The following is a 57,671-nucleotide window of genomic DNA, read 5'->3' on the forward strand; positions in this document are numbered from 1 at the left end:
TTGGCAATGCCGTTATAAACACGTGATTTATCCAGATCACCCAAAAGGCTTGATGCATGTGCATCCTGTTTATACTTTTGAGCTAGGTTTTCAATGCCCCCTCTCAGATCCACTAAAGAATGTTTTTTGATTCGGCCCAGCCTCTCAAGTTTTCTTAATTCTTGTTCATTAGCTTCTTTGACCATTTCTTGAAAATAATTTTGAGGAGCTAAATCCCTCGTCTTGATTAATTCTGGTGAAATTAGCTTTTCCATTTTGCGGCGCTGTGCTTCAATCCATTTACTGTCCATTATTTGAGCCCTCCGCACTAAACTTCTTCGCTTCCTCAACTACTTTCTCTAATCGAAGCAACTCCTTGTAATCAGTATTGGATAAACCACTTCGGTTATATCGGCCTCGTAATTTTTCACAACGAGTCTTAACTTCTGCAAAACCTCCGTAAGAATTTATTAACTCTTCAACTGCACAGCGTGGGCACTTACTCATGGCTGGCCCCTTTTAAATCAGGCAGCATTTCCAAGCACTCCTCGATGTAATCTGAATTGCCACCCAAATAACCATCAGAGAAATCTTGTCGGCAGAAAAAATCAGAACCTAATTCGACAATCTTTTGACGCTGATCAGCAGGAACTAGAAATAACCACTCTGTTTCACACACGCCATTCCCACGTAATAATTTAAGGTCTAGAAGCTCATAACCTTTTTTGCTTAATACTTTTTGAATAAGTTTAGTGCCCATTATTCTGCTCCGTAGATCGATTCGTAATCATTTATCGCGTGTAACAGAGGTTTATTTTTCTCAAATGCAAAACAATCTCTGTGCGCTTCTTTTCGAGCGCCTTGCAAACCGTCAAGAGAATTAATCAAATCCACTGACTCCACGAGGCGTTTTAGGTCGGGATAAGTAAAACCATTAGCTGTGCGATGCCACATACCATTAATTACAGTGATTTGCATATCATCAGAACAACCAAGCTCATGTAGACGCTTTAATAATTCTCTCGCTCTCTGAATCCCTGCGTCTTTGATAAATTGGATGGCGTTCATTGGCTATTTCCTTTCTCAAAGAAAAACGTCACAGGCTCAGGTTTAATTTCAATTAATCCAAAGCGAAGTAAATGACGTGCATGTGTGCTATCACGCAATAACTGCACATCACGATAATGAGCGAGCATCTTTCTCCAACCTTCCAATGGCATTGAAGACTTGTTTGTATTGCATGGAATGCAAGCAGGGTTTAAGTTTTCTAAGGTGTCGTTTTCCGGTCTGGTCATTTCTCCAGTAACTAACTTACCGTCACCCACATGAATTAAATCTCGTTTCACAGCTTCAATATGATCCGCATGCCATTGATCGCCAAGCAACTCACCACAGTAGGCACAATGTCCACCAAACTTCTGCTTTAGCTCAGCACGTTGTTGTTTAGTTAATTTCACAGGCCACACCCCTTAACTACTGCACCGCCCAAAACCAAACAAAGAAAGAAAAAGACTTTATTAATTGCCTTCGATTCTTCGTAGCCAACTTCATCTTCTAATTTTTCTGAATCCAAAATTTCTATATCTGAGACTAAACAGCAAAAAGGTCGACCATCATCTAAACGACCAAATACCCGGTTATCATCAAACAGATCGACGGTACCATTACCTGCGAAATGAATGTTGTTTTGACCTTTGTCTGGTACATGTGTGAAATCCACTTTGACACGTGTACCCTTCTTTAATTCAGCTGCTTTGACTGCAACACGAATTTGCTCAATGTCAGATTCGCTTTTAACCAGGTCATAATGCTTGTCAAAAAAATTGTCACGTTCGATGTACATACAAGAATCAAATTCCTGAAGAATCTCCTTTAATTTTTGAATGCCGGTAGTTTTATTTAGAGTCATCATGCAGCCGTCTCCTTGGATGAGTTTTTAAAACCCATCTCGATCAAATACGGAATAAATGGTTTTTGCTCCTGAGGATCTACCAACTTTTGAGCCATACGCTTACCAGCATCCATCCATGATTCACCGGTATGGCAAAATGTATCTTTGAAATCAGGATGGTTGACTAAACGGCGTGCGAACGCGAATAGTTGTTTTTCAGATGCGAAAGTAATTGCTTCAGGGACAGAATTTTCAGATTGAACTTGTTGGCCACTTGAGCTTTTGTTTTCAAAAGAACGTGGTGCTGGTGTTTTCATCTTCGCGTATTTAGCACGCGCTTTAAGCATCCACTCTGCAAAAAATCGAACCATATCGTAATCAGAGTGATTGCGACCTTCGTTGAAACCATTGAATGCTTTTAGCTCTCTCTCAAACCAAGAGGCCTTGAAAATCTCATCCGTATCAATTGACGGATTGATAGAACAAATTTCAAACTTCAAATTTTCTAAAACAAACCATGTATTTTTTTTATTTTGATTAGTGTGTTTTGATAGTGTGTTTTGTGTGTTAAACGCTTTAACTAGTAAAGGTAAAACGCTTTTACTAGCAGGGGTTAAACCGTTTAACTGGTAAGGTTTATCTAGGTAGTTAAACGCTTTTACTAGCAAGTTTGAATGTTGAGGAAAATTTAAGCGTGGTTTTTTGCTTTTTCTACCTCTGTTTGATTTTTTTGGAACAAGATTCTGGTAGTTAAACGTTTTAACTAGCTGTCCATTAAATAATCTGAATGCTTGAACCAATACACCGCTTTTACCAGGAAAATTAATTAAGGTCCCAATGTTATAATTATCGGTTAATGAAAATACATTTCCATGCTCAGATTTTTTATGCAGCTTGACTAGACCAACTTTTACAAGCTCATTGGTACATTTAACAACTGTAGGGCGACTTTTCCCTGATAGCTTCTCTAATTGAGATATAGATAGCGCATCCTCCTCTTTATTCCACCCTCGCGTTTTCCGAGTGATGATTAAATAAATCTTCACTGCTGGATCTGAAATTTTATTCATCGCTTCGTCAACGAAAGCATTCGTTACTTGGAATGAATTAGGGACATACTTACTCATGCTGCAACCTCCAGCATTTGTATACGTTTTCTGTTAGAGCGCGTATTTGAAAACTTTAAAACTAGATCTTGGTATTCATTCCATTGAATGTATACGGAATGAATACCCACAAGACTGAAAAAAATTGGTGGAGTCACGCGCCACCATCCCCTTCAATAATTTGGATGAAGCTACCCAAATATCGAATTTTTTTAGCCCTATACAGACTCGAGATAATTACACCCGCGTGATAAAGATTTATGCCGTGTACCCCATGATCATCAACCAGGCCTTGCATAAACTCATCACGTGTTACAGCCGCTTGATTTTCATCATGGTTACGTTTCTTTAAGTTCGCTTTGCGTTCTTTTAATAAACCGGTAAGCGTTTTTAAAGCCGGCTCATGCCAGGATTGGTAGCTTTGCTGGCGCTTCAACTCTAACAATTTGTCTTTATTCGACTGATTTGATACATTAGACATGTGATTTGATCCCTATGATTAATGAACACCTAAAGCTCGATCTCGCACATCGGGCTTTTTATTTGTCTGAAAGAAAGAAAAAATACTTTTGAATACATTCAGGTATTCACTTGAATTCGTTGTATTCTTTGATTTTTTTAGCTCATCAATTGATGATTGGCCTAAATCAACTTCAAGCTTTAATTCAATGGCTTCTCTTATCCACTTAGCTCTAGCGCCACCTGCTAATTCATCTACAAGTTCTTGCACTTCAATTGGCACTCTTGTCGACATTGGAGCTAATAATTTTTTGCTAGTTTTTAAATGCATATTTATGTTTTGCATAAAACCTCCTCTATCTCATCTTGGTAATGTTTTCGCTCATTGTTTTTTGCTGCGACGTCTGTATTCCCAGTTGATATCTGGTCGAAGTTCTTCTGCTTTAACTTCACCGTTAGTAAATTCTTCGATTTGTTCGCAACGTTTAGGAGGGATATTTTCTTTATCCCATTTATGTACGGCCCAAGGGGTTAACCCAATACCTCTAGCCAAGGCGGTTGGAGTGCCCCCTGCGATTTTTACTGCTTTGTCAAAAGCTACTTTTGGAGACGACATAGTATGCTGCCATTAAAACTACTTAAAGTAGAAAGTAATATACTACCTAAAATAGAATTGGTGCAACTAAAAATTGATAGTAAAATTCTACCACCAGTAGAAAAGAAGCCTACTTTGATGGAAAATGCCAAATATAAAGACTTTGCCGAGAGACTAACCAGCTTAATGAAGGCAAAAGATTCGCCTATAAGAACCATTAATGATCTAAAAGAAGCTATCGGTGTTTCTTATGAAATGGCTCGTCGATACACAATGGGGACAGCGAAACCAAGAATAGAAAAACTGCAGACACTCGCTGATCTTCTTAATGTTGAGATTAGTTACTTAGATCATGGCACAAAGCTCGATAACAATATTGATCTTTCCAATCGAGAAGGATTTGAAGGCCGAAGAGTACCTGTTATCTCTTGGGTAGCTGCAGGGTCTTTTAGTCCAATTGAAACTGTTCTAAAAGATACTGAAATAGAAGAATATTTACCCCCAAACCGTAGATGTGGAAAGAACGGATATGCCTTAAAAGTTGTTGGTTATTCAATGGCCCCAACTTTTCTACCTGGCGATAGAATTTATGTAAATCCAGATATTCAAACATTTGATTTAAAAACAGATGATCTCGTGATTGTGGCTTGTGCTGGAGACTCTGAGGCTACATTTAAAAAATTAATAATTGAGGGAGAAGGTACAAGTAAATTTCTCGAACCCCTTAATCCTGATTGGCCAGAGAAAATTATTAAATTATCGGAGGACTGTCGACTTGTTGGTAAAGTTGTAGGTCTGTATAGGGATATTTACTAATTTTTTCATAGACTTCTTTGAAACTAATTTTATAACTTTTAAATTTGACCCACTTTTTGTGGGTTTTTTATTATTTAAAAACAAATATTTTCAACTATAAGTAGAATTATTTTACTACTAGATATTGACATAAATTCTACTTAAAGTAGTATTTACCTCATGGATAGCAAAAAGCCCCGAGATCTTGGCGGATAGACGGGGCTCTTCACTTACATGAGGCTCATTATGAAACAAAACACTATTTCTAGTCAAACGACTGCTCGTTTGTTCCAGCATCCTACTGCTGAAGAGCAGCGCCCTTCTCGTTTAGCAACTATTAAAGCCAATGCAATTGACTTTATTAAGTTTATTACCCTTTCGATCGTTCTTTGGGGTGTTATCTCAAACATAGTAGTTTGGATGTTTGGTGGTTAATCATGAAAAAACGCTATACCACCCCTTTCCGCGAATTTATTACTCGCGATGACAATGGTCGTTATCACGTTCGTTTAGGTCCACAAGTTTTCTCTACCAACTTAAAACTTGATGACATTCGTATTGAAGGTGAAAACGGCAGCTCACCTGTAACCGAAGGTCTACTTAAGCAAAAGCCATGGATCCTTCGAAATCTTGAACAAGAAGTTAAAGAACAGCGCAAAAAAGAGCGTGAAGCATTGTTTTCAAAGGACTGCTTTAAGCGTACGCCATACAGCGCAAACCAAAAAATCGCATATAAAAATGCGCGTTATAACGGATAACTGAGGTACTCAAAATGAATGCTGCAATTAATCCAGATGTTTTAGATCAAATTGTTTCTGAAAATGTTCTAGATCTTCCTGGTCATGAACGTGTATTCCATCACCCAACTTTTCTAAAAGTTATTAATGAGCTCGAAGCTCCTAAAAGCCATGATAGCGACTACGGCGGTTATAAGTATCGTTCAGCTGAAGATATTCAAGCTGCTTTAAAACCACTTTTGCTTAAATATAAGTGTACGGTTTTCACACGTGAATTTGAGATTAAAGACGGTTTTAAGGTTTATGCATACATAGTTTTTAAAGATCAAAAGTACATCCGTTGTGATTTACCAGGTGTAGCTGCTTTTGATTTTGTAAAAGACTTAGAAAAAAATAAGAAAATATCAAAGACCCAACAGTTTGCGGCTTATCAAAGTTATGCAAAGAAATATGCTCTTTGTAATTTGCTTTTGATTGACGATTCACAGAACGATCTTGATGCCCTTACTAATCAAAATATTCAGAATGAGCAACAATCAAAGAGCAAGCAGAATTATCAAAATCGCTCAAATACCCGTGTAGTAACTCAGGCAGACTTTGATCGAGCATTGAAACAAATTGAAGAATTGCCTCTAAATACTTCGCTTGAGCAGGCTGAATATATTTTTGATGGTTTACGTAATCAATATCCTGAATTTGATAAGCAGATCTATGAAGCAGGTTGTGCAAAATACAATGCCATCATGCAGCATTTGCAAAGCATTAGTCAGCAGCAACAAGCTACCAATCAACCTAACGGTACTACTCAGCAACAAAAACAACAGGCTCAACAGCAACGTGGCAACCCAGCCCAAGCTCAAAATACACCTAACACACCTAAGCCAGGTTGCATTTCAAATAAGCAACGTGACGAGCTGCAGGCATTCATCAATGAGCGCGGTCTAGACGTTAAGTATGTCTGTGAATTTCTAGGTATCGACACCTTGGCAGAAATTCAAGCCGAAAAAATAGAACTGGCCAAAGCAGAAATTGACAAACTGGCAAAACAGGAAATTAAAGCATGAGCGCATTAATTTTAGATACTGAAACCTCAGATTTCGAGAAGTTTCCCATTGAGATCGCTCATGTACCGGTTAGCTTTCTTGATAGCGGTGAATTGTTTGTTGATAAAGATGCTTGCTTTGATGAGTACTTCTCCTGCCCTCAGCCGATCAGTTTCGGGGCCATGGCTGTACACCACATTCTAGAAACAGATATAGCAGACAAGCCTAGCTATGAAACATTCCGCTTGCCTAAGGATGTTCAATACATCATTGGACACAATGTTGATTATGACCTGAGAGCTATCAAGCTTGCTGACAAGTCCGTAAATGCAAAATCAATTTGCACGTTAGCCTTATCTCGCCTTGTCTGGCCAGATGCAGCACATAATCTTTCAGCACTCATTTACATGCTGTCAAATGGCTCAGTCAAAGCACGTGAATCTATTCGTAATGCTCATAACGCGAAGCAGGATGTTTTGTTAACTGCAGTATTGCTCAAGCAAATTTGCAAAGCTTTAGGCATCAAAGATATGCAATCGCTGTTCTTGTTTTCAGAGCAAGCACGCATCCCAAAAAAAATTACTTTCGGCAAGCATAAAGGTATGGACATTAAAGACTTACCTGCTGATTACGTCACCTGGTTATTAAAGCAAGATGACTTAGATCCATACCTACGTAAGGCATTAATAAAAGGATAAAACCATGAATATTTTAAATAATGTTGAAGCTTTTGCAGCTTTGCAAAGCGGTAAAAATTTACTTTGTCGCCATATTGAGGGCGAATTTGCAGAGCTAAATGAGTTCCCTGCAACAGTGTTTGGAAACCCTGAATATCAGTTCTGCATCGATATTGAAAAAATTGAGCTTGCTGGCTTTAGATTTACAAAGCCTTGCAGTTTGGATGAGTTAAAAGATGATCAAGAAATTTATGTGATCGACTTTTCTTGTTCAAATATCTATTACGGCCAATTTAACCCTAAAAGTGAATATGTTTGCGATTTAATTAAAAATGGAGTTGTACAACGAGATTCAGATAATGCAGTAAAACAGCTCAGAGCATTTCATGAAATATTAGGAGTTAATTTAGGCGTAATTCTTAAACCTGTAGAATTTATTGATACAGGAATTAAAAAGCTAAAAACAGCAGAAACTAAAACAGGTAAAAAGCGAACAAGTAAAAAAGATTCTGCGGTAGATCCACAATTATTGGAAACGGAAAAGGACATTATTCTTGACGGTATTAGCTCCAGCAAAACTGAGTGTGAAATTGATTCACTTTGTTTTGGTCTTGAAAAACATTGCTTCACACCTGACCAGCTAAAAGAAATTGAAGATGCTAAAAATGCGAAGCTAGTTGAATTAGCCGAAATCAAAATTAAGGCTGAAGATGAAAAACATGACTTACTTAATTTAGCTGAATCGGATACTCAATATTCAGAATTATCAGTATTGTGTGAAGCATTTATTAATGAGATTTCTAACTCCAAATGTAAAGCAGATTTAGATTTTATTCGTAGTCGGATTAATTCAAATGGTGCTTTAACTGAAGTTGAAAATGCAGAATTAAAGACGCGCTTAAACATTAAAGCTAAATCATTTGAAAAAATTGATGATGCTGCAGATGCAACAGATGCTTCTCAAAACAAGGGTGTAAATTATGTTGAAGAGGAAGAAAACAAGTACCAGGAAAAGCTTGCTGAATTAAAAGAGCGCGTAGATGAATCAAAGACTGTAACAGAAGTTAATGCTGTAACTAAATACACAAATTCATGGTCAGCTGAGCAGCGTGCACCGTTGTTGCAATATATCCATAAACGCCTCGAGGAGCTTAAAAAAGAGAAGCAAGCTAATGAACCATCATTGCTTGTGAAAATCCAGAATGCCCCTGACTTAGCCACTTTAGATGCATACGAAATTGATATTCACAGTTTAGATCCGCTTGCTCAACCGAAGATGATGCAAGCCGTAACAGCTCGAAAACTTGAACTTGAAAAGCCTAATACCGGCTCTCCTATCTATTTGATCGATGAGGATCTGCCATGAAATTTAGATACTCATCTATGACTAGAACATTAATAGTTATTGGCGATTTCATGAATCATCACTTCGACAATGTAAATGCTTCTGAAATTAATCAGTGCCTCTACAACGTTTTGCTGAAAGAAGGTAGCTGGAGAAAGTGATGCGAACGGTCGTGAAACGCAAAAACCTCTTAGCCTTCAAAATCTGGTTAGCCCATTTGGGCTACCAGGTTCGAGATATGGAAGATGGCCGCGGCTTTAATTTTAGGTTCAAAAAACAATATGGAATGGTCACTAGAGAGTTAGTTGGCAATTCGTTAGCTCAGACTCTTGGTAAAGAGTTTGAAGAACACTTGAAGTCTTAATTTAGTGATGATTTACGGAGAGAAAAAATGTCAAATTTATCCGAATTAAATAAACACCTTTTTGCTCAACTAGATCGATTAAGCAATAAAGAACTTAAGGGTGATGCTCTTAAAGAAGAATGCGCTCGTGCAGGTGCAGTAAATGATATCTGTAAATCTGTAATTGAAAATGCCAATTTACAACTACAAGCAACAAAACTTGTTGCTGAATACAGAGGTATGAAGGACGGAGCTGACAATCTTCCTGAAGCTTTTAAAACAACTCAAAGGACGATTAGTCATGCCTAAAGGTCAAGCTATTAAATATACGCTTGAGCAGTTGGACTTTGTAAAGTCTAACTGCACCCTTGAGCGTAAAGAATTAACCCGGCTTTTTAACGAAAAGTTTGAAACACAACTAACCGTTCAATGTCTTAGTAGCTTATGTAAGCGCAATAAATGGAGAACTGGCCGAACCGGTTGTTTTAAAAAAGGAAGTGTGCCTCCGAATAAGGGTACAAAAGGGTTAACAGGGGCAAACAGGACAAGTTTTAAGAAAGGCCAAAGCGTCTGGAATACAAAACCAATTGGATATGAACGGATAGACAAAAAAGATGGCTATGTTCATATCAAAATTGCTGAACCTAATGTTTTTGCCCTTAAGCACAGACATGAATGGGAAAAACATTATGGTCCTGTTCCTCACAATCACGTAGTTGCATTTAAGAACCAGGATAAAACCGATTGTCGAATCGAAAACCTAATCTTAATGAGTAAATCTGAAATGGTTCGTTATTCACAAAGCTTTCACAAGTTAGCTAATCCTGAAACCAATGAAACTTGTTTAATTATGGCCAAGGTTAAAGCCAAGGCTGCTAAATTGAAAAAAGGAGAGCAATAAAGTGAATGTGATCCTCACTGAAACCGACCTAGATATTGCACTACAGGCTGGTGATAGCTATCACGAGATTCTTGACCATGTCACCTATTTGCTTTTCGAAAAGGCTTTAGTTAAGGCAAGAGGAAGTAAATCAAAGGCTGCAAAAATTTTGAAAATAAATCGCGGAACATTAAATGTGATTTTAAAGAGAGTTGAAGCCAAAAAGGAGGCACGTAATGCGACAAGCAATTAAGATTGAACCAGGTTTAATGGAAAAGCTTGTGGCTGTTGTTGAACGCCTGGCTCAATCTAAAGAAGAGCGACGCGTTGGTCGTGAAGAATTTGCACACATGCTCAATATTGAACCTGAAACGTTAGACGCAAGAGTTCGTGAAGGCAGATACCAAAGGCCATACAAGGATGGACGAAAAAGTTTTTGGTTATTGTCGTATGTGCAATCTGTCGTTACAGATACAAAAGAATCTGGTAAAGTAGCCACCAACTGAGGTGGCTTTATTTTATACAATGACATAGGTACTTTCTCAATCTTGAGTACCAAATTGAGTATCAAAACCGCCCCAAAATAAAATCCTATTATTTATTAGTGAGTTGAATCTAAAATGCTTCTAATGATCGACAATTACGACTCTTTTACCTACAACATCGTTCAATACTTTGGCGAGTTGAATCAGGAAGTAAAAGTAGTTCGCAATGATCAAGTCACATTAGAGGATATTGAACGATGGCAACCAAAATATCTTGTGATTGGTCCTGGCCCTTGCTCTCCAAGCGAGGCAGGTATTTCAATTCCTGCAATTAATCATTTTGCCGGAAAAATTCCTTTGCTTGGGGTGTGTTTAGGCCATCAAAGTATTGGGCAAGCTTTTGGCGGGAAAATTGTAAGAGCCAAAACGGTGATGCATGGACGTTTATCTGATATGTACCATAGCAATAAAGGTATTTTCAGTAATCTTCCTAGCCCTTTCTCAGCAACTCGTTATCATTCATTAGTCATTGATCAAGAAACACTACCTGACTGCCTTGAAGTAACATGCTGGACCAATGAAGCAGATGGCTCAATGGAAGAAATTATGGGCGTTAAACATAAGACACTTCCTGTTGAAGGCGTGCAATTCCATCCGGAATCTATTTTGAGCCAACATGGCCATCAAATCTTTAAAAACTTTTTAGAGATCTACGCATAAGCCAGCCGTAAATAGATTGTTTTAAAAGTAATTTGATAAGAATCCTTAATAAAAAAGCCAACTACGATCAGTTGGCTTTTTTTATGGCTGAATCAATTACAACTTTAACTGCTGCACAATCGATCCATCTTGTTTTGCCACCAAAGATTCGCAGAGTTGAATACGTTCTTTGGTTTGTTTCAATCCTCTTTCTACCCCAACCAACTCTTTAGTTCGTGGTGCAAAAAAGTCATTTAACTGTGCCGCTTGTTGTTGGGTACAAGCTGCCCCACTAAACATTGCAGGGAAACGTCCAGCTGAAGATTTACCTAAACGATCAAACACAGCGTCATGATTTACCTTAAACCAAGACCATAAGCCACCTTGTTCATCTCCATAATTATTGATTGAGTTGACCACGGTACGAACTTCACCAACTTTAACACGCGGGTTTAAAATCAACTGACGGGCTTGTTGGCGCGTTGCTTCTTGATTTGCTGAACCCAAGGCTGTAAGTATTGCAAGACGTTGTGTCGGTTGAGTCACGCGTTGTAACTCTCCAGACAATCGATCAAAAGCTGGTTGACCTTTTTCTTGTACACGTACAGCTAAAATGGTTGGCAATAATTCAGGTGTTACTTGCGCAAAATTAAGCTGCTTTTGAGCAAATAGAGCATCTGACTGTTTTAACAGTTGGGTACGAACTTCAGGAACTTGAATATCTAAAGCAAGAAATCTAACCAACTCACTACGCCATAAACTGTCTTCAGCTGATTCACCTGTTTTGCTGACATAACCCAACTGATTTAATTTAGGTAAATATAAATTGGCCAAAACTTTTCTAAAATGTTCACGTTCAGCTTCTGTTTTCAATACATGGCGATGAATGGTACTTAACTGGGAAAACAGCGCTGTACTAATTTGTCGGCTATTTGAATTGGCAAATTTCTTCGCAGCATCTACGACAGCCAACAAATTAATATCACCGTGGTTAAATGCAGCTGAAATTGCATAGGCATAAGCCAACTGTTCAGTGTTAGAAAGCTTTTCTGTAGCAGCAGTCAGACGAGTAAATTCTTTCTGTGGCAAACTAAATTGGTAGTATCCCGCCGCATCTGCATTTGGTATATACCAACTGCCAAGGCTGGCACCTTTGAGTTCAATTTTGGCTTCTGCTTGGTCTACCAATTCACATTGCACTTTACTACCTGCATTTGGAACTTCATAACGTACACATAATGGTACACCCCACAGGCTTCTTGCATCGCCTTTTGAGCCCACAGGTAAATAACGGCTTTGCTTCACATTTAAAAAGACTTTATTGCCTTCTTGCTGTAGTGAAGTATTGAGTAAAGGTACACCCGGTTGATCAAGGAAACTTTTCATCGCTCTAGTAAAGCGCTCACCTTGTCCAGACTGCTCTGCTAAAGCGCTAATTAAATCATTAGCTGTCGCATTACCATATTGGTGCTTATTAATATAATTACGCACTCCTTGTTTGAATTTTTCTTCGCCTAAATAGCTTTCAAACATATTTAAAACAGCCGCACCTTTTTGATACGTGATGCCATCAAAAGCCGTTTGAATATCGGCATTGCTTAAAATAGGTTGACGAATACGGCGCACACTCACTAAGCTGTCACTTTTCATCGCATCTGCGGTGTCTGTAATACGTTCTAGGTCAGCATTAAATTCGGGATGTAATTTTTGAGTAATTTTACTTTGCATCCATGTGGCAAAAGATTCATTTAGCCACAAATCATCCCACCACGGCATCGTGACGACATCACCGAACCATTGATGCGCCAACTCATGTGCATTGACATTAAATGAATTCTGTACAAAAAAAACTGGCGAGTCCTTATCTAACAACATTAGATAGTCTCTAAAAGTAATTAGCCCCGGGTTTTCCATAGCCCCAGCGGCAAAGTCTGGTGCTGCAAGTAAGTCGAGCTTGTCAAATGGATAACCAAAGGCAAAATAATCTTCTAAAGTTTTTAAAATGGCTGGCGTTTCAGATAAGGCATGCTGCATTTTTTCAGCTTTAGCATCGGGTGCAATACCACGTAACTGGATCGGCTGCTTACGCCATGAAGTTGCTCCAATATCAGGTCCTTTTTGTAATTGCCACGGCCCGACAGCCAATGCAAGTAAATATGTTGGTAGTGGTTTGGTTTGTGCAAAACTGAGTGTTTTCCACCCTGACTTCTCTATTTGCTCAGATGTTTGTTGAGTATTGGCAAAACCTGAATATTTGCTTGGAATCGTCAAACGAATATTAAACGGCGTTTTAAAACGTGGTTCATCAAATGATGGGAATGACTGGCGTGCACTAATTGCTTCCATTTGAGTCATCACATAAGGTTTACCCTCAAACTCGATTTTATAAATACCATCGAGCTGCTGGTCATACGCTGCATTAAAATCTAGAACGAGTTGATACTGTCCTGCGGGCAAGGTTTTGGCAAATTTAATTTTACTCACCCCATCTATTTCAGAGGCTTGCTCATATTTTGCCTTGGTTTTAGCACCCTGTGCCGATGTAATATTCACATCTTTAACCGTCAAAGATTTACCATGAATCCAGATGTGATCTGTGGCTTGAGCCAGCTTTAAATGAATCGTAGTTTTACCGGTATAGCCTTTTTGTGCGGGATCAATCTTGAAATCTAAATCATAAGATTCGGGTATAACCCACTCGGGTAATTTACCAATCGGGATTTGTTCACTGTTATTCGATGCAAAAATTTGAGTTGCCGATAAAGATAATAATGTTGTAAGTAACAATCTTTTTTTAAATGAAGGCTTGACCAGCATAAGGGGTTTTATCCTCTGTAGTTTTAAATAAAAAGATGCAGCAAATGCTGTACCACTTCGCTGCATCCATACATCATTCTTAGAATTTATAGTTAAACTCCAACCAACCTTGACGGCCGAATGGTGAATATGATCCTACCGGATAATACGGCCAACCACCCGTATCATCTCGTTTCACTTTGTCAAACAAGTTATTGATAATGATTGAAGCAGAAGCTCTTGGAGAGATTTGATAAGTACCACTCCAGTTCACCAAATACGTTGGACTTAGGTAAGCAGTCTGGTCGCCGTTTGGAATTTTGCCATAACGATTAACTAATACTGTTGATGCCCAATCACCAAAGCTCCAGCTGAGACTGGTATTAAAACGGTCACGCCAATCCGGAATACTTAAATCTTTTAAATAGTCATCTTTCTCGCCATCTTTTGATTGTTGATATTCATGTTCTAGTACACGGCTATAATTTACCGTCCAGAGAAAGTTACCAAAGCTGTCCGTTTTCCAGCGCCATCTGCTAGTGAAATCAATCCCGCGGGTATGGTCGGATGCAGCATTAATCGGAACGATATTTATATTCTTAATCACATTTGGGTCGACAACTGCATTTGCAGGGTTACGCTCCACACGTGCTAATGCATCAATACAGGCTGCAGAATTAATATCTTGGTTGCCTAAACGACAATCTGCTTCCAAACGTAGAATTTTGTCCGCACTTAAGTTGGTCACAAGATTATCAATTTTGATATCCCAGTAATCGACGCTGATATCAAATTTATTGGTTGGCGACCAAACAAACCCTGCACCATAAGATTTACCCTCTTCAGGTTTCAGCTCTTTGTTTCCGGTTAAAGTGTAGTTCGCCCCAGGTGCGTAATCTTTAAAGCTACATTTATCTAAAGGTTGTCCCGTTTGGCTACAACGTAAATAGTCAGTCGTACTTGCGAAATAACCTTTTTGCTTATTTAAGAACAGATAGTTCATATCTGGTGCACGAAAACTAGTCGCGTAGTTACCGCGCACCAATAAAGTCGGATGTGGTCTAAACTCAAGGCCTGAACCGAAAGTTAGCTTATCAATACTGTTATCTGACAAAGCATAACGGTCATAACGTCCGGACAAGGTTAAATTTAAGGGATTTGCTAAAGGTAAGAATAATTCGGCACCAAGTGCTTGGCGTGTACGAGTACCACTATATTCTCCACTAGAACTCGTATTATAAAACTCACCATTTTCAACTGCCTGATCTGGCTTAATCGAAAAGCCTTGACGCCCAATTTCAGCCACTGCTGCAAGTTTGGCAGTTCCCGCAGGTAACTTAAACACATCACCATTCGCACTTAAGGTTAAACTTTGTGCCCACGATTTATCTTTTTCTTTTGTTGTGCCCGAAATGCTTTCAAATTCACTTGCTGTTAGTGGTCGACTTAAACGATCTAAATGAGGTGAATAAATAGGAATACCATCTGCATCTGTACCAAGTTGCTGACCTAAGAAATATTCATCAACATTCGAACGTAATAAGCCTTGGCGGTTTAGCTGACTAGTATAAATGGAACCATTATAGGCTGCTTCATAACTCCAGCTCGTCTCTCCAATATCGCCTCGAATTCCAAAATTTAAGTTAGAAGAAAGTTCTTTCCATTTTTTATTTATTCGTTCTACCCCACCTAATTCTTCAGGTGCAAAACGGCGATTCCAAATTTCATAATTTCCCGAATCTTGATTTAGGAAATAACCACTCGTTGCAGCTAAAGAAGTCCATATCGGACTACGGGTATTATTTTCAATTTGGTTTGCCCCAATCAAAAAATCTGCAAATAATTGGGTTTTATCATTTAACTCATAATCTAAACCGAGATAACCATTTTGGCTGCGGTTTTGGGTCTGAACCGTCCAATAAGTTGGCCGTGCCAAACCACTGGCACAATTGTCCGCCCCTGCTTGTCCAATATTATTGACTGATCCGTTAAATAAACCATTAAAGGCCTGACACCCACCAATAGAAAGGTATTTACCAGTATCGGCATTTTTACGGCCCACAATCGTGTCTGGTTTTTCTCCCAAACGAGTTCGGCTCTTCATAAAATCCCGATCGGCTGCCCATATCGGTTCACGGCCACTAAGCTCGACCCCATAAACGAGACTAAGCTTGTCTAAAGTTTTACTGCCACTCAGTTGTAAACGTAAGTTTTCACCACCTTCTTTGGTTCCACCTGCCTTAATATTAAATTGTGTGCCGTCTGTTTTCTTTTTCAGAATAATGTTCACCACACCTGCAATTGCATCTGAACCATAAATTGCAGAAGCGCCACCGTTTAATATTTCAATACGGTCAATAATGGCAGTGGGAATATTGGCTAAGTTCACGAAATTGACAGAACCATCGTACGGTACAGGATAGTCTGCAACCCGATGTCCATTAATTAAAGTCAAAGTATGATTGGGTCCTAGACCTCGCAAACCAATGGCATTAGCCGCAGGTGTAAAAGTATTACCATAATCGGCGCCTTGCACAAAACCCGTGTTTTGCGTCAGGTTATTGAGTGCGTCAAATGCATTACTAAAACCTTGTTTTTCAATATCAGCTGCGGTAATGACGGTCACACTGGTCGGGCCATCTTTTTGTGCTTTTGAAATCCGAGAACCTGTCACCGCAACACGAACTACTTTATCTGGTTTAGTTTGGTTTTGTGGTTGCTCAACGGTTTCTTGTGCATAACTTTCTAACGGATGAAACAGTGCAACAAATACAAAAATAAATGAGCGCTTATTTTTTAAAGCCCCTACATATTTCAAGTTATTTAAATACATATTTATTAATAGACAAAATAAAGATCGCCCTACTATATCCACTTTTATTTGGTTGATTTATACACATTTTTTCTAGATATATTGATGTTTAAGATATACCAAATGGTTAATTATTTATCATAAAAACTCACAATAAACTAAAACCTTTTTCAATAAATAAATTCTGTTTATGGCTCAAACCCATACCCTAACTGAGCAAAATTTTTAAAACTCTTATCGAACAGCAAAAATCTTTGGTTATTTTCTGCTAACATAGCTCCCCTAGCTAGTGAATCATGGAACGCAATAGGCCGAACCTCCCACACTCGATCAACTTCACCTAAAAATTTTAATCATTAATGCTGTAAATCATGACTATGAATATCCAACAGGCGCTCAACCACATTACCAAGAACATTCATTTGACTCAGCCTCAAATGGAAGAAATTATGCGCAGCATCATGCAAGGTGAGGCAACCGAAGCACAAATTGGTGCTTTAATGATGGGCCTACGCATGAAAGGTGAAAGCATTGACGAAATGACAGCTGCTGCACGTGTCATGCGTGAATTTGCGATCAAGATCGATGTGAGTGATATCAAACATTTAGTAGATATTGTGGGAACTGGCGGTGATGGACAAAATTTATTTAACGTCTCCACAGCATCTAGCTTTGTGATTGCTGCAGCAGGTGCGACCATTGCAAAACATGGTAACCGTGGCGTTTCAAGTAAATCAGGTTCATCAGACCTACTTGAGCAAGCAGGTATTCATCTTGATTTAGATATGCAACAAACCGAACGCTGCATCCGCGAAATGGGTGTAGGTTTCTTGTTTGCACCAAACCACCACAAAGCCATGAAATATGCGGCTGGCCCACGTCGTGAACTTGGTATTCGAAGTATTTTTAATTTACTCGGCCCACTGACCAATCCAGCTGGTGTAAAACGCTTTGTGATTGGTGTGTTTTCAGATGAACTGTGCCGCCCAATTGCCGAAGTGATGAAACAACTTGGTGCCGAACATGTCATGGTTGTCCATTCAAAAGATGGTCTTGATGAAATCAGTCTTGCAGCTCCGACAACTATTGCTGAGCTTAAAGACGGTGAAATTACGGAATGGACCCTTAATCCTGAAGATGTCGGGATTGAGTCACAAACATTAAATGGTTTGGTTGTCGCAGATGCAACGGCGAGTCTAAAGCTCATTAAAGATGCTTTAAGCAAAAATAAATCTGATATTGGTGAAAAAGCTGCAAACATGATTGCGCTTAATGCAGGCGCAGGCATTTATGTAGCGGGCATTACCAAGACTTATGCTCAGGCTGTTGCATTCGCTCAAGATATTATTTACGGCGGGCAAGCATTAGAGAAAATGAGTGTTTTAGCTGAATTTACTAAAACATTAAAACATTCTCAGGCAAATTAAGGACTTCTCATGATTAATATTCAAAATACCATTTTAGGTAAAATTGTTGACCGTAAACATGAGGAACTTGCTGCACGTTTAACACAACGTAATTTGCAAGACGTTGAAGAATTAGCAAAAGCAGCGACTCCGGTGCGTGGCTTTGCAAAAGCTTTACAACATAAACGTCCGGGCGTGATTGCTGAAATTAAAAAAGCATCTCCATCAAAAGGAATCATTCGCGCAGACTTTAATCCTGCCGAAATTGCTCAGCAATATGAACAAGCTGGAGCAGCATGTTTATCGGTATTGACCGATGTTGATTTCTTTCAGGGTGCAGATGAAAATATTGCGATTGCCCGTAATCATTGTACCCTACCTGCTTTACGTAAAGACTTTTTGGTCGACCCATACAATGTAGTTGAAGCGCGTGCTTTGCATGCTGACTGTATTTTATTAATTGTTGCTTGTTTGTCTGACCAGCAACTCGAAGAAATGTCTAAAACTGCGTTTGAGCATCAACTTGATGTATTGGTTGAAGTTCATGACGAAGAAGAGTTAGAGCGTGCCTTAAAGCTTTCTGAGCAATGTTTATTAGGCGTAAATAACCGTAATTTAAAAACCTTTGATGTAGATTTAAATACTACTATTCGGTTGAAAAAATTACTTCCGGCCTCACGTTTATTGATCACTGAAAGTGGTATTGCGACACCAGATGATGTACGTATGATGCAAGAGCATGATATTCACAGTTTCTTGGTTGGCGAAAGTTTTATGAAACAACCACGTCCAGATCAAGCTTTTACTGCCCTTTTTGGACAACCTCAAACGGTTTAATGAAGATATATGAGTAATAAAGATTCATCGCTTTCTAAAGAGCAACAAAAGTTATTGAAGCAATTTAAAAAGCAAATCTCCAATCCTCATTCAAGCAAAATCGCAAATCAGCCTGAGTCTAAAAAATCTCAGGCTGAGTCTGAAGAATTGGAAGACACACATCTATTTAAGCAGGCTGTTGCAGGCGTTAAACCCATCAACAATAGTAATATTGCCGATGTAAAAACCCCACGTGCCAAAAAAGTTGATGCACAAACTCTGGCGAAACGTGCAGCTGCCGAAGGTGGTCGTGATACCGAACATGCCGAGCTATCAGATACACAAGCTGCTTTAAATCCGGTCGCAAGCCAAGCAACGTTAAGCTATCGCATTGCGACTCTTCAACATAAGGTTTTTGAAGACTTAAAAGCAGGCAAGATGCGTTGGTTTGAAGCTGTAGATTTACACGGCTGTACCATTGAACAAGCGCGTGACGCAGTTTTACAAATCATCCAGATGGCAAAAGATGAAAATCAAAATGTCATTAAAATTGTGCATGGTAAAGGCCCAGAAGCGGTCTTAAAAACCTATGTCAATGGATGGCTACGCCAACATCGTGATGTTTTGGCATTTGTAAGTGCACCTGAAAACCAAGGTGGCACAGGTGCTGTTCTCGTACTGCTTAAACGTGCAGAAAAAAATCCAAAATTTGAACAAAAAAAATGATCCTTTGGGATCATTTTTTTACATCAAATACCTGTAATAATTGAGCAACTACTGCAATGGCAATCATTGCAGGTTGTTTTGATGAAATCCCGTCTATCCCAATCGGGCAAACCAAACGTTGCAAAGTTTCCGAAGTATAACCTCGCACCTGCATACGTTTTTCAAAAATAGCCCTTTTACTTTTTGAACCAATCATCCCAACATAAGCAAATGGTTTTGCCATAGGTTTTAAGGCTGTAAAACACAGTTGCAAATCTAATTGATGATCATGAGTTAAAATTAAAATTGCACCTGAACGGTCAAAATGCTCAATCTCAGCTTCTAAGGTATCAGTAGTTAAACATTGCACCTGTTCCAGTAAATCGGATGGGAAAATATCATCACGCGGATCAATCCATTTCACCCTCACACCAATAGGTAATAAACAACGGACAATTGCTTCACCCACATGCCCCGCGCCACAAATCAGCACTTGCATGGTATTTGGTTGAATCTGCTGGCCAAATTGCCATTCTTCACTGCTGCCAGAATGAAACTCGAAACTTGGTTGTTGTTCCATCTCTATAGTCTGCCAAGTGGATGCATATTGATGTGAGACGTTACGCCATATATGCTTGCCAGCTCGCCATGCTTGCAAACTCCCAGATAAATCCGACGCAATTTCAGCGGGTAATATTTTTTCAAACAATAACCACATTACTCCGCCACAACACTGCCCAAGCCGAGCACTGAGGTTAAAGCGTTCAATACGCCTCACACAAGTTTCCGATTCTTTTAACATTGCTTTAGCAATATCAATCGCCTGAAACTCTAAATGCCCACCACCGATCGTATCTGACTGCTGCCATTGCTGTTGCAAATTAAATCGCAACAACATCGTTGCACCAACCTCTCGTGGCGTAGAACCATCAGCACGGACCACTGTGACCAATACCATAGGCAGAGCATCGACTTGCCACGCTACAAAATCAGTCCACCATTGTAAATGTTGCATAATCTTCTACATTTTAGCCCGTGGGCGAGCAGCCAAAGCTTGTCCCCGTCCAATAGCAATTGCACGTAAAATTTCCTCGGCAGTTGCCGGAGCATTGAGTAGGAGCGGTGCATTTTCTGGAATAGCTGCCTGTACTGCCTGACGAATTGCAGAGAAAACCGATAATGCCAACATAAATGGCGGTTCACCTACCGCTTTAGAGCGATAGATAGTGTCTGCCTGGTTTTGATTATTAAACAGTTTGACATTAAAAATATGAGGAATGTCCACACTGGTCGGGATTTTGTAAGTTGAAGGTGCATGGGTAAACAAACGGCCTGCGTGTGGCCCCTGCGGCTGCCAATATAACTCTTCTGTCGTGAGCCACCCCATCCCTTGCACAAACCCGCCTTCAATTTGTCCAATATCAATTGCAGGGTTAATTGACCGCCCGGCGTCATGCAAAATGTCGGCACGTAATACTTTCATTTCCCCAGTTAAGGTATCTATTGCGACCTCACTAACCGCTGCACCATAGGCATAATAGAAAAATGGACGCCCCAAATGGTTGACCTGATCATAGTGAATTTCTGGCGTTTTATAAAAACCACTGTCCCATAGTTGTACACGTGCCATATATGCCCGCTGAACCAAGTCAGGAAATGTCCATGAATAGCCATTGGCTGTTGAAACCATACTATCTTCAAACTGGACTTGGTCAGCTTCACTTTGACTTATTTCGGCTGCAAGTTTAGCCAGACGCTCACGAATTTTAATACAGGCATTTTGAACAGCTTTACCGTTTAGATCTGCGCCACTCGATGCTGCAGTTGCCGAAGTATTTGGTACACGAGAAGTATCGGTTGCAATTAAACGAATACTATCAATTGGTAAACCCAACTCATGTGCAGCAATCTGACGTACTTTGGTATATAGCCCCTGTCCCATTTCTGTACCACCGTGCGTAATCGCAACAGTGCCATCCATATACACGTAGACCAGTGCACCCGCCTGATTGTAATGCACAGCGTTAAATGAAATACCAAACATTAATGGGGTTAACGCAATACCACGCTTAATGATGTCATTGTTCTGATTAAAGGCATGAATAGTCTGTCTACGCTTCGCGTAATCACTACTTTGCAATAGTTCGGCTACCAATTTTGGCGCAACATTATCACGGACTTCTGCCCCATAGTGCATACGGTCACGTCCGGTACCAGGCTGCTCAGCAAAGAAATTGCGCTGACGAATTTCAACCGGATCGCAACCTAAATAACGAGCAATGTCATCAATAATATTTTCAATGACAAACATACCTTGCGGTCCACCAAAACCACGATATGCCGTATTGGAAACAGTATTGGTTTTACAACGTAAGTTACATAGCTCAACTGCATTTAGATAATAGGCATTGCCAATATGGCAAATCGCACGTTCATTCACTGGCCCAGAAAGATCAGCCGAAAAACCGCAGTTTGAGGCCAGTTGTACCTTTAAGCCTTGCAAAATACCAGTGTCATCAAATGCCACAGACCACTCATAAGCAAAACCATGACGTTTGCCTGTAGCACTCATGTCATCATCACGATCTAAGCGTAATTTACACGGACGGCCTGTTTTTTGTGCTGCCAAAGATGCAATGCATGCCCACTGTGCCGACTGCGACTCTTTACCACCAAAACCACCGCCCATACGGCGGCTTTCCACACTGACCTGATGCATATTCATGCCTAGTGCATGACAAATCAGTAACTGCATTTCGGTTGGATGTTGTGTCGAGCAATAGACTTTTAAACTCTGATTTTCTTGTGGAATCGCATAGGAAATTTGCCCTTCAAGATAAAAATGCTCTTGCCCACCCAGCTCAATAGCACCTGAAAGTTGATGAGCTGCATTTTGAAATGCTTGCTCAACTTCACCATGGCTAAATTCAACAGGTGGTAACACCCACGATTCTTTTTTAATTGCATCTTGAATCGTTAAAATCGGAGTTTCGGGCACATACTCAATTTTTGCTAAGCGAACTGCCTGACGGGCTTGCTGATAACTCTCGGCAACAACGACAAACAAGGCTTGTCCATAAAACTCAACCTGCTCTTCAGCAAAAATTGGGTCATCTTTAACAATCGGACCCCAATTATTTTCAACCTCAATATCCTTTGCCGAAAAAACTGCATGGACACCTTCAGCCTGACGTACTGCATCCAAATCAAACTTACTGATTTTGCCTTTGGCACAACTTGAAAATCCAACTGCCAAATGCATGGTATTTTCAAGCTCGGGTAAATCATCAATATAAGTTGCCTGCCCGGTCACATGTAAATGTGCACTTTCGTGTGGAATCGAGTCGCCTGCTTTAGCTGATTTTTTAGAAATATTTAAGTCAATGGTTTGATTCATTTTAGATCTCCACCATAGCAATCAAGTCATTCACACGAGTGATCGTTTGAGACAGGATTTTTTCTACATAAAAACGCTGTAAACAGTTTTTCGCGACGTGTAAACGATATGCCGAGCTAGCACGTCCATCATCTAAAGGCTGATAGTCTTGCGACAATGCCTGCTGCGCCTGAACGATCAATTCTGCTGTAATTTGCTGGCCTTCTAATATGGCTTCTGCATATTTTGCACGTTTGGGAATAGCTGCCATGCCACCAAAAGCAATTCTTACATTGTGAGCAATATAATGAGGATCTAACTCGCAAGAAATGGCTGCACATACCGCAGAAATATCTTGCTCAAAACGTTTGGCAATTTTATAGCTGGCAAATTTAAAACGTGTCTGCCCTTCGCGAAGCGGAATAATAATCGCCTCAACAAACTCACCAAGTTGTAATGCTGTTTTTTGATAGTCTAAATAAAAGTCTTCCAAAGCAATTTCACGAGTCTGCTCACCTACACGCAAAATCAATCGTGTACCTAGCGTAATTAATGCCGGCATTGAATCACCAATAGGCGAACCATTAGCAATATTTCCACCTAGTGTTCCTGCATTTTTAATCGGCATGGAAGCAAAACGGCGCTGTAATTCTTGAAAGTCGGGATAAAAATCTGAAATTTTAATGAGTGCATCACTCAAACTTACATTTGCTCCAATCGTTAAAGCATGGTCTGTGACTACAATCTTTTTCAGCTCTTCAACTTGACCTATATAAAGCATATCGCCCAAATCACGGCCCTGCTTTGTGACCCACAAACCTACATCTGTGCTACCTGCAACAATACGTGCTTGCGGCAACTGTAAACGTAAAGTAGCAAAATCCTGCAAAGTCTTGGGTGCAAAAAATTGCTGCTTTTGATCATTCAAATGCAATGCAGGTAATGCTTTGATCTCTTTTAATACATCAATTACTTTTTGACGTTCTAATACCACACGTGGATAGTCATAAGCTTTTTGTGCTGCATCTAAAATAGGGCGATAGCCTGTACAGCGACATAAGTTTCCAGAAAGATAATCACTGATTTTATCTTTGCTTGGAGACTGTTGTTCATTTTCATACATTGACCACAACGACATGATAAAACCGGGTGTACAAAAACCGCATTGTGAACCATGCATATCGACCATCGCCTGTTGTACCGGATGAAGTGTGCCATCTGGTACTGGCAATAAGCTATGAAGGTCTTCTACTGTAAATAGGGCCTTACCATCTAAAGTTGGTAAAAACTGAATACACGTATTCACACTACGTAATTGCAGGTTGTCATTGACCAACTCACCAATCACTACTGTACATGCACCACAATCGCCCTCAGCACATCCCTCTTTTGTACCAGTCTGCCTAGTCTTACCAGTTTGAGTATATTCTCGCAGAAATTGTAAAACCGTCATTGTAGGTACTGCATTTTCTACTTGCTGCTGACCACCACGGAAAAAGAAGGTGATTGGACGTTCTAACATGTTTTATCCTTATGCTTTATAATAATGCTTCTGTGCAAATATGATGCCATTAGGCGATCATTTAGAACTTATCAATATTAAGCGCACATTTCATGTCCAAACACTTGACTATTAACGTTAAAAAACATGAAATTTATTCATCTTTTATTAAGCGTACGGAAAAACCAAAATAAATATAGTGCGAGGATTTATGAACATCAGGTCATGTTTCTGATACAATGCCGAGCTTGTCTAATAGAGTAAATTTATACGTCTTATGTCAATGCAGCAATCGTACGCAAATATTCTGACTGCCGTCGGTGAAGACCTTAATCGTCCCGGCCTTAAAGATACGCCTGTGCGTGCGGCTAAAGCTTTTTCATATTTAACTTCTGGCTATAGTAAAACTTTAGAAGAAGTCACCAATAATGCTGTTTTCCCATCAGATAACCATGAAATGGTATTGGTGAAGAATATTGAATTTTATTCGCTCTGCGAACATCATCTTCTCCCATTCTATGGCCGTGTTCATGTTGCCTATTTACCAGAAGGCAAAGTTCTTGGCTTATCTAAATTTGCACGTATTACCGAGATGTTTGCTCGTCGTTTGCAAATTCAGGAAAACCTTACTCAGCAAATCGCTGAAGCTGTTGCAGAAGTGACTGGTGCTCGTGGCGTTGCTGTAGTCATCGATTCAGCACATATGTGTATGATGATGCGTGGTGTAGGTAAACAAGAATCTACCACCCGTACAGTTTCATTTGTCGGAGATTTTAAAACCGATAAAGAAGCACGCCGTGAATTCTTAAGTGCAGTACCAGAAAGCTACTAATATAGTTTTTACTGTCTAAATAAGAGCCCGACAATGTTGGGCTTTTTTTATAGCTGAACGCGATAAACTTCGATCCAATTCTATAAAACATAACAATTAAATTAGGTGATTTTTGTTATAAAAGTAGGCATCTTTCTTTTTAAATAATTTATGAGCTAATCATGCGATTTAAAAAAATTTCTTGTCTACTTTTATCCCCGCTTTTTATTTTTAGTACCTCAATTTATGCGGGCAATACACCAAAAGACCAAGAAATTAAAAAACTGGTAGATCAAAACTTTAAACCGTTATTAGAAAAATATGATGTGCCAGGTATGGCTGTGGGTGTTATTCAAAATAATAAAAAGTATGAAATGTATTATGGTCTTCAATCTGTTCAAGATAAAAAAGCCGTAAATAGCAGTACTATTTTTGAGCTAGGTTCTGTCAGTAAATTATTTACCGCGACAGCAGGTGGATATGCAAAAAATAAAGGAAAAATCTCTTTTGACGATAAGCCTGGTAAGTATTGGAAAGAACTAAAAAATACACCGATTGACCAAGTTAACTTACTTCAACTCGCGACGTATACAAGTGGTAACCTTGCCTTGCAATTTCCAGATGAAGTAAAAACAGATCAGCAAGTTTTAACTTTTTTCAAAGACTGGAAACCTAAAAACTCAATCGGTGAATATCGACAATATTCAAACCCAAGCATTGGTTTATTTGGAAAAGTTGTAGCTTTGTCTATGAATAAATCTTTCGACCAAGTCTTAGAAAAAACTATTTTTCCAGAGCTTGGCTTAAAATATAGTTATGTAAATGTGCCTAAAACTCAGATACAAAACTATGCTTTTGGCTATAACCAAGAAAATCAGCCGATTCGAGTTAATCCTGGTCCACTCGATGCCCCAGCATATGGCGTCAAATCAACACTACCCGACATGCTTAAGTTTATTCATGCCAACCTTAACCCACAGAAATATCCGGCTGATATTCAACGGGCAATTAATGAAACACATCAAGGGTTCTATCAAGTAAATACCATGTATCAAGCGCTTGGTTGGGAAGAGTTTTCTTATCCGGCAACGTTACAAACTTTATTAGACAGTAATTCAGAACAGATTGTGATGAAACCTAATAAAGTGACTGCTATTTCAAAAGAACCTTCAGTTAAGATGTACCATAAAACTGGCTCAACTAACGGTTTCGGAACGTATGTGGTCTTTATTCCTAAAGAAAATATTGGCTTAGTCATGTTAACCAATAAACGTATTCCAAATGAAGAGCGCATTAAGGCAGCTTATGCTGTGCTGAATGCAATAAAGAAATAATTTTTCCCTAAAATAAAAAGAGAGAAATAGTCATCATCTATTTCTCTCTTTTTTATAGGTATATGGTTTAAAAGAACCAAACATATCCTAAGCTTGATTTCATCCAGTCCAGATGATTTTGTTTTTCATAATCCCAATTAAAGCGAATGGCATTATTACTATTAATGGCATATTGCCACTGTGTATTTAGCCGTAAGTTCCATTGGTTTTGGTCTTCCCAATATGGCAGCTCAACTTGTACCACAGTGTTAAATTTTTCAAACCACTGATTCATACATCCTAATGTCGGCCCTACTCCCACACGCCAGCCTTTATCCAAATTTGAACCCGCTTGGACATAAGTTTGTACCTGCCCATAGCAAATATGTTTGCGCTCATAATCTGCAAGACTGTAACCAACCTGAGCATTAAAACTCGCTACGCCATGTTGCTTTTCATCACTATAAACGCCGTCATGAACCGCTTCCTGACGCCAGCCTAAGTTAAATCCCCAAGTCAGCGGAGTTTTAAATGGTTGAATCGGGTTATAAGAGTTCACTTCTAACAGATCAAGACGTTCTAGTTTTAAATGGTCATCTCGCCACTGTGCATTACCATTTAAAAATAATAATTGAGTACCGGCACGGTATCCACCCTGTGGATCTATTAAGTCATGATAAGCCTGCCTATGACCTATCTCGATAAACTTGTCACCTTGCACCTCGCCCAGTTTTAGCGAAACATTACGTGCATTATGGCCTTGAGTCGGCTCGGTTGATGGTCTTTTAGGTTCTTGGCGCTGTTTGTCTAAATCAATCTGACTTCGTAGTGCTAAAAGCTGTCTAAGCTGTGGCTGAGCAAAGCTTTCTTCAACTTTGCGACCAATAAACTGTAGATATAAATCATCATAAGCCATCTCAAGAATTTTGGCCTGATCTGATGGGCTAAATGATTTAAGTGTTTCCGAAGACTCTTTAATTGGCTTCATTGCTACTTGATGAGCAACTTTAGCTAAAGATGCGCCATGCTGGTGAGCTTGGGCCAATAATTGAGTTTCTAAAGCAGGTCGATACACAGGAGCTTTGGTGAGTCCCTGTTGTTGCATCGCTTTAATGGTTTCCATTGGAATAGAAGCGTAGTTAAACTTTTCTTGTAGATGAGATTCAGGTTTAACTAAATCGACTAAGCCCAATAACCGATATGCACAGTTATCACTCACAAAGTAATAAGGGAAGCTTACATGTTGCATTTCCCAAATATGACTCACCAAAAACCGCGTTTCTTCTGGAGATAGATTTAACTCATATTCCCACAAATCACGGCTCTCAAAATCACCATATTCTTTTACCTTACGATAGTAAGGCATAAGTGAGTATTCACCCGGATACTGCCCTGTTAAGCCTTTCCATGCATATGACCAGTTGTCATTGCCTGCCACAGTTGCTGCATAGTTTACGGCATAAGAAACGAGATTTAACTGCTGTTGATCTTTAGGATCTAGACGCAATAAGGTATGCCCAAACATTGAGCTTGGATTACCCATAAAATCTGTGGCGTAAATTAGGGTCGCTTTGTAAGGCTTAATCTGCCCAATCCAGTTTTCAAATTCTGAACATTTTACTTGCGGCAATTCATTTTCTTGAATGCCTAATTGCTGTATAAGCCACTGACTGCGTGCCGGAAATTTACAGCGAATCGACTGGTTATCTTGCGTAGGTATAAATAATGCCGAGATGTCTGCTTTCAGTTCTTCTTTTAAATTATTTCTTCCATTTTTTGATAGAAAATAGCCAGCATAAGTGACCTCACTTTTCTGGTTTTTATTGGCATACATGAGCCTTTGCCATGTAATGTCTTGGTCTAATTTTTTTTGTTCTGCAATGGACCAGTAGTTTTGAATAGATAGATTTGTTTCTGCTGAATACGCAATATTCACTGCCAAAGAGGCAAAAATTAAAACAACCGATTTCATTAAGCTCATCAATTTTAATCATTAAATATAAGAAAAACCCTGCCAAATGACAGGGTTTTCAATTTCAAACTTATACGTAAGCTTTTAAAACTTCGTCTTTAGCCATTACGTTTTGTAATGATGCTAATACTTGAAGTGTGTTTTGGTTGTTTGTTGAATAGATTTCACCAAAGTTTGCTTTTGAAACTTTGAAGAAACGGTCTTTATCTTGTGGTTTGATTTGCATTAACTCAGCAAGTACATTCAGGCTTTCACCTTGGCCTACAGCCATGTCACGCGCTAAAGCTTCTGCATTTTCATTTGTGAAAGTAACCACTTGAGCAGTTACTGTTCCACCTTGACGGCAACCTAAAGTACCGAAAGTAATACCTAATAATTGGTTAGTAAAAATACCGTTTGTTGTTGCAGCAAGAATTTTAGGCACCACTCCTTTTTGGCCAGCCCATACTTGCGTACCCACACCACAACCTACATCGTTATCAGCCATAGCAACACTTGAACCAGCTGCTAACAAAGCAGCTAAAGCTAATTTTTTTAACATAGATGTATATCTCCAAAATCATTATTGATTGTTTCTTATGTATTGTTATGTGTAATTCTTATTACACGATATTAAAGATAGCGATAAGCCAATCATTTAGCAATTAAAAAATAAATAATATGATAAAAAGTGTAAAAGAAAAATTTATCTTAAATTCCAATTACCTTGATTATCTCGATGACCTAATATTTTAAGTACTAACACTAAACTCAAAAGTAATAATAAATACCATGATCCAAGCTTACCCCACCCCACCATATGCCAAGCCTCTACCTGACTTGGATAGAGCCAGATTTTATAAAAAGTACTAATATTTTCAGCAATCCAGATCAGAAAAGCGAGTGTTAACAATACAGGTAGCATCGGTGTTTTAAATTTATGCTCATTTAATTGGAAATAAAGTTTTGTTTTCCAAAAAATAAAAACACTGATGGCAAATAAAATATAGCGAATATCGGGTACAAAAAATTTACTCATAAAGTTTATATATGAGAAAAATGCCAGTAAAAGCATACTTCCAAAACTCGGAAGTTTTTCAAATGAAACTTGTAGTAGACGTATTGAGCGTGCAAAAAAACTACCTACGGCAGAGTACATAAAGCCTGCAAATAAAGGCACAGTCAAAATTTTAAATACCGCAGGCTGCGGATATTGCCATGAAGCAATCGCAGGATGAGTCAAGAATATTTCCATGACCATCGCCATGACATGAAATAAAGCAATAACTTTGGCTTCTGCCCATGATTCAAGTTTTAAATATAAGAGACATATCTGAATAATCAGTGCATATATGAGTAAATAATCATAACGATAAAAACCCATATATTCATGGCTTCCCATCGACGCAGTTAGGGCAAAAGCAATGAGAAGCAAAATACCAAACAAGGCTGCCGAAACAGCCTTGCCAATAAATTGAAGAGGTAAAAACAGATATTGCACAAAAAACTATCCTAGATATTTAGCACTATATTCATGTACCGTATCTACAAAGATTTTTGGCTGCGCCGGATCTACCCATTGGGTAATACCGTGCCCTAAGTTAGCAACATAACCGGTCTTCTCACCGTTTGCGTAAGCATCGTCTAACATTGCCTTTACAGCTTTTTCAATTGAAGCCGCCGAACCATATAAAACAGCCGGGTCAAGGTTCCCTTGTAGGGCAACACGACCTGCTACCGTGGTTCGAGCCGTATTTAATGGTGTCGTCCAGTCCAGACCTAATGCATCGGCACCTGTCGTGATCATTGGTTCTAACCATTGACCACCACCTTTAGTGAACACAATCACTGGAATACAGCGTCCATCTTTTTCACGTTGTAAGCCCGCGATAATCTTCTTCATATAGTTAAGAGAGAACTCTACATATTCACGGTGTGCTAAAGCCCCACCCCAACTATCAAAGATTTGAATTGCCTGAGCCCCTGCATCAATTTGCGCATTTAAGTAGTCAATGACTGAATCTGCTAAATGGTCGAGCAACGCATGCAAAACTTCCGGCTGCGCATACATCATTTGCTTGGTAAAACGGAACTCTTTGCTTGAACCGCCTTCAACCATATAAGTCGCCAGTGTCCAAGGACTACCCGAAAAACCAATCAGTGGAACTTGTCCACCTAAAGCAGAACGAATCGTACTTACTGCGTTCATGACATAATCAAGATCGGCTTTAGCATTAAGCTTAGGTAAGTTAGCCACATCTTGTTCAGTACGTACCGTTTTATGAAACTTCGGACCTTCTCCAGTTTCAAAATATAGTCCAAGCCCTAATGCGTCTGGAATAGTTAAAATATCTGAAAATAAAATTGCTGCGTCTAAATCGTAGCGACGCAAAGGCTGTAAAGTCACTTCACAAGCAAACTCTGTATTTTTGCATAAAGATAGAAAGTCACCAGCTTTTGAGCGTGTTTCCCGATATTCAGGCAAATAACGTCCTGCTTGGCGCATCATCCATATTGGAGTGGTATCTACAGGCTCACGTAATAAAGCACGTAAGAAACGATCATTTTTAAGTGTCGTCATTGCCGATCTCTATCTTTTTCATGTGGCAGCATCATAACAAAAGGTGAGTGTTTTTATAATTTCAATTTCACACAAAAAACTTGCCAATCTACTAAAAAATGCATATTTACACAAAAGTCTACTGCAAGAAGAAACGTTTTCTGCAATACTTGCAACATGTTACATCGGGTTTATTTATATCCCTTCGAGTCTCAAATAAGCCAATATTAAATTCATAAGAATGAATGATTGGTGAGTTTATGGCCTAAAGGATCTGATTTTCCCTATTGCTTATATGAAAATTCTTAAGGTTGAATTACATGTTTGTTCGCTCATTACTCGCTATGAGTTTAAGTTGTATTATTGCTAATGTTGCTTTGGCTGCGTCAACAACTGAGCAACCACTGAATCCTAATAAAGTATCTGCTCCTGTAGAAGATCCGATTGATCCGCTTGCTGTAGATGCTGCTTCAACTGTTAAAGCTCAAACTCAAGCTCAAGCCCAGACACAGATTACAGCTCAAGAACAAAATGACTTAAATCGAGCGTCTACAACATTACAAAATTTACAAAAAGCTGAAGATCCAAATGCCGATTCAGGTATTGCTGCTTCAGAACCAACAGCGCCAGCTAAAACAACAACAGCATCTAAGACTGCTACTTCTGCTCCAGCCGTTTCATGGACATTAGATGGCTTAAACAATGCTGAGTGGTACGAAAATATTGGTAAAGGTCAATTACCAGTTTATGCACGTGCCCATGTCATGCTAAACAATGCGCATGCTTCACCGGGTGCAATTGATGGCATGAGCGGTAAAAACACATTAAAAGCAATTGCATCTTTCCAGCAAATGAATGGTTTATCTCCTACTGGCGAGTTAACTAAAGAAACTTGGGATGCGCTTGTTGCTAAACAAAACAAACCAGCATTTATTGAATACACTATTACCGATGCCGATTTAAAAGGTCCTTACGCACAATCAATTCCTTCTGACTATGCTTTACAAGCAAAAATGAAAGGTTTGTACTACACACGCGTAAGTGAAATGTTGGGCGAGAAGTTTCATATTGATGAAGCCTTCTTAAAGAAAATTAACCCGACTGCGACATTCAAAAAAGTTGGTGAAAAAATCATTGTTCCAAATGTACGCAATGACTTACCAGAAGATATTCACTTGATTATTGCGCATAAAGGTGCGAAACAGTTGTATCTGTTTAACAGCCGTAATCAAATGATTGCGTCATTTCCTGCAACAATTGGCAGTACTGATACGCCTTCTCCGACCGGTACTTACAAGGTAGTTGGTGTGGCTCGTAATCCTTGGTATAGCTACTCACCTTCTAACTTCGTACAAGGTAAAAACTTAAAACCGCTTTCTTTACCACCTGGCCCAAATGCTCCTGTAGGTAATATCTGGATTGGTTTAAGCAAAAAATCATTTGGTATTCACGGTACACCAAACCCGTCTTTAATTTCTAAAACTGCATCACACGGTTGTATCCGTTTAACGAACTGGGATGCTAATGATTTAGGTAATAAAGTACGTTCAGGCGTAACTGTTAAATTCTTAGAATAATCCTCTTAATTAAAAGAGCCTGCTTTATGCAGGCTTTTTTATTAAATTTTTTATCATAGCCCCGTGGAATATGTAGTTATTGTTTTGACTATAAAAATAAAACCAACCTAGATTTTGCTAATTACACAGCAACTTTTGTATTTAGAATATTTAACATGGTTTGCATTTTAGCTTCTGTTTCTAGCCATTCAGCTTCAGCATCTGACCCTTCAACAATCCCCGCACCAGCATATAAGCGCATTTTATTTTCACTGAGTAGACCACATCGAATTGTCACTACCCACTCACCATTACCCTCCGCATCCATCCAGCCGACTAACCCCGTGTAATAATGTCGGTCATAACCTTCATGATCTAAAATAAACTGCTTAGCAACATGAGTTGGTGAGCCACAAACTGCTGGTGTTGGATGTAATTCTAATGCAAGGTTTAAAGCATTCGGAGCCTGTTGTTTAAGCACACCTTGGAATTCTGATGATAAATGCAACATCGTTGAAGTTTCTAAAATATCTGGAAATTCAGAAACCTTAAGCTCTACACAATGAGTGGCTAAATTTCTAATAATATTTTCAACCACAATTCGATGTTCATGTTGGTCTTTCTCAGAATGATTTAATTCTTGTTGGCTGACGAAATTTTTTTCAGAAATTTGAGATTTAGGACGAGAGCCAGCCAAAGGATTACTGGTTACAATACGCCCTTGTTTTGATAAAAGCAGTTCAGGACTTGCGCCTAGAATATAATTATTATGTTCGACTGGAATCACAAAATTATAAGCATTTGGATTTTGCTTTAATAAAGCAGCCAATAAATTTTCTGGCTCTTGATGACGGTTAAACTCATATTCAACAGCCTGAGAGAGAACAACTTTTTCTACCTTCTTTTTCTCAAAAGCATCTAAAGCTAGCTGTACTGTACCTTCAAATTTTTGTCGTTGAATGAGTAATGATTTATTAATTATTTCAATGTTATTACGATTTTTTAATGAATTAATCGTAGAAGATGCTTGTGTTATTTTTTTATGATCAGCATAAAAATTTAAGCTACTTTTCTTTGTAATATCAAAAGGTATAGCACCAATTAAAACTGGATTTTGATGACCTTGCTTTTTAATTTCTTCAAAGCATTTTGCAATCTCTTCATTCAATAGTGCGGTATTTGCTGCAGGTGTATTTAATGTTTTAACGAATTCGTTGACCTCGAGATAATAATTCTTCGTAGAAAAACATGAAAATTTCTTTTGACCGATATGATCTAAATTTTGCTCTACTGATATTTGAGTCTGCATCATCTGTATATCACCTCTCACATTGATTTTTTTCAAGCAAATTCTGTAGTACTTCTTTTTAAATATAAGGATATAAAAATACTGAAACACACATTAATGCAAATGATTATTATTATCAATAAAAAATTTAGTTTTCAATGCAAGAAATTGTAATTATCTCGTTATTTGTATGAAAAAAATAAACTTTAACCTCTAGAGTTATCTCGATTAAACTTTCTTGTCTAAGGTAAAAATAAAGAAACGCGCCATCTAGCGCTTTAAATTTTATATTCTTAAAATCAATAATTTGCTTATATTTTAAATAAAATGCCTTAATGATACTTTCTTTAGCGGAGAATATTATCAAATATAAATATGCTTGATCTTTTAGTAGCTTTTCAATTTCTGCTTGCTCGTTTTTATTGAGAAAAACATCATAAAATTCATCTTTCTTTTGAAAAAAAATATAATGTTTTTGAGACTCTATATCGATTCCAAATATTTTTTCTTTAGGTGTGTTATTTCTAGCATATGCGATGGCATAACATGATTTTTTTGATCCAACATGGCTAATCCCCCCCATCACCCCTTCGGGCCATAGGGGTTCCCCATGTCTACCTTGATAGACAATAGAATCTTGTAAGTTAAAGCTTTGTAATGCATATTTTGCTGCTAAGCGCCCCGTCAAGAACTCTAATTGACGAATGAAGCGTGAGCTTTTTATATTCGGTGGAAGAAATATATTCAGCTCCTGATAGATATGATCAAGCTGAGGTATTTCTTTGATTTGGCTGAGCTGGACCTTATGTATATCTATCCCGAAAGCTGTTAGCTTTTCATATTGAATATTTATTTCATCCAGACATGAATTAGCCCCTCTACTTAGCTGCTTCTTCGTATTCATAGCATGGACTTTATTCAATATTCACGGTCAATGTTTCAACGATGGCAGCAATATTTTCAAGCATCTTTACTCGAGTCTCGGGATTGAGAAAGTAGAAATGGTCCCCTTCAAACTCAATGCTTCCTAACCAATTTTCTGTGTGTTGTTGCCATGCATCCATCATTCTTTTGTTAGGAATATCAGGGTCCTGTTTGCCATAAAATGCAACGATCGGAACCTCAGTCTTATGAATCTTCTCGCTAAGTAATTGATCACTAAGATAGAAGTCGTTACGAATGATTTTGAGAAAGAATGTGAGTGCTTCCTGATTATTTAAAATTTCGTCAGGAAAATTATTGTATCGCTTTAATTCATCAATAATTTTTTCATCAGTTAGCTCATGCTTGTACCGCATATGTTGAATATAGTGGTGCTCAGGTCGGCTACTTATAACAATTAATCTTAACTGATCAATTATGGGTTTTTCATTCAAATAATTGAGTACTTTCCAAATCAAGCCACCTCCTACACTATGTCCAAATAAAATAAATGGTGTGTCTGAGTAAGCTTGTATTTTATTGGCAATTTGCATAGCCAATAGATCAGGATCATCAATCAATGGTTCATTTATTTTTATACCATGACCCGAATATTCAATAGGAATAATACGAATATTGTCAGAGATCTGCTTTTTCCATGGATGATAAATACTCACGCTACTCCCCGCAGGCGGTAAACAGAACATATTATATTGATGTTTATTCACTTAAGAATTCTCCAAATATTAAGCATTTTTCTTTCATAAAAAATGCTTAAATCAGGTTTCTGCTCTATTTTTTAAACAGAAATTGAAGCTAAATTGATAGTTTGAGTCGGTTGCCAAATGGCTGAATCACGATGCGTCACAAAAATAACCGTAGAAGAAAGAGCACGTATCGTTGTAACAATTTCCTGCTCAGTCTCTTCATCCAAGGCAGAGGTTGCTTCATCAAGTATTAAAATCGGCGCATTTTTGAGTAATGCTCGGGCAATTGCGACCCGCTGACGTTCACCACCAGACAATGCGGTGCCTTGTTTACCCACCGATTGATTAATTCTTTCTGAACTACGGTCAATCATTGCCCCTAATGCGGCATCTCTTGCAGCCTTTTCTATTTCATCATCAGTTGCATCAGGTTTACCTAAACGGATATTTTCAGCCAGTGTTCCTGTGAACAAAATAGGTTCTTGTGTGACATAAGCGATATTCGAGACCAAATCTTCATATTTCATTTGATCAAGAGCTATGCCACCAAGGGTAATTTTTCCTCTTTGTGGATCATCAAACCGTGTAAGCAATTCAAGTAAAGTACTCTTACCACTACCACTTGGTCCGGTAACCCATACTCTACTCCCCAATGCGATATCGAGAGATATATTTTCAAGTGCTGGCGCATAGCTAATGCCTTGTACCGAAATATGATGGCCAGTAGGAATTTGAGGGTGTAATGGCTCAGGCAACTCAGGTGGATGGGTGATCTGATTAAAGTTGCGCAGTGCAGCAAATAAATCATTGATATGCAACCCTGCGGTAGCAAGTTCACCTAACGGCGCTGCTGCACGTCCAATTAAGACGAGTAATGCCAACACCAAAGCAGCATGATTGACTCCAGCGATCACCAGATATGTTGCCATCCCTGCAATGGGTAAAACACTTGCCAAGGTTGCAATAAAACTTGCAAATGCAGCAGCACGGTTGATCCGTACTAATGTCTCTTCTTGCTCTTCCCAACGATGTTCCAGCCTTTGAACCGCACGTTCTGGTCCCGCGGCTGTGCGTAATAACTCAACATGATCAACCAATTCCAACGTTGCTTGTGAAGCAGCTAAATCGGCAGTATTACGTTTTTTATCAATATGCATGAGTGCACGTTGTGCTAGGAATTGAGCAAATAAAGAGAGTAAAAGTAAGCCTAAAGCGACAAATGCTACGCCTGCTCCGGCAAGCAGGCCTATTCCTATTGTGAGAAATAAAGGCATAAAAGGCGCATGTAAAAAGGTTTGCAATTGATGAGCAGGGATACTCATAAATCCAGGAATTCCCTGTCCAGCAATTGTCTTAATCTGAGCACGCTGTTCATTGGTAAACCAAGAGAGCTTAGCACGAGCTAAAGATTTGCCTAACTCAGCAAATAGGTCTCCTGCTAAACGCACACCAGTAAGGAAGCCAGCACGAGTGACTATAACTGTCACTAATATTGCTGCAATTGCACTGATGAGAACCCAGCTTGGTGACCATTGATTGACAATTGCAAATGCCAATACGGTATATGCGATTGCTTCAATTGCTGCAACAATGATCCATCCGATACCAACAATAATTAATTTTTGTTTGGCTGCACGAGGAAGCATCGAAAAAATCTGATCTTTATTTAATTTAGCAGCAGTATTCATAAAGATTTCCCTGAATCAGTTGGGCCGTTAAGCACTAACCTGCTGTCGGCATGAGCAGCTAAGGCAAGATCATGAGTGACCATGACGATAGTTCTATTCTGGTTTTTAGCTAAGTGGTTTAATTCCAATATTATTTTTGTCGCATTGGTCTGGTCGAGTGCGCTCGTTGGCTCATCTAATAAAATAATAGGAGCTGAGGATAAAAACGCACGCGCTATTCCTAGGCGCTGTTTTTCACCGCCTGAAAGTAAAGTTGCATCTGCATTTAAATCTACTTTTAGTTGGGCCTTGAGTAATGCCTGCTCAAGTTGTGCATCATTTGCATTAATGGCAGATAAGGACAAGTTTTCTCTTACTGTGGTCGGTAATACATCTCCACCTTGTGGGATAAACAAAACCTTTTCATGCCTTAGTTTTTCATGTAATTGCAAAATATCCGTTTTTGCTAATTGAACGACACCTTCTTGCAATACGGCTAATCCAGCAAGTGCTCGCAGTAAGGTTGTTTTGCCAACTCCACTTGGTCCTGTAATTGCAGTCATTGAATTTTTTGGAAATGAATAACTTAATCGATCCAATACTTTTTGATTTTCAATTGCAAAGCTTGCATTCACTATTTCAAGTGTTACATCTCCCTCAATCTGTTGTAGATTGCCCGATGAGAGTACTGGCTCTTTTAAGAATGCCGATAAACGACTAGCTGCAGCTCGCCCAGCAGCGACATAATCAAGACCATGCCCTAAACGTAGTGAAGGTGTCACGATGGCCAAACTAAAGAAAAGTGTTGCAGCCAAGGTCATGCTGTCGTATTGATAAGCTACAAAATAGGCTATGGCAAAGGTTGCAACAGCTTGTAGTAAGGCAGTGGCAACAGCAGCGAGTGTTGCGACTTTACTCACCCAAGACACCATATTTTGAGTGAAATTTTGTGCTGATTGAGTATAGGCTGTTAAAGCACCAGATTGTTGCCCATATATTCGATTATCACGAATGCCGCGCGCATAATCATCAGCAGAACCAATAATATCTAACATGACCTGCATACGTGCAGCGCCATCCCGTTTTGATACATGGGGAACAATAATTAAATAATAGAGTGAAGCAATTGCACCCGGTAATAATACCCAAAGAGCCATCGGGCCAACCAACACAACTAATAAAACAATAGAAACTAAAGGGATTACAGCAAAAATCGCAATTTCCGACGGTAAATGTGCCACCATATGGTGTAAGGTTGCGATATCGTCTGAAACCAGTCGTTTTAAGCTTTGGTCACCCTGTTTTGATAGGGTTGTGGTCGGTAACCGAATTAAATGATGAGCAATTTGACGACGTAATCGTGCCGAAAATCCGGCCTCTGCATCATGCACTAACCATGAAGCTAGTGCTGCCAATGCCGCCCCGACTATCCAAAAAACCGCTGAAAAGATCACCCAATAAGAAGATAAATAACCAATCAACTGAATCATGCCCCACAAGGCAGTTAAAATGGCTAAACCAGAAAATACGGCAGCAAGCGTTCCTGCAAATAATTTAGGAAATGCTGGCTTGAGTGCAGGTGCCAAGGAAGAGTCTGTCATCAGATGAGATAACTTTAAATCAGACATGCTTATCTCTCTTTATATTCATAAAAAAAGCGGTACTTAAAATAAAATCTCGCTTCAATTGACCAGCAAGAATTGCCATTTTCGGCTTTAAAAAAGCAGGAATAAGAAAATCATATAAAAAGTATTTTTTTAAAAACTTTAATTGCATCAAAAACTTCCTAACCACCCTATCAAAATATTTTTAGATCATTTTCTAGACTGTAAAAATTAATATGGATTTGTCTAAATCATCTTGGTTGATATGACTAAAAGCCAACTGTACGTTTAGAGGCACCTTGTAAATCAAAAATAACGTCGTCAATTAAGCTATCAATCTGACGTGTATCTCGGTGATGTGCCGTAGTAATTAAATGAGCCATATTTCCAGAGGTTGCCAGATAATGCTTTTTCCAGATGTGCTCAGAAGGACACGGAAATACCACAGTAATTGAATTCGGATTTCGCCAAGCAGGAATGCCCACTGCCTGAAAGCGATCAACCGCGTACTGGGCCATTTTTAGGCAATGCTGAATTCTCTGTCGTCTTTGTAAATTAGTTTGGCTACGTATTGCCGCCCACATCAGCAAGACGGTATGACCATTACGAGAACCGCTAATGGTTTGATCACGTGTAGAGATATAGTCAACATCTACTGATATACGCTCTACATTTTGGCGTTTGGCCACAACAATGCCACACGGAATCGGTGAGCCAATCATTTTATGACCAGACACACAGATTGAGTCGATACCATGAGCAAAGGAAAACGCTTGAGGATGATCAACAAAAGGTAAAATCATGCCACTTAAGGCAGCGTCGGCATGAATATAATAATCTCGGCGCATGATTCCGATTTGCGCTAAGCGCTCTTGAATCATTTCAATATCATCAATTGCGCCGGTCATGGTCGTACCAATATTTGCAAAAATAATGGGGTGACTTTCTTTATTGGTTTTTATTTTATGGATTAAATCATCGTAGTCGATTTCACCATTATCCAATGATTCGATCACACAAGATTTCATCTGCAATAATTTGGCGATTTTTCCCACCGAATAGTGCGTATCTTTTGAGTAATATAATGTGGAATCAGGAAATAGCTCACGCGCCAGATAACAGCCAAACATATTACCTTCTGTGCCACCATTGGTTACGTATCCCCAGCTTTCTTCAAAGGGAATTTGAAAAATTTCAGCAAAATACGCCATCACATCTTTTTCAAAATCAAAAGAATTCAATGCGTAATTACTATAGTCTTTCCAATCACCACAATTATTAATAGAGAATTTGAAAAAACGGAATAAAGCAGAATAATCAAAATCTGCAGATTCAGGATATCCAATATTGAAGTATTGATGTTTTAAACAATAATTCCAGAACGTCTCTATTCTCTCTTGATCAGCAGGCGATAAAATCATTTTTTGCTCCGTTAATATGACGATTACAAGTCGTCTAAGGAGTCGCTATCAAAGATATAAATTTTATGTATAAATTTAGCGACCAGGATTTGTCGTATGCCTTATGATGGCAACCCTCTACCCTGCAATCCTTTGCCGTGCATCAACCAATGACCACCAATTTGATAAAGTGGGTGTGCGTCCTAATTCTTCAAAACTAATATTGATTCCCTGCGCTTTGAGTTCCGAAGAAAACTGCATAATTCGTAATGAGTCCAATCCATAAAGAATCAGATTCTCTTCTGGATCTAATTCATCTTCTTCAATAAGCTGCTGGACCTTTTGCTCTAACCAAGGTCGTGTAACGCCTGTTGCCACCTGCCCCACTACAGATTCGGTATCCACAACTTGACCGCAACGTGAAGATACATATTTCAAAGCTAAGCGGTGTTCTTCTTCTGAAAAATCAGCAACTGCATCCCCAACCAGAAAGGGTTGTATGTCACTCATAAAAGCTTCAATTGCCGTAACCATACAACCGATATGAGCATAGACACCGCCAATAATGAGCTGATCACGATTCCAGTTTTGCATTCTTTCAAGCAAATCCGAACGTTTAAACGCGCTATAACGCCATTTCGTTAAGACAATGTCATGTTCAGCAGGAGAAAGTTGATCAATAATTTTTTGCTGATCGATTGTTGAGGCTGGCAAACCCGGCCCCCACATGGCATTCAGTAATGCACGATCTGCCGCTGGCTGTTCATAAGGCTGTGCTGTATAGACAACAGGAACATTGTTCTGATGTGCCCAAGTTCTTAGTTGAACTAAATGATTAACAACCGTCTTAATTAATTCACTTTCAGCATCGTAAAAATTTAAAAAGTAACGCTGCATATCATGAATTAATAAAACTGCTCGAGAAGGATCTAATTGCCATTCTGTTTTATTATTTGGATAACTCTCTCTTTTGGGCATGAGATAAGTGGAAATTTTTGCAATAGCCATATGCTGCTCAATATTTATTAATTAAGATGTTGTAGATGTATTTAAAATGCTGCGAAGTTGTTTTTTGTCCACCTTACCGACTGCGGTCAGTGGCAAACATTCGATTAATTTGATCTGGTCTGGAAGCTTATATTGTGCAATACCCAACTCCATGAGATGGCGTCTGAGCACAACAGCTTTAAGTTCAGGATTACGAGAAACAATAAAGGCACAACTCTTTTCACCGAATTGTTCATCAACAATTGCGACTAAAGCTGCGTGCATAACTTCCGGATGTAGAAGAATAAGTTTTTCTATTTCTTCCGAAGCAATCTTTTCACCACCACGGTTAATCTGGTCTTTAATTCTTCCTACTACACATAAATTACCATCAGGGGTACGCTGCACGAGATCGCCCGAATAGTAATAGTTGTCCTCATCAAAGACCTGTGAATTATGTTCAGGGCTTTGGTAATAACCACAGAAGGTATAAGGCCCCCGAGTCGCAAGCATTCCTATTTCACCTTCCGGAACTTCTTTATACTGCTCATCTAAAATTTTGATTTCATCATCAGAACTGATAGGACGCCCTTGTGTCGTAAATATTTGCTCATCGGAGTCATTTAGTCTGGTGTAATTGACCAAGCCTTCGGCCATTCCAAATACTTGTTGTAATTTACAATTGAGGATTTCAGGAACTTGACGAGCTAAAGATTCAGGGAAACTTGCTCCACCTACTTGAAGCAACTTTAAAGACTGGATTTGATCTTTATATTGCGCTGCTTTTTCTAGCCACATAATGACAGCACTCGGCACTAAAGATGCCATATTGACTTGATGTCTTTGAATAATAGAAAAACAATTGAGCGGTTCAGGATTTGGTGCCATCACAACACATCCACCTGCATGTAAAACGCCTAATGCACCGGGTGAACTCAACATAAAGTTATGCGGAGCTGGCAGAGCACACAATAACCGAGTATTCGAGTTTAAACCGCAAATCTCGGCACTGGCTCGCACACTATAGTCATAGTCATTATGCGTGCGTGGAATAAGTTTTGGTGTTCCCGTACTTCCACCTGACAACTGAAAGAAAGCAACTTCATCAGCAGGTGTAGATGAAAAATCGACTAAGGTCTCTGCTGGTGTTTCAATCCAGTCTAATAGTCCGAAATCGGTAGCTTGATGATTGAGCATCAAAATAATTTCAGGACTTAAATTTACTTCATGAAGTGAGTCAATAAATTGATTATTGCTAAAGACTTCATGCTGACGCGAACCAATTAAAAGCTTAGGTTGAATCTGTTTAATGAAGGCATTTAGTTCATATTGGCGATGGCTATATAGCGCATTGAGCACAACCACGCCTGCTTTAAGCAAGGCAAAAAAGACAATATAAAACTCCGCAACATTGGGAAGTTGTACTAAAGCAGTATCACCCTTGCCCAAGCCTTTTTCAGCTAGTCGAGTAGCTAAATTTGTTGATAGCCGGTCCAGCTCGATATAACTCAACTGACGCTCACCACAAATAATTGCCGGTGAATGCGGATGCGATTGAACCCCTACCGTTAAAATGCGCGTCAAAGGTTGGTCAATCCAATAACCTTTATTTCGATAGTGTTGCGCTCTCTCGGGAGACCAGCGAACAAACTCAATCAACTGTTTTTTCATGACATTCTAAATATTCAATTTAATTTAATGGTTATCAAGCTATTGATTCTTGATAAATTTTCTTACATATCGGCATAAATATTTAATTTGAATACCGACTAAAGAAAACTCTTAAGACGGACAAGCTATATATTCACAGCAAAATTGGAAATGATTAACAAATGCAACTGGTAATCATTTTCATTTGTTTGTATGATGCTGAAACAAGATTAATTTGTCAACCGAGTTATCGTTCAATGTGTGAATTAACTTCGATGCAAGCGGCCTGCTGGTTTGGTCGCTCTGGCAACGCAACGTTAGGTGGGGTTGCTGCCCACCTCTATGCAGAATTTGACGGTCAATTTATTGATCTACAAAAATTACATTTAGCACTTCAACGACTTTATAAAGAACACCCTATTTTGAGATTAAGTTTGAGTGCCGATGGCATCGCAAACATCATGTCTGAGAAGACTCAACAGATATTAGAAGTCGATGATTTTTCAAAACTTAACGATCATCAAATTGAGCAAATGCTCATGCAAAAACGGGAGCAATGGACCCATCAAAAACTTGATTTAAGTCAGGGCCAGACTGCAAGATTTTCTATAAGTGTTCTTAAAAATAATATTTTTCGTTTTCATGTAGATGCGGACATGATTGCTATAGATCCGTCCAGCTTCTTGAATTTAATGGAAGATCTTTCTTTGTTTTATGAAGACCCAGAAATATTATTCTCCCGTCCGCCTAATTTTTTTGACTGGTATCAAAAAATACGGACGGACCCAGACCTAAAAAAATTAAACCAACGAGACCGCTTATGGTGGAAACAACGTCTGCCTCATATTAGCCCTGCTCCGTCTCTACCTTTCATTCATCAAGAATTCAAAACAGCAAAAAGTGATCGTTTAAGTACGTGGTTATCGCCAAAAGAACGAAAATCATTACAACAACTTGCTAGAAAACAACATATTACTGTAACTAACCTGATATTAGGTTTATTTGCCTATACGCTTGGTCATGCAACCAAAGATCACAGCTTCCGATTAAATATTCCTACTTTTTGGCGCGAACCGGTTTTAAAAAATGTCGAAGGCACTATTGGTGATTTTGCTAATTTAGCCATCCTTGATGTCGATATGAAAGAGGCAACTACCTTATCCGCATTCTGCAAACAAATAGCAAATCAAATGCTTGAGTTATTAGAGCATTCACATTATTCGGGTGTTAATGTTCTACGTGACCTATCCCGTTATCATGGTAGTGCACAGATTGCTCCCGTGGTATTTACAGCGGCACTCGACTTAGAAAACGATAATTTGCTTTCCGAACGTGTTCGCCGTGTTTTTGGGTCAATGAATTGGGTCATTTCACAAGGGCCGCAAGTTGCACTTGATGCACAAGTTGCTCAAGTAGATGACGGTATTTTAGTTAATTGGGACATCCGTTTAGATGCTCTACCCAAAGAATGGATCACGAATTTATTTGAATCTTTCATTCATTTACTTAAAAATCTTGCCGCACATCCTGAGCAACTTAATACACAAATTATAAACTCAGCACAAAATGCCTCGTCAGATCGTACGTCTCAAAAACCATTAAATGCATTACAACAAGCCTACCTATTAGGTCGAACTCAAGCCCTTCCTTTAGGTGGTGTTGCCATGCAAGAGTTTAGGCAGTATCACGGCAAAATGGATATTGTTTTATTAAGACAACGATTGGCAGAAATGGTATGGCGGCATGACAGCTTACGAACCTATATTGATAAAAATAGGTTAGTACAATATGTAAGCGATCAAGTGAGTGTCAATTTAAAAGAAATAGACCTAACTACATGGGAACCTGAACGTGCTTCTCACCACATCCAGTCCTATAAAAAGAGTTATACGCATGAGCTATTTGATTTAAATCAGTCGCCTTGGAATATCACCGTATTTTTATTAAAAAATAATTTATTAACGATTTTTGTCCGCTTTGATGCATTGATTTTAGATGGCCGATCTATAGCTTCACTTATGTTAGAGCTGTTTGATGGACAACAACATGATATCCAAACACAAATAGAAAAAAATGAAGTTGAAAATAGCTTATCTGTTCATCACACAGATATGGCTTACTGGGAAAGAAAATTTTCTAAATTATCGGCTATTCCTACGCTTCCGTGGAAAACACCCTTACAGCATTTACCGACTTCACGTTACCAACGTAATAGTCTGGTTATAGAAAAAGCTCAATTTAAACAGTTGTCTAAAATTGGCGCAAAACATTCACTGTTTAAAAACTCAATCATCATGGCGATTATTTTGGAAGTGCTATCTCATTGGAGCACGGACAAATCTCTATGCGTTGCTGTCCCTACACTTCCCCTCTATGCCGGACCATTTTCCAATAGCTCTACGTTTATTGCTGTTGAGTGGAAAACTTCAGATCAATTTGCTGAACAAGCAAACCGTTTGCAAACTGAAGTTTTAGAGGGTTTACAGCATCTTTCCTTTTCAGGCGTTGATCTCGCTCGACTATTATTTGAAAAAGTTGGCACTGCTCCAGTATTGCCGATTGTAATTACAAATGGTTTGTCATGGCCTGTATTATCTGAATCTCACCCTATTCAGCAACTAGATGGACTGACCCAAACCCCTCAAGTTGCAATTGATATTCGCTTTAGCACAAGAAATGACGGCGCTTTAATTTTCGATATTGATTATGCCCAAGAAGCATTCCCACCCAACATGATTGACGATTTCTTGGATGCACTACAATTGGCAATCAAGCAAATTATTGACTCAGAAATATTCAGTTTTGATCTCAGCAATTTTTTCTGTGAGCTTCAAAATAAACGACTATATTTCAAGAATAATGAGTCCGATCATTCATCTATACCACTTGAAGATAATGCTAAACAGCAAAATCAACTACTTGACATTTACTTAGAAGTGATAGGCCACACGCCAAATATGGAAGTGGACAACTCAACTCATTTTACTCATCTCGGGCTACGTCCACATCATTTAAAGGTTGTTTCAAAACGTATTAATGAAGCATACGCGATTCAGCTCTCACCTGTTCAACTTATTCAATGTCGCAATATTGCTGATGTAGAGAAACTACTAACACCACATTAATTCGTATTTTGAACTTTCATCATTTTGGAAACAGATAAAGTATAAACATGAAAAAAATAGATATTACCGGAATTGGTATTGGGCCATTCAACTTAGGTTTAGCTGCTCTTTTGTCTCATCATCCCGAAATCAAAAGCGTATTTTTAGAACGCAAACCAGAATTTCGATGGCATGAAGGGTTGCTATTGCAAGGTACGACATTACAAGTTCCTTTCTTTGCCGACTTGGTTACTATGGCCAATCCTTGCCATCCCTTAGGCTATATTAATTATTTACATCAACATGATCGCTTGCATCAGTTTTATTATTACGACAGTTTTTTAATTCCACGCCGTGAATATGACCATTATTGCCGTTGGGCTTCAAAACAATTACCGGATTGTCGATTTGGAGAAAACGTAAGCCATGTGGAATATAACGCCAAGCTGGATAAATTTATTATAGAAAGTGAATCAGCCTCAGGCGAAAAACAAAAATATATAAGCCAAAATCTGGCGATTGGTATTGGGACTAAACCTCGAATTCCTACGTGGCTTGAAACATGCAAACACCCTTTAGTAAAACATTCTGCAGAGTTTGCAAAAATTCAGGAACAACTTAAACAATGTAAACAAGTCACGGTTATTGGCTCAGGCCAGAGTGCAGCAGAATGTGTACTTGCTTTATTTAATTCACTTACACCAGAACAAGTAAAAGCAGGTGCATCTATTCGTTGGATCACACGTTCTGCCGGCTTTCACCCAATGGAATATTCTAAACTTGGGCAAGAATGTTTTACCCCTGCATATATGCAATATTTCCAAAGCCTGCCTAGAGATAAACGCCGCGATATTGCTGCTAGTCAGGGCCTGATCTATAAAGGGATTAGCTTCTCAACCATTGGCGATATATATGATGTGCTTTATGAGCGTTCAGTGGCTGGTGAAAAAACCGGTTTAAGCCTATACACAAGCTGTGAAGTTGAATCGGTTGAACAACTTGAATCGGGTTCTCTGCGTTTAACCTGTTTGCACACCCAACTCGATCAACGTTGCGAATTAGAAACTGATGCCCTTGTCGCAGCTACAGGCTATGTTCATGATTGGCCTGAATGGTTCCAAAATATGAAGGGCTCTATTTTAGCTGTTGATGATAAAAATGATTGTATTGTTCAAGAAGACTTTACGGCTTTACGTTGTGATCAGGGACAAGGTCGAATTTTCATTCAAAATGCCGAGATTTTTCAGCAAGGCGTTGGTTCTCCTGACTTAGGGATCGGAGCAACTCGAAACTCAGTCATTATTAATCAATTACTAGGACGTAATGCTTATCGAATTCCTAAACAGTCTTCTTTCCAGCACTATGGTTTGCCAGAATAAAATACGAATATCATAAAAAACCCGCGATTGCGGGTTTTTTATTCGGTTGAAGATTACAACAAATTAAAAGTCATATGATACAGATAGCATATACGTTCTTGGTGCGCCTAAAGCCAAATTCGATAGTTTAGGCATTCCCCAATAGGCTTTATTCATCAAGTTATTGATGTCTGCTCTAAAAGTAATAGGATGATTTGAGATTGAAGTTTTATATCGTGCACCGACATCTATCAGCGTACGTCCAGGAATATGCAATGTATTTTCTTGATCGATATACTGTTTCGAAACTGCGGTTGCATTGCTAGATAAAGTTAAAACGCCTTGTGCAACTTCATTATCCCATTCAACACCTAATTTCCCTTGTGTTTTAGGGACACCTACGGCCATATTTCCTTCATTGCTTTGGATGGCTGTTTTAGTCACTTCAGATTCAATATAAGATGCACCGCCCATCAAACGTACATTTTCAATTGGTGATCCAAAGAAACTCCATTCAATCCCTCGATTACGTTGCTCTCCCCCAGACGTATATATATTAGTTACTAAATCAGTGTAAGCACTTGGTTTTTTGATTTCAAACAATGACAAGGTATGCGCAAATGTACCTTGATCAAACTTCACCCCAAATTCTGTTTGCTTTGTTTTGTAAGGTGCAAATATTGTTGGATAGTTTGCCGCAGTAAGGGGGGCTGCATCACCTTTGGTTAAGCCCTCGATATAGTTTGCATAAATCGAAACTTTATCTGTCGCTTTAAATAGAATTGCGGCGCCTGGTGTCGTTGCATTCTTTTTATATTTAGTCAAAGTCGATGTCGGCACAAATAAATTACTACTTTCTACCTCTTGATAACGTACACCTAAAGTTAACTGTAAGCGATCTTCAATAAAAGATAGGGTATCCGCCAAACCGTAACTATTTAATTGCAATTCAGAATTAGATATTAGGGGTGCATTAAAAGGGACAGCTTTCCCCCAAATTGGATCATAAAGATTAGTCGTCCATTCAGCTCCTGCCACATTTCTTACCCCATAATCATCTTGATTATGTTTGTAATATGTCGCATTGACTACCCATTGATGTCCTACTGCTCCTGTATTAAATTTTCCTTTCAGCCCTACATCTGCCGACTTTTTATCAACATTAAATGCCAGTTGACCAATACTTGTTTGGAAGGTTCCAGTGTTATCTAAAACAGTTGCTGACATCGCACCATTATATTTATATTCTGTTTTACTTTGTCCATAGGTTGCGTACCCCATCACGTTATTGGTCAGATCATATTCACCGCGTATCATGGCGCCCTTATCTTGAATGTCCACAAAAGACCAATCTGGATTGAGTAAGGTATCTGCTTTCGGCGGTTTCGGAATCGCGATATCTTTTCCGAGGTTGATGCCTCGTGTTACGCCATCCACTCGATCTTTGGATGTGTAAAGATCTGTCGAAACACGTGCACGATCACCATGCCAATCCATTCCTAATGAAAATAACTCAGTTTTCAAATCCTGTTTTTCTACTGGTCCAGAGCCATCCCGATATACCGCATTTGCTCGCACACCGAATTCCTTGTCCGCACCAAATCGTCGTCCAACATCTAAATGCCCACCAAACTGAGAGTCAGACATATATGTCGTAGTCAAACGTGTTAATGGTTCATCCGTTGCACGTTTGGTAGTGAGATCAACTGTCCCACCAATGGAACCTGTTGGTGGCATTCCATTGAGTAATGCAGAAGGACCTTTAAGTACATTTATTTTTTCAAACATTTCAGGTGAAGTTCGATAATAAGGGGTTATACCAAACAATCCATTCATAGACATATCACTCGGGCTCGACTCAAAGCCACGAATATAATAGTTTTCACTCCAGCCACCACTTGCCGCATTGGTGAACACGGATGGATCTGTTTTCGCAATCACACTTGTTATATCTTTTGCCTGTTTATCGGCGATATATGTATCTGTATACGCAATGGTATTAAACGGGGTTTCCATAACGGTTTTATTACCTAAAAAGCCAACTGAGCTTTTCGACGAAACCTGCCCTCCCGCATAAGTATCATCTTGTTCAGCTTTTACGGTAATTGCGGGTAAAGCTGCTACATTTGTTTGAACAGCCTGTTGTTGTTCTAGAGTTTTTGTTGAATTATCAATAACAGCAGCATAGGTGTTTGATGCACATAGAACAAATAAGGTGCCTAATGCATAGCCTAATCGAAGGGCCATTTGTGCAGATGCAACACCATTTAATACAAAAGAACGGTGATTAATTCTTTGATCATTCCCAGTTTTAAAATTACGGTTATCGCTAACGTTGTTCATTGAAAGACCTTTAATGTTGTGATTCATTTTTATTAACTATCTGCTTAAAATTCATAGCAAAATAGTGAAAATTTATGCTGTAAAATTTAACTAAGTGATGTGCCCAAAAATTTATTGATAGCCTTTTTTCACATCTTCCATCACTATTTTGAGTGAGGTTGGGCTTGCAGCCGTGGTGTACCACGCATCAGCATCGACAAAAATGACACGACCGTTTTTCCATGCTTTGGTTTGACGTAATAATGGATTTTCAACACTGGCAGCATTAATGTTTGAGCGATGTTCCATCACAGCAGTTCGGTCCACGATATAAAGAATATCGGGATCCGCTTTTTTGATGAATTCACTCGAAATAGGTTGCCCATGTAGACTTGTATCCACCACACCACTTGCAGGCTTTACCCCAAAGGCATTAAAAATAAAGCCATAGCGTGACTGAATACCAAAATTACTAAATGCCCCATTGTTATGAAGAACGACTAACGCTCTTTCTGGGCGATTGGCCGTTACGGCTTGTACTTGCTTCACTTGTTCATCAAGTTCAGAAACTTTCTGGCGGGCTAAATCTTCTTTATTAAATATTTTTCCTAAGGTCATCATATGGTCTTTAACCAGACCAATATGATTACTCTCGCTGTTGTTGAAGTTAATATCGTAATGAATGGTCGGGGCAATTTTGGACAGTTCCTGATACTGATTAACGTGTAATGGCGTCATCAAAATCAAGTCTGGCTTTAATGCATATATCCTTTCCATATTGGGCTGTACAATTGCACCCAAATCCTGAATTTGTGCATCTTTTTTATATTTTTCCAAAAAGTGTGGAACATAATCTTTTGGCATTCCTATAATCGGGACATTGAGTTGATCTAGAAAGTCAGCTTCATTCATATCAAGTACGGCAACGCGTTGCGGTAAATGATCTATCACCGTAGTTCCAAGTGCATGTTTCACCGTAATCGGTTCTGCTAGCTTCTGAGAAGCTTGAGTGTTATCTGCAACTTTTTGATCACATGCTTGTAGAGTGATAGCTGCCGCTATGATTAGGGCTACTCCCCCATACTTTTTCTTCCAGTTCATATGTATTCAAGCTCCAGATGAGTTGAAGTAATTACACATACAGCCACGCTCACTGTATGTAATTTCAAAATCAAGCTCGTACAGATCATTTAATTGCGCCTCTGTAATCACTTGTTCCGTTAACCCACTGAAATGAAGCTTGCCGTTCTTGAGCGCGACAATATGGTCCGAGTAATTCGTGGCAAAATTGATGTCATGAATGACTAAAATCACAGTGCGCCCTTGTTCATCACATAAGCGTCTGAGTGCACGCATAATTTGAACGGCATGTTTCATATCAAGGTTATTTAAGGGTTCATCTAATAAAAGTACGTCTGTTTGCTGGGCGATCGTCATCGCCAAAAAGGCCATTTGCCTTTGACCACCACTAATTTCATCTATGTAAGATTTGCGCAGTGGTTCTAAAGAAAGAAACTCAATAGCTTCATCAACCACCTGACGATCTTTCTCGGTTAAAACACCATGGCTATAGGGAAAGCGTCCAAATGAAACCAGCTCTTCTACGGTTAAGCGCAAATTAAAGCCGGGTGCTTGACGTAAAGTCGCGACATGCTTGGCATAAACAGCGGTTTTAATATCCGCAATATTTTGATGATTAAGAAAAATCTCTCCTTTATCCGGCTCAATTAAACGTGCCATCATCATGAGCAAAGTCGATTTTCCGGCTCCATTTGGACCAATGAGTGACGTCACCTGACCTGTAGGAAATTCAACATTTACGTCAGTCAGTATTGGCTTATTTCCATATGACTTATTGATATTCTTGACATGAATCATGCAACACCTCGGGTACGAACCGTCAGCGCAAGGAAATAAATGCCACATACCAGATTGACCAAAATGCTGACGGTCGTTTTGTAATTAAAAACGTGCTCAACTAAAATTTGAGCAGCAATAAATATGGCAATCGTGATGGCACAGCCCATAGGCAGCGTTAATTTATGCTTATAACTTCTTGCTAGCGCATAAGTAATGTTGGCAATGAATACGCCCATAAATACTGTCGGGCCAATCAGGCTGGTAGATACCGCTACCAAAATAGCAATCAGGGCTAAATAGAAACTGACATAGCGGTGATGATGAATGCCTAATGAAATGGCTTGCTCACGCCCTAAAATCAGAACATCCAAAACAGGAAGTGCTTTCCTACCAAGGAATAGAACAATGACTACGGCTAAGCTGGCATACAATAAAGTTTCTGGTTGAGAGCGATTAAAAGAAGCATAGCTAAGGCCCTGGAAAACAGAAAATTCACCAGGATTAATTTTGAGTTGAATAAATTGAGTAACCGTCCCAACGACCATCGTAAGGACTAACCCTAAAAGCAACAGGAGAAAGACATCATTTCTGCCATATGGCAATAACCACTTATGGATTACCCACGAATAAAGCAGCATTAAAACGATAGAGATAAAGAAATTACCATTTATTCCTAACTGGCTTAGTCCATGCGTTCCCCAAAAGAACAACAACAAAACTTGCCATAAGAGATAAATCGCTTCATAGCCCATAATTGAGGGAGTCAAAATACGATTACCGACCAGTGTCTGAAAAACAATCGAGGAAAAAGCAACGCAAATACCGGCTATAACAATCGTGGCAAGACGCAGAAGTCGGTTAGGAATGACGTAATCAAAATCTAGTCCTGAGTTTAAAAATAAAAAACTTATTGCTAGGCAGATGACAATCAGATAAATCATCCATAGCTTTGTAATACGCATTATCTGAACTCCCTCAAAATGAGGATGAGGAAAATAATTCCCCCCACACCACCTGCGGTAAGTCCGATTGGCACTTCAAATGGATAAATAATTGAACGACCAAGAATGTCGCAAATCAGTAATAGAGACGCCCCACCTAAAGCCACAATCGGCAAGGTTTTAGCTAAGTTTTCTCCGTATTTCAGTGCGACTAAATTGGGGACCACGAGCCCGACAAAAGGAATAGCACCAACCGTAATTACTGTGGTCGAAACTGTAATAGCAACCAGTATCAAACCAATGGCGGCTATAGCCGCATAACTGAGTCCTAAGCTAGAAGCCATCTCTTCCCCCATACCAATCACAGTAAAGCGGTGTGCAAAAAGATAAGTCAGGACAACAATCGGAAAAATAATGTAAATAACTTCATAGTGGCCTTGGACAATTTTTGAAAAATCTCCTAAAAGCCACCCTTGCATACTTTGTAAAATATTAAAGCGATAGGCATAAAACTCAGCTAAAGCGCTCAGTACACTGCCGTACATCAAACCAATTACCGGTACTAAAACCGTATTTCTAAAACGGATCCGGCGGATAATTGCGATATAAATTAAGCTGGCAATAAAACAAAAAATGATCGCAAATATCATCTTGCTCAGCGTGCTGGTTACCGGAACTAAAGTTAACGACACTAAAATTCCTAGTTTGGCAGCATCTAAACCACCCGAAGTTTCCGGTTCAACAAACTTGTTACGCACAATATGCTGCAAGATGACGCCACATACCGCCAACCCGATACCGGTAAGCACAATAGTGATTAAACGAGGGATACGGCTGGCTGTAAGAGTGAGCCAACTCTCATGAGAAAAAGAAAATAAGGTAGTCCACTGTATTGGCTCAGCCCCGAGCAATAACGAGCAAATACATAAAATGATAAAAATACAGAATAAGCCAAATCGCATCAGTGGCGTGCCCCACTTGAGCGTAATAAAGCCGATGTAAATTGCAAATTTAATCCCATCAAACCAAAGCGAGGGAAAATTTGTTCAACATTTGATGGGCTTATTAACCTTTCATGATTGAATATTCTCATGAAAATTCCTCAATTTTATCGAGACAACAGAATCAGTTCCTTTTGAATAGGCAAAATCACAGCCCTATTCTGAGGAGCGTTTTTTTCATCTTTAAATTATTTTTGCCCAACCAATTTCGAATTAAATAAATATTAATCAATCACTTATTATTTATTTTCTATTTTAAAAATTCGTCATTCTCAATTGGTACTATCTACTTGCAAATAATAATCTTGATGTAAATGAGAATCAATTATAGTATGTTTAAAGGTAAAATGTAACCCTACTGTTACATCAGTACAGTTCATGTGGACATCAACTCATTAGAAAAAGGTCAATTTTTACAAACAAGCAAATCTATAACGTTATGAATTATATGAAATTTAATCTAATGTAAAAAATTTGCGAAATAAAAATTGATGAAAATAGCCATTTGATAAACCAGGATTCATTTATGTTGGAACAATTTTCCAAATCGCCCTCTCTCCTTTCGGTTACTGATTACGAAGAACATATCTGGATGTTGCAATTACAACAGGCTGAACAAGTTAACCGACGTTTTAATCTATGGAAACTTAATCAAGGTTTAGACATTCAACTGCTCATTAAAGCAATTCAAGACATTATTAAAACTACACCTGACTTAAATGTCCGCTATACATTTAGTGACGAAGGTGATTTATACAAATATCCATTTGATGACCATTCAGCTTGCCTAGAAGTAAAAAAGAGTAATACAGAACAAGTTTTTGAGCAGGTAGCTACCTTAAAAGCACAAGCATGGAACGCAGAATTTCATCCCCCTTTTTTTACAAGTCTCATAGAAACAGAGCAAGACTATTTTCTTATTTTAGCGCTCCACCCGATTCTTGATGAAAACTATCAAAAGTCAGATTTCATTCAGGCCATACAAAATCGTTATCAACAAAACTCACCAAATAATATGCCATTGGTGCTGACTGAAATTGATATCTCAAATCATCTAGCTGCAAATTCCTCAAAAGCGCCAGAACAAGCTAACCAAAACTATGTATCAGAAATTATTTTAGAAGAGTTCCGAAATACGCTCGCTGAACCAGAAATGAGTCAACATGATGACTTTTTTGATTTTGGCGGCCATTCATTATTAGCAACACGAATTATTGGGAACCTACTCAATAAACACGGAATTGAGATTCAATTTAATGATTTCTTTAAATCTCCATCTGCGGCTGACTTAGCCCAATATGCTTTCGTTAAATCTGCAAAAACCGAAAAAACTACCTTACAAAGTGTCGATCAAGCCCCGCTTACTTTAGCTCAAGATTTCCTGTGGCAAGCTTATTCTGCGTTCGATTTTGGCCCAATTTATAACTTACCATTTGCCGTAGAATTCCTTGAAGAAATTAATGAAGATGTTTTCTTGCAAGCCTTTACAGATATTGTTGAGCGCCATGCAGGTTTACGAACAATTTTTAATAGCGCCAATGGTCAAACCTATCAACAGGTTATTCCTACCTCTGAACTTAAACAATTCAAATGGTTTTGGAACAGTGCCGAAAGTCACGATGCAACACTTGCAAGTGAAGCTTCATATAAATTTGATTTAACCCGTGAACTTCCCTTAAGAATTCGTTTAATTCGAAATACCAAAGGTCGCCAAACTCTATCGTTCTTAGTTCATCACATGGTAATTGATGAATGGTCTTTAAATACCATTATGGCTGACCTTGCGCATGCTTATCTTGCTCGCTCAAATGCTCAAGCTCCAAACTGGAAGGCACCAGCCCAATCCATTCTTGATTTTTCTTTACTCCAGCAAAAACAAGGTATCAATCAAGACCATCTAAATTATTGGACTAACCTGCTAACAGGGGCAACCAAAGGTCTAAGCCTTCCTGTTTCGGAACATGAATTAAATGCTGAAAAGGAAAAACCTCCAGTCCAATGGCTCGAACTTAAATTTGCACCAGAAATGCATGAAAAGCTTCTCGCATTTTCGAGACAACACAGCTCTTCTATTTTCACGGTTCTCTATACTGCTATCGCCCATGCATTACAGCAACAAGGTAATTTAAAAGATATTGTGATTGGTACTTCTGCCTCTGGACGAACTGATCCTGAGTTTTTTGATACGGTGGGTTACTTTACGACTATGGTGGCGCATCGCACACAGTTTAGCCCTTCAGATTCATTCCAATCGTTGCTCCACAATATCAGCACAATGATTAATACCTCGATGGCCTATGCAGATATTCCAATCAACCATATACAAAATGCATTAGGAATGAGCGCAGATGAAGGACTGTTATTTGATGTGTTTATTCATATCCATTCAAATAATGCTTTAAACGGCGCGCTCAAAACCCCTCAGGGACAAGACCTTCCTTATCGTCAGATCTTGCCGGAACGTGATGAATCGATGTTCGGATTACATTTTGAAATTATGGAAAATGTGATTGATGGACAGCATCAGTTAAGCATGATTATTACGTATCAGGCCCACCGCTTCCCGACTGCAACAGTGCAAAGTATCTGTGAAAAAATTAACGCAACCTTAGCTCAAATCTAGTTGCCCTAAAACCAACTATGTGCTTAAAAGCAAACATCTCAACTTCGCTTTTAAGCACATTTCAATTTTTCTATTTTATTTGCTGCTCTACTTTATTCACCACATCCTGAATTGTTTTGCAGCTAACTAGCGTATAAAAATCAATTTGTGTATTAAGCTTTTGAGAAAGTTTCTGAGCAATACTCATGAGTTGTTTCGGACGAATTCCTATATCTAATATTTCACTTCTATAAAAAATATCCATTTTTTCAGCTTGGCTGTCAGCTATGCATTCACGGAAAACCGATAAAACCGAATCCCCCACCTCAGCGACTGCTGGCGATGCTTTAGAAGAGTTTGCAGACAACGTAGAAGTTACATAAATTTTCCCCTGAGCCATTTCTTGCACAGCTTTACGATCAATTTTTCCATTTCGAGTGAGAGGTATGGTTTCGACGGCCAAATATTTCGAAGGAATATGTGAACTCGGCAAATGTATTTTTAAGAAGTTCTTTAATTCAGGGCTATTTAGGCGAGTAGTTTTATATTTATTTTCTAGGGTATAAACGGCGACTAACTCTTGAGTTTCAGTTGTTGGATGTACACAACTTACTACCACACAGTTATGGATATACGGGTTCTTCATCAAAGCATTTTCAACCTCGGCCGCAGAGATTCTCACACCTTTTATCTTTAAATAACCTTCCTCACGTCCCGCAAAAATAATATTTCCATCTTCCCTAAAATACCCTTGGTCACTCATGCGAAAAGCAGTTTGAGTTTCATTTTCGCTCACTTGAATTTCAACGAAATCTTTATAGTAAATTTCCCCATCAAGTAAATAACCATTAGATAAATTTAGGCCAGTCATGTACATCGTACCGACCTCGCCCATTTGGCAAGGCTTCAGATTTTCATCCAAAATAAAATAACGGTTATTTTCTAAAGCTTTTCCATACGGAATAATTTCCTGATCTTGCTCATTTATTTCATGCCATATACTCCAAATTGTGGTCTCGGTAGGTCCACCTAATGAAAATAAACGAGCGTTAGGTAATTGTTGTCTTAACTTCGCTATAAGTGAAGGCTTGATATAGTCGCCGCCTTGGGCAATTAAACGCAAAGACTGTAATTGTTCTTTTTGAGCTACACTGAACAGCATATCGACAATGGCAGGGACACTGCTCCAAATCGTAACCTTGCAACGATCTACTAAATTGGCCCAGACAACAGCATTTTTACTTTGCTCAAAAGATGGAACCACCAAAGTTGCGCCCACTGCCATTGAAGCAAATACATCAAATACCGACATATCATGATGAAACGGTGTTACCGCCATAATCACATCGTCAGCAGTAATTTTCCATTCCGAGATCGTCTGTTGTAGCGTGTTTTCTGTGGCCTGATTATTTAGGACCACACATTTCGGAGTCCCTGTACTTCCCGAAGTATATAAATAATATGCCGGACGTCGGTTAATTTCGGCATTAAAGCTCGGTTTGTACTTAGTTGTAGCCGATAAAATCTCATTAATATTTAGTGTTTGCACACCTGCAATAAATGAGTCACTCACCACAACATCTGCCCGACTATTCGTCAATAAATAGTTCAGTCTTGATGGC

The 57,671-nt window shown here is 38.9% G+C and carries 56 protein-coding genes (2 of these 56 only partly in view); 21 read left to right on the forward strand and 35 right to left on the reverse strand.

The genetic code is table 11. The annotated features are described in order from the left end of the window. The 10 genes from KNQ97_RS03465 to KNQ97_RS03510 all read right to left on the reverse strand — a co-directional run. Positions 1-290, reverse strand: partial view of a hypothetical protein gene (locus tag KNQ97_RS03465; RefSeq protein WP_253611825.1) — the 5' portion only. The gene continues 28 nt to the left of window position 1, outside the view; only the first 290 of its 318 coding nucleotides appear in the window; its start codon is at positions 288-290; its stop codon lies beyond the left edge, outside the window. Then, entirely contained in the window at positions 280-486 is a 207-nt protein-coding gene (locus tag KNQ97_RS03470; protein WP_253611826.1) for a hypothetical protein, read from the reverse strand. The genes KNQ97_RS03465 and KNQ97_RS03470 overlap by 11 nt, the downstream gene beginning before the upstream one ends. Next, entirely contained in the window at positions 479-739 is a 261-nt protein-coding gene (locus KNQ97_RS03475; RefSeq protein WP_253611827.1) for a hypothetical protein, read from the reverse strand. The genes KNQ97_RS03470 and KNQ97_RS03475 overlap by 8 nt, the downstream gene beginning before the upstream one ends. Then, positions 739-1,047 (reverse strand): hypothetical protein, encoded by a 309-nt coding sequence (locus KNQ97_RS03480; protein WP_253611828.1) that lies wholly within the window; start codon positions 1,045-1,047, stop codon positions 739-741. Before KNQ97_RS03480 ends, KNQ97_RS03475 begins: the two co-directional genes overlap by 1 nt. Further along, the gene (locus KNQ97_RS03485; RefSeq protein ID WP_253611829.1) at positions 1,044-1,436 is read right to left on the reverse strand and encodes an HNH endonuclease; all 393 of its coding nucleotides are present in this window, start codon (positions 1,434-1,436) and stop codon (positions 1,044-1,046) included. The genes KNQ97_RS03480 and KNQ97_RS03485 overlap by 4 nt, the downstream gene beginning before the upstream one ends. Next, a complete protein-coding gene (locus tag KNQ97_RS03490) occupies positions 1,433-1,891 on the reverse strand; it encodes a hypothetical protein (protein WP_253611830.1) in 459 nt (152 codons plus the stop codon). Before KNQ97_RS03490 ends, KNQ97_RS03485 begins: the two co-directional genes overlap by 4 nt. Further along, a complete protein-coding gene (locus KNQ97_RS03495) occupies positions 1,888-2,997 on the reverse strand; it encodes a replication protein (protein WP_253611831.1) in 1,110 nt (369 codons plus the stop codon). The genes KNQ97_RS03490 and KNQ97_RS03495 overlap by 4 nt, the downstream gene beginning before the upstream one ends. A gap of 133 nt (positions 2,998-3,130) precedes the next feature. After that, a complete protein-coding gene (locus tag KNQ97_RS03500; RefSeq protein ID WP_253611832.1) occupies positions 3,131-3,457 on the reverse strand; it encodes a hypothetical protein in 327 nt (108 codons plus the stop codon). Positions 3,458-3,475: 18 nt separating this feature from the next. Continuing rightward, entirely contained in the window at positions 3,476-3,781 is a 306-nt protein-coding gene (locus tag KNQ97_RS03505) for a hypothetical protein (protein WP_064792642.1), read from the reverse strand. Positions 3,782-3,817: 36 nt separating this feature from the next. Next, positions 3,818-4,051 (reverse strand): Cro/CI family transcriptional regulator, encoded by a 234-nt coding sequence (locus tag KNQ97_RS03510; RefSeq protein WP_074166879.1) that lies wholly within the window; start codon positions 4,049-4,051, stop codon positions 3,818-3,820. A 3-nt stretch (positions 4,052-4,054) separates the two neighbouring features. Between KNQ97_RS03510 and KNQ97_RS03515 the strand changes: the two genes are divergently transcribed. From KNQ97_RS03515 to KNQ97_RS03570, 12 genes are all read left to right on the forward strand, one after another. Further along, positions 4,055-4,846 (forward strand): LexA family transcriptional regulator, encoded by a 792-nt coding sequence (locus KNQ97_RS03515; RefSeq protein WP_086377321.1) that lies wholly within the window; start codon positions 4,055-4,057, stop codon positions 4,844-4,846. A 225-nt stretch (positions 4,847-5,071) separates the two neighbouring features. Beyond that, positions 5,072-5,260 carry a hypothetical protein gene (locus KNQ97_RS03520; RefSeq protein WP_086377320.1) on the forward strand — a complete coding sequence of 63 codons (189 nt, stop codon included), beginning with the start codon at positions 5,072-5,074 and terminating at the stop codon, positions 5,258-5,260. Positions 5,261-5,262: 2 nt separating this feature from the next. Then, positions 5,263-5,583 carry a hypothetical protein gene (locus tag KNQ97_RS03525; RefSeq protein WP_253611833.1) on the forward strand — a complete coding sequence of 107 codons (321 nt, stop codon included), beginning with the start codon at positions 5,263-5,265 and terminating at the stop codon, positions 5,581-5,583. Between the two features lie 14 nt (positions 5,584-5,597). Further along, positions 5,598-6,626 (forward strand): ERF family protein, encoded by a 1,029-nt coding sequence (locus KNQ97_RS03530; RefSeq protein ID WP_253611834.1) that lies wholly within the window; start codon positions 5,598-5,600, stop codon positions 6,624-6,626. Next, positions 6,623-7,303 carry a 3'-5' exonuclease gene (locus tag KNQ97_RS03535; protein ID WP_253611835.1) on the forward strand — a complete coding sequence of 227 codons (681 nt, stop codon included), beginning with the start codon at positions 6,623-6,625 and terminating at the stop codon, positions 7,301-7,303. The genes KNQ97_RS03530 and KNQ97_RS03535 overlap by 4 nt, the downstream gene beginning before the upstream one ends. 4 nt (positions 7,304-7,307) lie before the next feature. After that, positions 7,308-8,648, forward strand: coding sequence for a hypothetical protein (locus KNQ97_RS03540; protein WP_253611836.1), 1,341 nt, complete (start codon positions 7,308-7,310; stop codon positions 8,646-8,648). 139 nt (positions 8,649-8,787) lie between these two features. Then, a complete protein-coding gene (locus tag KNQ97_RS03545) occupies positions 8,788-8,991 on the forward strand; it encodes a hypothetical protein (RefSeq protein WP_046122478.1) in 204 nt (67 codons plus the stop codon). A 27-nt stretch (positions 8,992-9,018) separates the two neighbouring features. After that, a complete protein-coding gene (locus KNQ97_RS03550; RefSeq protein ID WP_109426585.1) occupies positions 9,019-9,279 on the forward strand; it encodes a hypothetical protein in 261 nt (86 codons plus the stop codon). After that, positions 9,272-9,871 (forward strand): HNH endonuclease signature motif containing protein, encoded by a 600-nt coding sequence (locus KNQ97_RS03555; protein ID WP_253611837.1) that lies wholly within the window; start codon positions 9,272-9,274, stop codon positions 9,869-9,871. The genes KNQ97_RS03550 and KNQ97_RS03555 overlap by 8 nt, the downstream gene beginning before the upstream one ends. Before the next feature lies 1 nt (position 9,872). Beyond that, the gene (locus KNQ97_RS19255; protein WP_032050707.1) at positions 9,873-10,103 is read left to right on the forward strand and encodes a helix-turn-helix domain-containing protein; all 231 of its coding nucleotides are present in this window, start codon (positions 9,873-9,875) and stop codon (positions 10,101-10,103) included. Then, positions 10,087-10,356: a hypothetical protein gene (locus KNQ97_RS03565; protein ID WP_045899898.1), complete on the forward strand. Its 270-nt coding sequence runs from the start codon at positions 10,087-10,089 to the stop codon at positions 10,354-10,356. The genes KNQ97_RS19255 and KNQ97_RS03565 overlap by 17 nt, the downstream gene beginning before the upstream one ends. Before the next feature lie 114 nt (positions 10,357-10,470). Beyond that, positions 10,471-11,055 (forward strand): aminodeoxychorismate/anthranilate synthase component II, encoded by a 585-nt coding sequence (locus KNQ97_RS03570; protein ID WP_005109690.1) that lies wholly within the window; start codon positions 10,471-10,473, stop codon positions 11,053-11,055. A 96-nt stretch (positions 11,056-11,151) separates the two neighbouring features. Here the strand turns inward: KNQ97_RS03570 and KNQ97_RS03575 are convergent, their stop codons facing one another. Together KNQ97_RS03575 and KNQ97_RS03580 are read right to left on the reverse strand one after the other, a co-directional pair. Beyond that, positions 11,152-13,917 carry a M1 family metallopeptidase gene (locus tag KNQ97_RS03575; RefSeq protein ID WP_253611838.1) on the reverse strand — a complete coding sequence of 922 codons (2,766 nt, stop codon included), beginning with the start codon at positions 13,915-13,917 and terminating at the stop codon, positions 11,152-11,154. Between the two features lie 13 nt (positions 13,918-13,930). After that, a complete protein-coding gene (locus tag KNQ97_RS03580) occupies positions 13,931-16,663 on the reverse strand; it encodes a TonB-dependent siderophore receptor (protein WP_253611839.1) in 2,733 nt (910 codons plus the stop codon). A gap of 356 nt (positions 16,664-17,019) precedes the next feature. Between KNQ97_RS03580 and trpD the strand changes: the two genes are divergently transcribed. The 3 genes from trpD to KNQ97_RS03595 are packed head-to-tail and all read left to right on the forward strand — an operon-like array spanning position 17,020 to position 19,590. Continuing rightward, entirely contained in the window at positions 17,020-18,069 is a 1,050-nt protein-coding gene (gene trpD / locus KNQ97_RS03585) for an anthranilate phosphoribosyltransferase (RefSeq protein ID WP_253611952.1), read from the forward strand. Positions 18,070-18,078: 9 nt separating this feature from the next. Further along, entirely contained in the window at positions 18,079-18,885 is an 807-nt protein-coding gene (gene trpC / locus KNQ97_RS03590) for an indole-3-glycerol phosphate synthase TrpC (RefSeq protein WP_114182864.1), read from the forward strand. Positions 18,886-18,894: 9 nt separating this feature from the next. Beyond that, complete coding sequence (locus KNQ97_RS03595) at positions 18,895-19,590, forward strand: Smr/MutS family protein (protein ID WP_000066126.1); 696 nt, start codon at positions 18,895-18,897, stop codon at positions 19,588-19,590. A 10-nt stretch (positions 19,591-19,600) separates the two neighbouring features. Here the strand turns inward: KNQ97_RS03595 and xdhC are convergent, their stop codons facing one another. Genes xdhC through xdhA form a run of 3 tightly spaced genes read right to left on the reverse strand, consistent with a single transcriptional unit; the run spans position 19,601 to position 24,467 of the window. Beyond that, complete coding sequence (gene xdhC, locus KNQ97_RS03600; protein ID WP_032045763.1) at positions 19,601-20,584, reverse strand: xanthine dehydrogenase accessory protein XdhC; 984 nt, start codon at positions 20,582-20,584, stop codon at positions 19,601-19,603. A gap of 6 nt (positions 20,585-20,590) precedes the next feature. Then, positions 20,591-22,966, reverse strand: a complete 2,376-nt coding sequence (gene xdhB, locus KNQ97_RS03605) for a xanthine dehydrogenase molybdopterin binding subunit (RefSeq protein WP_253611840.1) — start codon at positions 22,964-22,966, stop codon at positions 20,591-20,593. A 1-nt stretch (position 22,967) separates the two neighbouring features. Further along, positions 22,968-24,467 (reverse strand): xanthine dehydrogenase small subunit, encoded by a 1,500-nt coding sequence (xdhA, locus tag KNQ97_RS03610; protein ID WP_253611841.1) that lies wholly within the window; start codon positions 24,465-24,467, stop codon positions 22,968-22,970. Between the two features lie 262 nt (positions 24,468-24,729). Between xdhA and folE the strand changes: the two genes are divergently transcribed. Continuing rightward, positions 24,730-25,278 carry a GTP cyclohydrolase I FolE gene (gene folE, locus KNQ97_RS03615; protein ID WP_001187844.1) on the forward strand — a complete coding sequence of 183 codons (549 nt, stop codon included), beginning with the start codon at positions 24,730-24,732 and terminating at the stop codon, positions 25,276-25,278. Positions 25,279-25,439: 161 nt separating this feature from the next. After that, the gene (gene blaADC, locus KNQ97_RS03620) at positions 25,440-26,591 is read left to right on the forward strand and encodes an ADC family extended-spectrum class C beta-lactamase (RefSeq protein WP_253611842.1); all 1,152 of its coding nucleotides are present in this window, start codon (positions 25,440-25,442) and stop codon (positions 26,589-26,591) included. A gap of 67 nt (positions 26,592-26,658) precedes the next feature. Here blaADC and KNQ97_RS03625 read toward each other — a convergent pair whose 3' ends face one another. The 4 genes from KNQ97_RS03625 to hemE all read right to left on the reverse strand — a co-directional run bounded on the left by KNQ97_RS03625 (position 26,659) and on the right by hemE (position 31,102). Continuing rightward, on the reverse strand, positions 26,659-28,551 hold the full coding sequence (locus tag KNQ97_RS03625; protein ID WP_253611843.1) for a DUF4105 domain-containing protein: 1,893 nt from the start codon (positions 28,549-28,551) through the stop codon (positions 26,659-26,661). 61 nt (positions 28,552-28,612) lie between these two features. Further along, positions 28,613-29,083 carry a DUF3015 family protein gene (locus KNQ97_RS03630; RefSeq protein WP_000914200.1) on the reverse strand — a complete coding sequence of 157 codons (471 nt, stop codon included), beginning with the start codon at positions 29,081-29,083 and terminating at the stop codon, positions 28,613-28,615. Between the two features lie 144 nt (positions 29,084-29,227). Next, positions 29,228-30,022: a DUF817 family protein gene (locus tag KNQ97_RS03635; RefSeq protein WP_001199675.1), complete on the reverse strand. Its 795-nt coding sequence runs from the start codon at positions 30,020-30,022 to the stop codon at positions 29,228-29,230. 6 nt (positions 30,023-30,028) lie between these two features. Next, complete coding sequence (hemE, locus tag KNQ97_RS03640; RefSeq protein ID WP_253611844.1) at positions 30,029-31,102, reverse strand: uroporphyrinogen decarboxylase; 1,074 nt, start codon at positions 31,100-31,102, stop codon at positions 30,029-30,031. A 299-nt stretch (positions 31,103-31,401) separates the two neighbouring features. Between hemE and KNQ97_RS03645 the strand changes: the two genes are divergently transcribed. Beyond that, entirely contained in the window at positions 31,402-32,658 is a 1,257-nt protein-coding gene (locus KNQ97_RS03645; protein WP_253611845.1) for a L,D-transpeptidase, read from the forward strand. 121 nt (positions 32,659-32,779) lie between these two features. Here the strand turns inward: KNQ97_RS03645 and basJ are convergent, their stop codons facing one another. The 9 genes from basJ to basE all read right to left on the reverse strand — a co-directional run bounded on the left by basJ (position 32,780) and on the right by basE (position 42,882). Then, on the reverse strand, positions 32,780-33,949 hold the full coding sequence (basJ, locus tag KNQ97_RS03650; protein WP_253611846.1) for an acinetobactin biosynthesis isochorismate synthase BasJ: 1,170 nt from the start codon (positions 33,947-33,949) through the stop codon (positions 32,780-32,782). Positions 33,950-34,073: 124 nt separating this feature from the next. After that, entirely contained in the window at positions 34,074-34,829 is a 756-nt protein-coding gene (gene basI, locus KNQ97_RS03655; protein WP_001093097.1) for an acinetobactin biosynthesis phosphopantetheinyl transferase BasI, read from the reverse strand. Positions 34,830-34,839: 10 nt separating this feature from the next. Continuing rightward, positions 34,840-35,574, reverse strand: coding sequence for an acinetobactin biosynthesis thioesterase BasH (basH, locus tag KNQ97_RS03660; RefSeq protein ID WP_253611847.1), 735 nt, complete (start codon positions 35,572-35,574; stop codon positions 34,840-34,842). Between the two features lie 71 nt (positions 35,575-35,645). Then, positions 35,646-37,241 carry an acinetobactin export ABC transporter permease/ATP-binding subunit BarB gene (gene barB, locus KNQ97_RS03665; RefSeq protein WP_253611848.1) on the reverse strand — a complete coding sequence of 532 codons (1,596 nt, stop codon included), beginning with the start codon at positions 37,239-37,241 and terminating at the stop codon, positions 35,646-35,648. Beyond that, complete coding sequence (gene barA, locus KNQ97_RS03670; RefSeq protein WP_253611849.1) at positions 37,238-38,848, reverse strand: acinetobactin export ABC transporter permease/ATP-binding subunit BarA; 1,611 nt, start codon at positions 38,846-38,848, stop codon at positions 37,238-37,240. Before barA ends, barB begins: the two co-directional genes overlap by 4 nt. Next, positions 38,841-38,996, reverse strand: coding sequence for a hypothetical protein (locus KNQ97_RS03675; RefSeq protein ID WP_001176141.1), 156 nt, complete (start codon positions 38,994-38,996; stop codon positions 38,841-38,843). The genes barA and KNQ97_RS03675 overlap by 8 nt, the downstream gene beginning before the upstream one ends. Before the next feature lie 97 nt (positions 38,997-39,093). Beyond that, positions 39,094-40,245, reverse strand: a complete 1,152-nt coding sequence (gene basG / locus KNQ97_RS03680; RefSeq protein WP_023896388.1) for an acinetobactin biosynthesis histidine decarboxylase BasG — start codon at positions 40,243-40,245, stop codon at positions 39,094-39,096. A gap of 117 nt (positions 40,246-40,362) precedes the next feature. Next, positions 40,363-41,232 (reverse strand): acinetobactin biosynthesis bifunctional isochorismatase/aryl carrier protein BasF, encoded by an 870-nt coding sequence (basF, locus tag KNQ97_RS03685; RefSeq protein WP_253611850.1) that lies wholly within the window; start codon positions 41,230-41,232, stop codon positions 40,363-40,365. 21 nt (positions 41,233-41,253) lie between these two features. Then, positions 41,254-42,882 carry a (2,3-dihydroxybenzoyl)adenylate synthase BasE gene (gene basE, locus KNQ97_RS03690; RefSeq protein WP_253611851.1) on the reverse strand — a complete coding sequence of 543 codons (1,629 nt, stop codon included), beginning with the start codon at positions 42,880-42,882 and terminating at the stop codon, positions 41,254-41,256. A gap of 161 nt (positions 42,883-43,043) precedes the next feature. Here basE and basD point away from each other — a divergent pair, with 161 nt between their 5' ends. Then, complete coding sequence (gene basD, locus KNQ97_RS03695; protein ID WP_253611852.1) at positions 43,044-45,986, forward strand: acinetobactin non-ribosomal peptide synthetase subunit BasD; 2,943 nt, start codon at positions 43,044-43,046, stop codon at positions 45,984-45,986. A 47-nt stretch (positions 45,987-46,033) separates the two neighbouring features. After that, positions 46,034-47,344, forward strand: coding sequence for a putative histamine N-monooxygenase (basC, locus tag KNQ97_RS03700; protein WP_253611853.1), 1,311 nt, complete (start codon positions 46,034-46,036; stop codon positions 47,342-47,344). Positions 47,345-47,407: 63 nt separating this feature from the next. Here basC and bauA read toward each other — a convergent pair whose 3' ends face one another. The 6 genes from bauA to KNQ97_RS19210 form a co-directional block, all read right to left on the reverse strand. Beyond that, complete coding sequence (bauA, locus tag KNQ97_RS03705; RefSeq protein WP_253611854.1) at positions 47,408-49,693, reverse strand: TonB-dependent siderophore receptor BauA; 2,286 nt, start codon at positions 49,691-49,693, stop codon at positions 47,408-47,410. 84 nt (positions 49,694-49,777) lie between these two features. Further along, positions 49,778-50,746, reverse strand: coding sequence for a siderophore-binding periplasmic lipoprotein BauB (gene bauB / locus KNQ97_RS03710; RefSeq protein WP_253611855.1), 969 nt, complete (start codon positions 50,744-50,746; stop codon positions 49,778-49,780). A 6-nt stretch (positions 50,747-50,752) separates the two neighbouring features. Beyond that, a complete protein-coding gene (gene bauE, locus KNQ97_RS03715) occupies positions 50,753-51,523 on the reverse strand; it encodes a ferric acinetobactin ABC transporter ATP-binding protein BauE (RefSeq protein ID WP_253611856.1) in 771 nt (256 codons plus the stop codon). Then, positions 51,520-52,467: a ferric acinetobactin ABC transporter permease subunit BauC gene (gene bauC, locus KNQ97_RS03720; RefSeq protein WP_253611857.1), complete on the reverse strand. Its 948-nt coding sequence runs from the start codon at positions 52,465-52,467 to the stop codon at positions 51,520-51,522. Before bauC ends, bauE begins: the two co-directional genes overlap by 4 nt. After that, positions 52,467-53,408, reverse strand: coding sequence for a ferric acinetobactin ABC transporter permease subunit BauD (gene bauD, locus KNQ97_RS03725; RefSeq protein WP_001210785.1), 942 nt, complete (start codon positions 53,406-53,408; stop codon positions 52,467-52,469). Before bauD ends, bauC begins: the two co-directional genes overlap by 1 nt. Next, the gene (locus tag KNQ97_RS19210) at positions 53,408-53,539 is read right to left on the reverse strand and encodes a hypothetical protein (RefSeq protein ID WP_272361141.1); all 132 of its coding nucleotides are present in this window, start codon (positions 53,537-53,539) and stop codon (positions 53,408-53,410) included. Before KNQ97_RS19210 ends, bauD begins: the two co-directional genes overlap by 1 nt. A 500-nt stretch (positions 53,540-54,039) precedes the next feature. Here KNQ97_RS19210 and basB point away from each other — a divergent pair, with 500 nt between their 5' ends. Beyond that, a complete protein-coding gene (basB, locus tag KNQ97_RS03730) occupies positions 54,040-56,070 on the forward strand; it encodes an acinetobactin non-ribosomal peptide synthetase subunit BasB (RefSeq protein WP_253611953.1) in 2,031 nt (676 codons plus the stop codon). Between the two features lie 70 nt (positions 56,071-56,140). Here the strand turns inward: basB and basA are convergent, their stop codons facing one another. Continuing rightward, a protein-coding gene (gene basA, locus KNQ97_RS03735; protein WP_253611858.1) for an acinetobactin non-ribosomal peptide synthetase subunit BasA crosses the window boundary here: on the reverse strand, positions 56,141-57,671 show its 3' portion. 317 nt of this gene lie beyond the right edge of the window; 1,531 of the gene's 1,848 nt are visible here — the last part of the coding sequence; the start codon falls outside the window, past its right edge — the gene reads right to left on this strand; it ends in the stop codon at positions 56,141-56,143.

Source organism: Acinetobacter sp. UC24323, assembly GCF_024151445.1.
GTDB lineage: Bacteria > Pseudomonadota > Gammaproteobacteria > Pseudomonadales > Moraxellaceae > Acinetobacter > Acinetobacter baumannii.

Excerpts from the sequence above, each read along its gene's own strand:
- KNQ97_RS03470 (WP_253611826.1), bottom strand. The coding sequence starts at position 486 with ATGAGTAAGTGCCCACGCTGTGCAGTTGAAGAGTTAATAAATTCTTAC.
- KNQ97_RS03475 (WP_253611827.1), bottom strand. The coding sequence starts at position 739 with ATGGGCACTAAACTTATTCAAAAAGTATTAAGCAAAAAAGGTTATGAG.
- KNQ97_RS03480 (WP_253611828.1), bottom strand. The coding sequence starts at position 1,047 with ATGAACGCCATCCAATTTATCAAAGACGCAGGGATTCAGAGAGCGAGA.
- KNQ97_RS03490 (WP_253611830.1), bottom strand. The coding sequence starts at position 1,891 with ATGATGACTCTAAATAAAACTACCGGCATTCAAAAATTAAAGGAGATT.
- KNQ97_RS03495 (WP_253611831.1), bottom strand. The coding sequence starts at position 2,997 with ATGAGTAAGTATGTCCCTAATTCATTCCAAGTAACGAATGCTTTCGTT.
- KNQ97_RS03500 (WP_253611832.1), bottom strand. The coding sequence starts at position 3,457 with ATGTCTAATGTATCAAATCAGTCGAATAAAGACAAATTGTTAGAGTTG.
- KNQ97_RS03505 (WP_064792642.1), bottom strand. The coding sequence starts at position 3,781 with ATGCAAAACATAAATATGCATTTAAAAACTAGCAAAAAATTATTAGCT.
- KNQ97_RS03510 (WP_074166879.1), bottom strand. The coding sequence starts at position 4,051 with ATGTCGTCTCCAAAAGTAGCTTTTGACAAAGCAGTAAAAATCGCAGGG.
- KNQ97_RS03515 (WP_086377321.1), top strand. The coding sequence starts at position 4,055 with ATGCTGCCATTAAAACTACTTAAAGTAGAAAGTAATATACTACCTAAA.
- KNQ97_RS03520 (WP_086377320.1), top strand. The coding sequence starts at position 5,072 with ATGAAACAAAACACTATTTCTAGTCAAACGACTGCTCGTTTGTTCCAG.
- KNQ97_RS03525 (WP_253611833.1), top strand. The coding sequence starts at position 5,263 with ATGAAAAAACGCTATACCACCCCTTTCCGCGAATTTATTACTCGCGAT.
- KNQ97_RS03530 (WP_253611834.1), top strand. The coding sequence starts at position 5,598 with ATGAATGCTGCAATTAATCCAGATGTTTTAGATCAAATTGTTTCTGAA.
- KNQ97_RS03535 (WP_253611835.1), top strand. The coding sequence starts at position 6,623 with ATGAGCGCATTAATTTTAGATACTGAAACCTCAGATTTCGAGAAGTTT.
- KNQ97_RS03540 (WP_253611836.1), top strand. The coding sequence starts at position 7,308 with ATGAATATTTTAAATAATGTTGAAGCTTTTGCAGCTTTGCAAAGCGGT.
- KNQ97_RS03545 (WP_046122478.1), top strand. The coding sequence starts at position 8,788 with ATGCGAACGGTCGTGAAACGCAAAAACCTCTTAGCCTTCAAAATCTGG.
- KNQ97_RS03550 (WP_109426585.1), top strand. The coding sequence starts at position 9,019 with ATGTCAAATTTATCCGAATTAAATAAACACCTTTTTGCTCAACTAGAT.
- KNQ97_RS03555 (WP_253611837.1), top strand. The coding sequence starts at position 9,272 with ATGCCTAAAGGTCAAGCTATTAAATATACGCTTGAGCAGTTGGACTTT.
- KNQ97_RS03565 (WP_045899898.1), top strand. The coding sequence starts at position 10,087 with ATGCGACAAGCAATTAAGATTGAACCAGGTTTAATGGAAAAGCTTGTG.
- KNQ97_RS03570 (WP_005109690.1), top strand. The coding sequence starts at position 10,471 with ATGCTTCTAATGATCGACAATTACGACTCTTTTACCTACAACATCGTT.
- KNQ97_RS03575 (WP_253611838.1), bottom strand. The coding sequence starts at position 13,917 with ATGCAGCGAAGTGGTACAGCATTTGCTGCATCTTTTTATTTAAAACTA.
- KNQ97_RS03580 (WP_253611839.1), bottom strand. The coding sequence starts at position 16,663 with ATGTATTTAAATAACTTGAAATATGTAGGGGCTTTAAAAAATAAGCGC.
- trpD (WP_253611952.1), top strand. The coding sequence starts at position 17,020 with ATGAATATCCAACAGGCGCTCAACCACATTACCAAGAACATTCATTTG.
- trpC (WP_114182864.1), top strand. The coding sequence starts at position 18,079 with ATGATTAATATTCAAAATACCATTTTAGGTAAAATTGTTGACCGTAAA.
- KNQ97_RS03595 (WP_000066126.1), top strand. The coding sequence starts at position 18,895 with ATGAGTAATAAAGATTCATCGCTTTCTAAAGAGCAACAAAAGTTATTG.
- xdhC (WP_032045763.1), bottom strand. The coding sequence starts at position 20,584 with ATGCAACATTTACAATGGTGGACTGATTTTGTAGCGTGGCAAGTCGAT.
- xdhB (WP_253611840.1), bottom strand. The coding sequence starts at position 22,966 with ATGAATCAAACCATTGACTTAAATATTTCTAAAAAATCAGCTAAAGCA.
- xdhA (WP_253611841.1), bottom strand. The coding sequence starts at position 24,467 with ATGTTAGAACGTCCAATCACCTTCTTTTTCCGTGGTGGTCAGCAGCAA.
- folE (WP_001187844.1), top strand. The coding sequence starts at position 24,730 with ATGCAGCAATCGTACGCAAATATTCTGACTGCCGTCGGTGAAGACCTT.
- blaADC (WP_253611842.1), top strand. The coding sequence starts at position 25,440 with ATGCGATTTAAAAAAATTTCTTGTCTACTTTTATCCCCGCTTTTTATT.
- KNQ97_RS03625 (WP_253611843.1), bottom strand. The coding sequence starts at position 28,551 with ATGAGCTTAATGAAATCGGTTGTTTTAATTTTTGCCTCTTTGGCAGTG.
- KNQ97_RS03630 (WP_000914200.1), bottom strand. The coding sequence starts at position 29,083 with ATGTTAAAAAAATTAGCTTTAGCTGCTTTGTTAGCAGCTGGTTCAAGT.
- hemE (WP_253611844.1), bottom strand. The coding sequence starts at position 31,102 with ATGACGACACTTAAAAATGATCGTTTCTTACGTGCTTTATTACGTGAG.
- KNQ97_RS03645 (WP_253611845.1), top strand. The coding sequence starts at position 31,402 with ATGTTTGTTCGCTCATTACTCGCTATGAGTTTAAGTTGTATTATTGCT.
- basJ (WP_253611846.1), bottom strand. The coding sequence starts at position 33,949 with ATGATGCAGACTCAAATATCAGTAGAGCAAAATTTAGATCATATCGGT.
- basI (WP_001093097.1), bottom strand. The coding sequence starts at position 34,829 with ATGAATACGAAGAAGCAGCTAAGTAGAGGGGCTAATTCATGTCTGGAT.
- barB (WP_253611848.1), bottom strand. The coding sequence starts at position 37,241 with ATGAATACTGCTGCTAAATTAAATAAAGATCAGATTTTTTCGATGCTT.
- barA (WP_253611849.1), bottom strand. The coding sequence starts at position 38,848 with ATGTCTGATTTAAAGTTATCTCATCTGATGACAGACTCTTCCTTGGCA.
- KNQ97_RS03675 (WP_001176141.1), bottom strand. The coding sequence starts at position 38,996 with ATGCAATTAAAGTTTTTAAAAAAATACTTTTTATATGATTTTCTTATT.
- basG (WP_023896388.1), bottom strand. The coding sequence starts at position 40,245 with ATGATTTTATCGCCTGCTGATCAAGAGAGAATAGAGACGTTCTGGAAT.
- basF (WP_253611850.1), bottom strand. The coding sequence starts at position 41,232 with ATGGCTATTGCAAAAATTTCCACTTATCTCATGCCCAAAAGAGAGAGT.
- basE (WP_253611851.1), bottom strand. The coding sequence starts at position 42,882 with ATGAAAAAACAGTTGATTGAGTTTGTTCGCTGGTCTCCCGAGAGAGCG.
- basD (WP_253611852.1), top strand. The coding sequence starts at position 43,044 with ATGCAACTGGTAATCATTTTCATTTGTTTGTATGATGCTGAAACAAGA.
- basC (WP_253611853.1), top strand. The coding sequence starts at position 46,034 with ATGAAAAAAATAGATATTACCGGAATTGGTATTGGGCCATTCAACTTA.
- bauA (WP_253611854.1), bottom strand. The coding sequence starts at position 49,693 with ATGAATCACAACATTAAAGGTCTTTCAATGAACAACGTTAGCGATAAC.
- bauB (WP_253611855.1), bottom strand. The coding sequence starts at position 50,746 with ATGAACTGGAAGAAAAAGTATGGGGGAGTAGCCCTAATCATAGCGGCA.
- bauE (WP_253611856.1), bottom strand. The coding sequence starts at position 51,523 with ATGATTCATGTCAAGAATATCAATAAGTCATATGGAAATAAGCCAATA.
- bauC (WP_253611857.1), bottom strand. The coding sequence starts at position 52,467 with ATGCGTATTACAAAGCTATGGATGATTTATCTGATTGTCATCTGCCTA.
- bauD (WP_001210785.1), bottom strand. The coding sequence starts at position 53,408 with ATGCGATTTGGCTTATTCTGTATTTTTATCATTTTATGTATTTGCTCG.
- KNQ97_RS19210 (WP_272361141.1), bottom strand. The coding sequence starts at position 53,539 with ATGAGAATATTCAATCATGAAAGGTTAATAAGCCCATCAAATGTTGAA.
- basB (WP_253611953.1), top strand. The coding sequence starts at position 54,040 with ATGTTGCAATTACAACAGGCTGAACAAGTTAACCGACGTTTTAATCTA.